This is a genomic window from Micromonospora sp. NPDC048169 (assembly GCF_040652815.1).
Taxonomy (GTDB): domain Bacteria; phylum Actinomycetota; class Actinomycetes; order Mycobacteriales; family Micromonosporaceae; genus Micromonospora.
In genome coordinates, this window is record NZ_JBEZMS010000010.1 from 57,672 (window position 1) to 114,836 (window position 57,165).

Below are 57,165 nucleotides of genomic sequence, written 5' to 3' on the forward strand. Positions count from 1 at the left end.
CCAGGCCAGCGAGCGGCGTTCGGCGAAGCGGAAGACGACGTTCACCAGCAGGCCGAGGAGCCCGGTGACCACGACGAGTCCGTACAGGCCGACGGCGTCCCCGGTGGAGCGGGACAGCTCGATCATGCGCCCGAGACCGGGGTTGCCGATCACCATCTCCGCGGTGACGGCCAGGATGAGCGCGACGGCGGCGCCGAGACGCAGACCGGTCATCAGGTACGGCAGCGCGGTCGGAAGGACGAGATACCGCAGGCGCTCGAGGCGGGTCAGGCCGAAACTGCGAGCGGTGTCCCGGGCGACGGTGTCGACGTCCGCGACCCCGTAGATGACCTGCACGAACACCTGCCAGAACGCCGCGTAGACGATGATGACGAGCGCGGCGCGCATCTGCAGGCCGAACATCAGCACGGCGAGGGGGATCAGCGCGACCGACGGCACCGGCCGCAGGAACTCGACTGTCGTGTGCGTCGCGCGACGCAGGAACGGCACCAGCCCGACCACAGTCCCCAACGTCACCGCGGCGAGCGTCGCCACTGTCAGTCCGATCGCCCACGACGTCATGGTGAGCCGGATCCGCCGCCAGAACGCCAGGTCGCGGACCTCCTCGGCCAGCCGCCCGAACACGTCGGTGGCGTATGGCAGGTAGTGCGGGTCGACGAGTCCCAGCGTCGGGAGCAGTTGCCAGACGGCGAGGAACCCCAGCAGGCCGGCGGCACCCAGCAGGACCTTGCGCATCGGCCGGCTACTGCTGCTGGACGAGGCGGTCGAAGTCGGGCCGCCGGTCGAGGACGCGGTACTTCTGGGCGAGCGTCGCCAGTTGCTCCAGGCCGGGCCGGTCGAGCTCCCACCCGAACGCCGGGAGCCGCACGGAGTCCGCCACCGCGTCCGGTAGTTCGAGATTGTCCTTGATGGCCTGCCGCAGGGCCGTCTCGTTCGCCGGATCCTTGGCCCAGGTGAGCGTCTTCTTCATCGCCGCCGAGAAGTCGGCTACCAGCCCGGCGTCGGAGTCCGTCAGCTTGCTCGACGTGATCGTGGTCAGGGTGGTGAGACCTGGCACCGTGGCCTGATAGGGGGCGACCACGAGGACGTCACCGCGCTTGCGCATCTGGGTGATGAACGGTTCGGTCACCCAGGCGGCGTCGATGTTGCCGGCGGCGAGCTGGGCCGGGGCGTCCGGGAAGGCCACCTCGACGAACTTGACCTTGGTGGGGTCGCCGCCGTCCTTCTCGACCGCCGCCATGATCGTGACGTCGCCGGCGGCGCCCAGGCTGTTCACCGAGACCTTGCGCCCCGCGAGCTGGGCCGGCCGGGTGATGCCGGACTTCGCCGACGCCAGTACGGCGTTGATGTCGTCGCCGTCGGCGTATGACGACGCGTAGTTGCCGATGATCACCACACCGAGGTTCTGCAGATCGGCGCGGAACGGGCCGAACGGCTGACCGATGGCGAAGTCGATGTCGCCGTTGATCAGGGCCGGGATGGCCTGCGCGCCGCCCTGTGCGGGCACGACCTCCACATCGAGCCCTTGCTCCCGGAAGATGCCCGCCTTGATGCCGCCCCACAGCGCGGCGGTCTCGCTGATCGGCAGCGCCGCCACGCGGACCTTCCGCAGGTCGCCGCTGGCCCCGGGGGACGGATCGGTGGCATCGGAGTCCGTGCACCCGGTCAGGGCGATCACGACGCCGGCGAGAACAGCGAGGGCGGTGGCCTTCTTCATGGACGAGCCCTTCCGTGCGCAGCCTTTGTGCAACCTCGGGAGCGGGGCCGGCCCAGCGGGGGTGAAGCATCCGACCGCGTCGATCAGCGTCATGCAGAAACGATTGATTGTCAAGAATTCAGATAAGGCGGATCGCGGTGCGATCAGAGTGGTCCGGCATCGATGTGAATGCGTCTTGACGAGCGACGATTTTGTGACCAAACTGTGCGGTTGGTGGTGCGGTGGCGGAGGGGGCGACGACTTGGCGATCGTGATCGTGGGCGCTGGTATCGGTGGCCTCACCACCGCGCTCAGCCTGCACCGGGCCGGCTTCCGTGAGATCACCGTCTACGAGCGCGCCGCCGCGCTGCATCCGCTCGGCGTGGGCATCAATCTGCTCCCGCACGCCGTTCGTGAATTGACCGAATTGGGCCTCGGTGAACGCGTGGAAAGGCTGGGCGCCGCACCCGGCACACTGGCCTACTACAACCGGCACGGTCAGCAGATCTGGAGCGAGCCGCGCGGGCTGGACGCCGGATATCGCTGGCCGCAGCTTTCCGTGCACCGTGGCCGGTTCCAGATGGAACTGCTCGCCGTGGTGCGGGAACGGCTGGGGGCCGACGCGGTCCGTACCGGACACCGGCTCGTCGGCGTCCGCGACGGCGTCGCGCGCTTCGAGACGGCGGCGGGGGAGGTCAGCGTCGCGGGTGACCTGATCGTCGGAGCGGACGGCATCCATTCCGCGCTGCGCCGCCAGCATCAGCCCGCCGAGGGAGCGCCGCTCTGGAACGGGCTGACGCTGTGGCGGGGGACGGCACGGGCGCCCGGATTCCTGGACGGGCGGACCATGATCATGGCAGGGGACGCCGAACAGAAGTTCGTCGCGTACCCGATCGGCGCCGGCCTGATCAACGTCGTCGCCGAGCGGCGCGGGCCCGGTTTCGCCGGGCCGAACGCGGACTGGAACCGGGCGGTCGACCCCGCGCCGGTCGTCTCGCTCTTCGCGGACTGGCGCTTCCCCTGGCTCGACGTGCCGGAGCTGCTGGCCGCCGCCGACGAGATCCTCGAATACCCCATGGTGGACCGTGACCCGATCGACGCGTGGACCCACGGGAACGCGACGCTGCTCGGCGACGCGGCGCACCCGATGTATCCGAACGGTTCCAACGGGGCGTCGCAGGCGATCCTTGACGCGCGTACCCTCGCCTTTCACCTCGCCACCGCGCGGACGGTGCGGGCGGCGCTCGACGCCTACGAGGCGGACCGGCGGCCGGCGACCACCGCGCTCGTGCTGAGCAACCGGCGGCAGGGCCCGGAACAGGTGATGGTGCTCGCCCGCGAGCGCGCGCCGGACGGGTTCGCGCACATCCACGACGTCATCCCGCCGCAGGAGCTGATCGAGATCGCCACCGGATACAAGAAGGCGGCCGGCTTCCTGCCCGCCGACCTCAACGAACGGGCCTCCCTGACGCCGACGGTCTTCTCGGGCGTCCTGCCGTGACCGGCCCGGAGCCGACCGGGCTGGACGCGGCGCGACTGGCGTCGGTGATCTCACCGCTACGCCGCACGCTGCTCGCCGCCGCCCGGGCCGCCGAGCACCTGCCGGAGATCCCGGACGCGCAGATCGAGATCGTGCGGGCGCTGCCACGGGGCACCGTGGCCGGCCCCGGTGAACTGGCCGAACGGCTCCGCCTGAGCCGGTCCACTGTGAGCAACCTGCTCACCACGATGGAGGGCAACGGTCTCGTCGAGCGCCGTCCCCGTCCCGGCAACCACCGCCACGTCGACGTCCTGGCCACCCCGAAGGCCCTCGACCTGTTCGCACGCTTCGACCTCGCGAGCGGAGACCTGGTCGCCCGCGCCGCGGCCACCCTGCCGGCGGCGGACCGCGTGGCCCTCGCCGCCGCGGTGCCCGCGTTGGAACGCCTGCGCGACGCCCTCGCGCAGACCAAGGACACCCCATGAGTACGCGCCGAGCCGCCGGCCCGGGCCCGGCGAGCGAACCGCCGGTTCCCGGCCTGGAGGCCGCGTTCGAGGTGGAGGCGCGGCTCGGCGCCCTGGAGGATCACGGGGTGACCCGCGCGGGCCACCGGCGCGTGGTGCCCGTCGTCGGCGGCCGGGTCACCGGCCTCTTCGAGGCCGACATCCTGCCCGGCGGCGCGGACTGGCAGGTGGTCCGCCCCGACGGCGCGATCGAGATCGACACGCGCTATTCGGCGCGCACCGCCGACGGCGGCCACGTCTACCTCCGCACCTTCGGCGTCCGCAGCGGCCGCCCGGAGGTCCTCGAGGCGTTGTTGCGCGGCGACGCGGTGGACCCCGCCGAGTACTACTTCCGCCTGGGCGTACGACTGGAGACGTCGGTGCCCGCGCTGGCCGTGCTGGAGCAGTGCGTCTTCGTCGCGTCGGCGATCCGGGAGGCCGACCGGGTGCGCTACACCGCCTACCGCGTCACGTAGGCGTTCCCTGGCAGCGCGTTTGGACGCGTTCGCCCGCCCCGTGCCCGTCCGCTGTGATATCCCATCTACTATGCGCCTGTAGTAGATGCTGGTGCCGGGCCGGACGTGCGGAGGGAATGGGATGGGACGCGCTCACCCGCTGCTGCGGCTGGCGCTGTTCGTCGCCGTGACGTTCGGGGTGTTCGGCATGCACACCTTCGGCCACCCGGCCGGGCTCGACGCCGCCCACGCGAGCGCCGTACACGGGAGCACCGGCCACGCCGCCACCGCTCCCGATGCCGCGCACGGAGACGACGGCTCGCCCGGGCACCGCGAGGGGACGCACGTGTTCACCGTGTGCCTGGCGGTGCTGGGCGGCGCCCTCGTCCTCGGCGCCATGTCCCTGCTGTGGCGGCCCCGCCGCGGGGCCGGCGCGCCGACCGGCCCCCGATCACACCTGCCCGGCCGGGACCGGGGTCCACCCCGCCGGCCCATCGGGTTGCGACTGCGAGCCGTGACGGTCCTGCGTACGTGAGGAGAGCACGGTCCGGCGCCTCGCCCGGATCCGACGACTCCGTTCCGGCACACCTCACGACAAGGACCACGTACCTGATGAGACCGACCATCCTGCGCCGCGCCGCCCTCGCGGGCGTCGCCCTGTCCGCCCTGCTCGCGACCGCCGCCTGCGGCGGCGGGGACGACACCGGCGGCATGACGCACGGCACCGGCAGCGGTTCCACGGCGGGCGCCTCCGCCTCGGCCGACGCCACATTCAACGACGCGGACGTGATGTTCGCCCAGATGATGATCCCGCACCACCAGCAGGCGGTGACGATGGCCGACCTGGCCCCGACGCGCGCGAGCGACCCCGAACTGAAGGACCTGGCCGCAAGGATCAAGGCGGCGCAGGATCCGGAGATCGCCACCATGAAGGGGTGGCTCACGGCCTGGGGGAAGCCCACGGACCTGCCCGGCGACCACAGCATGCCCGGCATGAGCGCCACGCCCGGGCACGGCATGCCGGGGATGCCCGGCATGATGTCCGAGCAGCAGATGGCGGGCCTCACTGCCGCGAACGGCACCGCGTTCGACAAGATGTTCGCCGAGATGATGATCGCCCACCACAAGGGTGCCATCGACATGGCCAGGACCGAACAGGCCGACGGCCGCAACCCCGAGGCCAAGGCGCTCGCCGCCAGGATCGCCTCGGATCAGGCCGCCGAGGTGCAGACCCTGCAGAAGATCCTCGACCGCCTGTAGCGTGCCGGGTGCGGCCGGCCCCGGCCACGGCGCCGGGACCGGCCGCACCGCCACGACACCTGACGTACCCTGTCCGGCACGAAGGGAGAGCGCGTGGCGGAACTGGGCAGACTCGAGTCGGCGGTGATGGACGTCCTGTGGCGTGCCCCCGAGCCCGTGCTCGTGCGCGACGTCCTCGACGCGGTGACCACCGGCCGGGCACTGGCGTACACGACTGTCCTCACCGTGCTGGACAACCTGCACCGCAAGGGCTGGGCCGTACGGCAGAAGGACGGCAAGGCCTACCGCTACCGTGCCGCCGGCACCCGTGAGGAGATCATCGCGCGCACGCTGCGCCGGGTCGTCGAGACGAGCAGCCATCCCGACCTGGTGCTGCTGCACTTCGCCCGGTCCGCCTCCGACCACGAACTGCACATCCTGCGGCAGGTCCTCGACGAGCGGGAGTCCGAGGCGTGAGCCTCGCGCTCGCCCTCGTCACCGGCGCGACGGTCGTCGCCTGGTGTGGCCCCGCCGCGCTGCGGCTGTGCTTCCGGCACGTCGCGGACCCCGTCGCGATGCTGCTCGGCTGGCTCGGCCTGATCGTCGCGGTGATCGCCACCTTCGTCCTCGCCACCGTGATGCTCCTCGCCCCGGCCAGCACCCGGCAGTGGGCGCTGCACGACCTCGCCCGCATCTGCTGGCACTGGGCGCAACCCAGCCGGCCACCCGCCGTCGACGAGATCGCAGGGGCGACGGGAGCACTGCTCGTGCTGGCCGTGCTCGCCCGGTTCACGGTGACGTGCACCCGCCGGGCGGTGCGCGCCCACCGCGCTCGCCGCGCCCACGCCGACCTGCTCACCCTCGCCGGTGGCCGGTCGGAGGAGGGCGGGGCGGCGGTGCTCTGGATCCCCCACCCGACGCCGATGGCCTACAGCCTCCCCGGATCCGGCGGGCTGACGGTCCTGGCCAGCGCCGCCGGTGACCTGCCGCCGGACCAGCTCGCCGCGGTGCTCAGCCATGAGCGGGCACACCTGCGGGAGCGTCACCATCTCCTGGTGGCGGCGGTGGAAGGGCTCGCGGCGGCCGTACCGTGGCTGCCCCTGACCCGGCAGGCCCCCGCGGCCGTGCGCCTGCTCGTCGAGCTGCGCGCCGACGCCGCGGCGGTCCGCGAATGCGGCCCGGCCGCCGTACGCGACGCGTTGCTGGCTTTCGCCGGTGCGCCGCACCCGTCGTCCGCGCTCTCGATGGCCGGTGCCGACGTGGCCGTCCGGCTCCAGCGCCTCCAGGGCCGCCCGCACCGCCGCGAGGTTCTCGCCCGCGCCGTGCTCGCCTCGACCGCCCTGGCCGCGCCCCTGGGCGTCGGCGTGGTGACCGGCCTCCTGTTCTGCCTGTAGGCCCCGACCCCCGGTGAGCGCCGCCTACGTGCCGGCGCTGACCAGGAGCGCGGTGGTCATCAGGACGGCCACCATCAGCGTCGCCTCCGCCAGCACCGTGTGGCGCAGGCGACGCATCCCGTCCGGCGTGGGATCGTCCAGCCGGGGCACCACCCGCCTGCTGTTGTAGAGCCCGACGACGGCGACGACCGCCACCAGCGCGACCTTGACCAGGAGCATCCGGCCCCAGCCGGTGCTCACCAGGTGACCCGGCCGGTCCAGGATCGCCACTGTCAACGCGACACCGGCGACACCCGTGAGCGCCACCGCCGCCGTGGCCGGAACGGAGAACCGCACCGCCATCTCCGCGGCGCCGGTCGGCACACCGAGACGCGCACGACCCAGCAGCAGGGCCGCCAGGAGCAGAACCCCGCCGACCCACACCGCCGCGGCGACGGTGTGCGCCACATCCGCCGCCACGACGATCGCCCGCGGTCGCGCGGTGACGGTGTGCCCGTCGAACAGGAACGACCCCACGAGCAGCGCCACCGTGACACCGAGGAGCACCGGCCGCGCCGCTCGCGCGCGAACCCGTTGCGCCTCGTCGCCGTTCGCGCCACCGGCGGGCGGCACCACCAGCGGGCGAGGGGCGGTCGGGATCGCGGCGACAGTCGCCACGGCGTGCCGCCCGACCGCGTGCCGGCCCCGGATCAGCGCCGCCTCCAGCGAACCGGCCGCGAGCAGCCCGGCCGCACCGACGAACCGCAGGCCCAGCCCGGCCGCCACCGGCGTACGGCTGAGCGCGGTCACCGCGTCCACACCGAACGCCGAGACGAGAGTGCCCTCGACGCTGAACGCCGCCGCCAGCGCGACGAGTTCGAGCAGCGTGCCGGCCACCACCGTCAGGCCGGCGGCCCGGACCCAGACCTGGACCAGCCGGATGTCGCCGCGCGTTCCCACCAACGTGGTCAACGCGAAGACCAGTCCGCCCACCCCGAGCAGGATCGCCCCGTAGGACAGCCACCGTCCCGTCGCGCCGACGAAGCGCACCGAACCCCGGTCGGCGTCGGCGGTGTGCCCCACCGTGTGCCCGCCGGAGTGGACCGGCGGCGACGCCGAGGGAGGCGCCGGCGCACCGTGACCGGCATGCCCGGGTGGACCGTTGCTGTGCCGGGGGGTGGCTGTCGCGCTTGCCGGGGCCACGGTGAAGGTGACGTCGCCGGTCAGGGGGTGGGCGTCCGGGGCGGCCACGCTCCAGCGCAACGTGAACTGCCCGCCGGTCAGCGCGGTGGCCGGGTGCACCAGCCACGTACGGCCGTCGTCGGGGGTGTGACTGGTCACCGGAACGGCAGCCCCCTCGCGGGAGAGCCGGAAGCCGGCCCCGGTGGGGGTGCCCGGGGCGCTGAACGTCAACCGGATCTCCGTGACCGCGCCGTCCACGCGCGCGCCGTCCGCCGGTACGACCTTGAGCAGCTTGAAGTGCGCGGCGGCGGGCGAGGCGAACCCGAGCACCAGGAACACCGCGGGACAGCACGCCAGCCACACGAGCAGCAGCCACCGCGCCGCGCCGCGCGCCGGCAGCCGGTGACGCCCTGGGAAAGGCACCGCTGATCCCTTCGTCAGGGAGACATGGACCCGGCGCCCATCGCTCCGACCAGATGCGGTCGCCATCCTAGGGGAACTACTAGCAGTCGGTAGTAGAGCGTCGGCCTGATCAAGCTCGTGGCCGAGCGGCGGTTCCGGTTTCGCCGAGCCGGATGCGGACCGAACCCGTCACGCCCTTGTTCCCGGAGACGGACGGAACCCGGTCTTCAGAACCGCACGCCCGCGTAGATCCGGGGCACGATCAGCGCGTACGCGAGGACGAGCGCCGCGACGGTGACCAGCGGGGTGCCGACAAGCACCACCGCCGACGCCACGCGGACCCGGGTGCGCAGCCCTGTGTGCATGTCGGGGGTCCGCGTCAGCACCACCAGCGCTGTGAGCCACGTGGCGAGGCCGACAGTGGCGACGATGCCGAGCCACGACAGCAGCACCATGACGTTGGTCCCGAACCGGTCACCCGCGTCGCTGCCGTACTCCAGCAGGTACGGCCGGTTCCGCAGCCCGACCCAGAGGTTGACGCCCACGAACGCGCGGTGAGGGCGACGGACCACAGGGCGGCGAATCCGACGGCGGTGCCCCGCAGGCGGGTGCGGGTACGCTGCGCTGCCTCGTCGAGTACGGCCACGCACGGATGCTAGGCCATGGCTGGTTCACCTGATCGCCGCACGTTCCAGGGCGCGCTTGTCCGGCTTGCCACTCGGCCCCACCGGCACCCGGTCGATCCACTGGATCGTCCGGGGGACCGACGCTTGCCCCAGCGCCTCCGCCACCAGCGCACGCAGCCGTCCGGCATCGGGCACGTGATCGGCGGCGGGCACCACGTACGCGTGCACCGCCTCCCCGGTGACGTCGTCGGGACGGCCGACCACGTACGCCTCGGCGACAGCGGGGTCGGCGGCGAGCACCCGTTCGACCGGACCGGCGTACACCAGGTTGGCCTGCACGATGATGACGTCCCGGATCCGGCCGAGCAGGTGCAGGTAGCCGTCGGCGTCCAGCCGGGCCAGGTCGCGGGTGCGGACCCAGCCGTCGACGAAGACCTCGGCGGTCTCGGCCGGATCGTTCCAGTAGGCGGCGGCCTGCGCCGGGGTCCGGACGAACAGTTCCCCCTCGGTGGCGGGGCGGCCGTCGGCGTCCCGGATGGACAGCCCGGTCACCGGGGGAGGCCGGCCCACCGAGGCGAGGGCGGCCGGGTGTGCCAGCATCTCGGCCGGCGTCACCATGGTGATCATGCCGGTCTCGGTCTGGCCGTAGCCGTGGAAGACGACGGGCCCGAGCACGTCGAGGGCCTCGGCGAGCCGGCCCGGCGCGAGCGGGGAGCCGGAGACCAGCAGGGCCCGCAGGCTGCTCAGGTCGGCCGGGTCGGCGCGCTGGTCGCGCACGAGCTGGTTCAGCTTGCCCACGGTGATCACGCTCGCCGTCGCCCGGTGCCGGGCGATCATGCCGGGGAAACCAGGAGGGCGGGCCGCGACCACTGTGCCGCCCGCCGCCAGGGTGAGGATGCCGTACTCCAGCATCACCTGGCTGCTCAGCGAACCGAAGACGAGGTACCGCTGGAGCCGGGTGGCGAGGTCGGCGATCGCCGGGGGCCAGCGATCGGGGTACGGGGCCCAGGCCGCGCTCATCGCCGCGTACGTCTGCGCGCAGCCCTTCGGGCTGCCGGTGCTGCCGCTGGTCCAGATGATCCGGGCGACGTCGTCCGGGCGCCCGGCGGCGATCAGCCGCTTCCCGTCGTCGGGGCTGCGCGCCAGTTCGGCGACCCGGGCGTCGTCGAGCAGCAGCGTGTTCTCACCGAGCTGCCAGGCGCGGTGGGCCGGGCTCAGGTCGGGGCGGATCCCGGAGACCCGGGCGCCGACCGCGAACGCCGCGATGATCGTCGCGAACGCCTCCGCTGTGACGCCGAGCCGCAGGGCCACCCCGACGCCGGGGCCGGCCCCGGCGGCGCGGAGCCCGGCGGCGACGCGGCGGACCAGCCGGTACATCTGGGCGGTGGTGACGGTCCTCGCGCCCTCCTCGAAGACCGGACGGTCGTCGCCGGTGGCGAGCAGATCCAGTACGGGCTGTGGCCAGACCTCAGCCGGCATCGGAGAGCACGCCCTTGAGGAAGAGCACGAGTGGCTGGTGGTGCACGTCCGGCAGATTCCAGTGGTTCTCCAGGTTCTCCGCGAGGTGGTGCGCCGCGACGACCCGGCCGCCGCTGTGGACCCGGACGACGGGGTGCAGGTAGCTGGCGTCGTGGGCGTGCGCGGCGTCGTTCTCGGCGATCCGGGGCACCGTGATGTCGAACGGGTCGACCTGGTCGTGGTCCGGCCCGTACTCGAGCGTGACCACGAACGCGAACGGTTCCGGTCCCAGGCCGCCGTCGTTCAGGTACGCGACAGGCACCTCCTCGTGGTAGCGCGCGGTGTCGCCGGAGACCACGACGACGTCGCCGAGGACGGCGAACTGCTGCCACAGCGCCGAGGTGCGGTTGATCCGGGCGATGATCGCGTCGGCGATCGCCTCCGGGGTGACCTCCAGCGGCGTGCCGGGCCACGGCGTGCCGTGGTGGCGGGCGCCGAGGATCCGGTGCAGGGCCCGTACGCCGTACCGGAAGCCGTGGATGAACCCGTTCGTCGAGCGTTTGAAGTCGCGCTGCTGGGTGAGCGTGCCGGCGAAGTACAGGCCTGGTACGTTCACCGACTCGTACGCGGAGGTCTGCTCGGGAAAGCGGTCGTTGATGACGAGCCGTGGCCGGGCGGACGGGTCGAAGATGCTCGCGTCGAACCGGAATCCGGTGCAGAGGATGATCCGGTCGTAGTCGATCGGCCGGATCGCCTCGACGGTGCGGGCGTACCGGAAGTCGATCCGGTAGCCGCCGTCCTCGCGCCGGACGATCCGCTCGACGGTGCCGTCGAGTACCGCGTTCTGCGACTTGAGCTGGTACGTGTCGAGGAAGTTGTTGTTCACCGCGCGCAGGTGCCCGACGTAGTGCGACTGCCATGCCAGCTTGATCGAGTGCGGGCCGGCGACATGGATGACCGCCGCCGTCTCGACGAGCGCGTCGGCGGTCTCGAAGGCCGAGTTGCCCTTGCCGATGATGAGCACGCGCTGGTCGGTGAAGTCGTCCGGGTCGACGCTGACCGTGTCGTACCGTTCGGCCAGCTCGGCGCCCTCTATCGGCGGGACGTACAGCTGGGACACGCCGGTGGCGACCACCACCCGGCGGGCGGTGACCGTCTCGTCGCCGGCGCGCACGGTGAACAGGTCGCCGTCGCGCGCGACGCCGGTGACCCGGGTGTCGTATCTGACCCGCAGCCCGCGGGCGACGTCGGCCAGGTAGCGCACCAGGTCCTCGGCGTCGGGGAAGTAGCGCCGGCTGTAGTTCTTGAACAGCAGCGCCGGATCGTCGGTGAGCAGTGAGTTCCAGTCCGCGCGCAGGTTGAACTCCGGATCGTCGGAGCCGGTCCAGACCTTGTTGATCGAGATGAGTTGCCGGTGCCGGGGATAGGTGGTGAAGAACGTGCCCGGCGCCGGGCCGGCCTCCACGACCAGATAGTCGCGGCCGTCGCGCTCGAGCAGGTGAGCGAGCTGCAACCCGGCCGGTCCGGCTCCGATGATCAGATAGTCGAGCGTCATGCGACGCAACGTATCGACCCGATCTCAGAGCGCTCTGAGAATCCGTCTCTAGGGTCCGGTCGCATGACGACAGAGGTCGACCTCGGGGTTCCACTGCGGATCGCCGACCTGCGCGCCGCCCGCGACCCGATCAAGATCGTGGTCGGTCCGCGGGTCCGCGATCGGGTCACCGCCGCCCGTACCTTCCTGGCGACGGTGCTCGGCGACGACCGCGCGGTGTACGGCGCCACCACCGGCTTCGGCGCGCTCGTCGGGTACGCGGGCCGCGCCGACCTGCGCGACCAGGCCGACAACACGCTCGCCCACCTCGGCGCGGGCCAGGGCCCGGACCTCGATCCGGAGGTGGTCCGCGCGACGGTGCTGCTGCGGGCCGCGTCGCTGGCCCGGGGCGCGTCGGGGGTCTCCCCGCACGTGATCGACGCCCTCGCGGCGATGCTCGCGACCACGTTCGTCCCCGCGATGCCCCGGCTGGGTTCGGTCGGTGCCAGCGGCGACCTGATCCCGCTGGGCGCGGCCGCACAGGCGCTGCGCGGCCGTGGCCACGCCTACCTGGACGGGGTACGGCTACCGGCCGCCGAGGCGCTGGAGCGGGCCGGCCTGGAACCGCTGCCGCTGGACGGCCGGGACGCTCTCGCCCTGGTGAACGGCACCTCGCTGACCACCGCGGCGACGGCGCTGGCGCTGGACGCGGTCCGCGCCGCGCACCTGGCGGTCCAGGTGCTCACCTGCCTGCTCGCCGACCTGCTCGGCAGCGGCACGCAGTTCATCGACGCCCGGCTGCTACGCGCGTACGGCCATCCGGGCGCCATCGACGTGGGCGCGCGGATGCGCCGGGTCAGCGCCGGGCTCGTCGCGTCCGGCACACGCCCGCTCCAGGAGCCGTACAGCATCCGGTGCACGCCGCAACTGCTCGGCGCCGCCGAGGACGCCCTGCGTTACGTCGACGCCGTCGTCGCCGCCGACCTCGCGAGCGTCACCGACAACCCGTTGTTCTTTCCCGGCGACGACCTCGTCGTGCACGGCGGGAACTTCTTCGGGCAGCCGGCCGCGTTCGCCGCCGACGTGCTGTCGATGGTCGTGGCGCAGGTCGGCAACCTCGCCGAACGGCAACTCGACCTGCTCGTCGACCCGAACCGCAACGGCGGCCTGCCGCCGATGCTGGCCGCCGGGCCGGGACAGCAGCACGGGCTCCAGGGGGTGCAACTGGCGGCGACCGCGCTGATCACCGAGATCCGCCGGGACACCATGCCGGCGAGCATCCAGAGCGTGCCGACGAACCTGCACAACCAGGACGTCATCCCGCTCGGCACCCAGGCCGCGCTGCGGGTGCTGGACCAGGCCCGGCTGCTGCGCCTCGTCGTCGGGTCGCTCGCGCTGGGGCTGCGCCAGGCCGCCTACGTCGGTGCGCGTACGCCGACCGCGCCCGGCTGTGCCGAGGCGCTGGCCGCGCTGGCCGCGGCCGTACCCCCGGTCGACCCGGACCGGCCGCTCGACGGTGACGTGCGGCGCGCGGCCGACGTGATCGCTGATCTCTCCGTTTCTCTTTCCTGAGGGTGGACGCACATGACGCTCGACTACCTGATCGTCGGAGCCGGTCCGGCCGGCCTGCAACTCGCCGCGCTGCTGGAGGCCGACGGCAAGCGTGACTATCTGGTCCTGGAACAGGCGGACATCCCGGGTGCGTTCTTCGCCACCCATCCCCGCCACCGGCAACTGATCTCCATAAACAAGCCGCACACCGGCTCGGACGACCCGGAGCTGAACCTGCGGCTGGACTGGAACTCGCTGCTCAGCGACGACCCGGCGCTGCGGTTCACCGGCTACACCGAACGGTACTTCCCGGACGCCGACGTGATGGTCCGCTACCTGGCGGACTTCGCCGCGAAGACCGGGGCGCGCGTGCGGTACGGCACCCGGGTGACGTCGGTCGGCAGGGTCGACGGGCTGTTCGAGGTCCGGGCGGGGGAGGAGGTCTTCCGGGCGCGACGGCTGATCGTCGCCACCGGCGTCTCCCGGCCGTACCTGCCGGCGATCCCGGGACTGGAACTGGCCGAGCAGTACGCGGACATGTCCGTCGACCCGCGCGACTACCTCGACCAGAAGGTGCTGATCATCGGCAAGGGGAACTCCGCGTTCGAGACGGCGGACAACCTGATGGAGACCACCACGCTGATCCACGTCGCCGGGCCGAGTTCGGTGCGGATGGCCTGGCGCACCCACTACGTCGGGCACCTGCGCGCGGTGAACAACAACTTCCTGGACACGTACCAGCTGAAGTCGGCGAACGCGATCCTCGACGGCGAGGTCAAGCGCATCGAACGCGACGGCACCGGCTTCACCGTGACGTTCTCGTTCTCCCGGGCGAACGAGGTGGTCAAGGAGCTGTGGTACGACCGCGTTCTCGTCTGCACCGGGTTCGCCTTCGACGCGTCCATCTTCGACGACACGTGCCGGCCGGCGCTCGCGATCAGGGACCGCTTCCCGGCGCAGACCCCGGAGTGGGAGTCGGTGAACGTCCCCGGCCTGTTCTTCGCCGGCACCATCACCCAGGAACGGGACTTCAAGCGCTCGACGAGCGGCTTCATCCACGGCTTCCGGTACGGCGTGCGGGCGCTGCACCGGATCCTGGAGCGACGGTACGGGGGGGACACGCCGTGGCCGGCGGAGAAGCTCGACGCCACCCCGGAGTCGATCGCCGACGCCGTCATCGCGCGGGTCAACCGCACCTCCGCCCTGTGGCAGCAGTTCGGCTTCCTCGGTGACGTGGTCACGGTGGCCGGGTCCGAGGCGCGCTACCACGACGAGGTGCCGGTCGAGTACTTCACCGGCACCGGCCTGCGCACCGCCGACCACGACTACGCGCACGCCTTCGTCGTCACCCTCGAGTACGGCCCCGAGCACGACCGGGTGGACCCGTTCGACGTCACGGTCAACCGGATCGCCCAGGACGTGCCCGGCCAGGCTCACGACGCCGCGTACCTGCACCCGGTGGTCCGTCACCACCACGCGGGCCGGGTCGTCGCCACCCATCACCTGGCGGAGAACCTGGAGAACCGGTGGGACCGGCCGCAGACGCACGTCGCGCCGCTCGTCGCGTTCCTCGGCCGCTGCCTGAGCAGTGCCGAGCGTTGAGATGCGTCCGTTCGAGGGCGCGGCGCCGCCCGGTTCCGCGCTGGACGGTCCGGCGCTGAACCTGGCCGACCTGGCCGCCGACGCCCGGGCCCGCCTGGACCCGGTGCACTGGGACTTCTTCTCCGGTGGGGCCGGCGAGGAGCGTACGGTCCGCGCCAACGAGGCGGCGTTCGCCCGGCGCTACGTGGTGCCCCGCGTCCTGCGCGGCGCGAGCCGGCGCGACCTGCGGATCTCGCTGCTCGGCAGCCGGATCTCGATGCCGGTGCTGATCGCGCCGACCGCGTTCCACCGGCTGGCCCACCCCGAGGGCGAGGTGGCCACGGCACGCGCCGCCGCCGAGGCGGGCACGGTCATGGTGGTCAGCATGGCGGCCACCCGGCCGGTCGAGGAGATCGCCGCGGCCGGGGGGCCGCTCTGGTTCCAGCTCTATCCGCAGACGGACCTCGACTTCACCGCGTCAGTGGTACGGCGGGCGGAGAAGGCCGGCTGCACCGCTCTGGTCGTCACGGTCGACTCGCCCGTGTTCGGCCGGCGGGAACGCGACCTGCGGCACGGCTTCGTCGACCTGCCGGCCGGGCTGGTCTGCGAGAACATGCGCGACGCGACCGGCCGGGTGCGCGACATCGGCATGGACGCCGGGCTGGACTGGGCGCGGATCGCCTGGCTGCGCGAGGTCACCACGATGCCGATCCTGCTCAAGGGGGTGCTGCATCCGGCGGACGCGGCGCTGGCCGTCTCGTACGGCGTCGACGGTCTGCTCGTCTCCAACCACGGCGGCCGGCAGCTCGACGGCGCACTCGCCACCCTCGACGCGTTGCCCGCCGTCGTCGAGGCCGTCGCGGGGCGGCTGCCGGTGCTGCTCGACGGCGGGGTCCGCCGGGGGTCCGACGTGCTGGTGGCGCTGGCGCTGGGCGCGAGCGCGGTGCTCGTCGGCCGTCCGGTGGTCTGGGGGCTCGCGGCCGGCGGCGCCGCCGGGGTACGTCACGTGCTCGACCTGCTGCACGCCGACCTCGACCGGGCGCTGGCGCTGGCCGGCGCGACCGGGCCGGCGGACCTGCGCGTTGACCTGGTCGCCACGGTGGCAGCCGGATGAGCGCCCTGATCGTCCTGATGGTCCTGGCGGGGATCGCGTGGACCGTGCCGTACTGGCTGCCCCGGACGGTGGTCCGTCTGCGCGAGTGGGTGTTCGTCACCGTCAACGGCGCCGAGGGCGTCCCGGTGCCGGGTCCGACAGTCGGCATGGAGCACTTCGAGCGCGTGTACGCCGATCCGGCGGCGGACGGCCGCAGCCGGGGTGCCGGACTGTCCGACCTGTTCTGGTACTGGCTGGCGCCCGGGCCGCACATGCACCAGGAGCATCTGGAGCCGGGCGACCGCTACCGGACGGTGGCCGCCACCACCCGGCGCGTGCTCGCCGTACGCCGTCAGCGCTGCGACGACCTCGCGACCGCCGCCACCCGGCGTGCGCTCGACCGGCTGCCGGCCGGCCGGACCAGCCACGTCCGGCTGCGCGACCTGATGATGCCGGTCTGGGCCGAGGTCTACTACGAACTCGTCTTCGGCGAGGCGTGCCCGCCGGACGCGCGGGCGTTGATCGTCACCAACGCCGAGGACGTGGTCAACGGGCTCAAGTGCACCGGCCTGCGGCACATGCGGCGGCGCGACCGGCTGACCCGGTATCTGCGCGACCGGATCGAGGCGGGGACCTGCCCGGTGACGCTGCCGCCGCCGTTCACCACGCAGGAGACGGCCTGGTACCTCCAGGGCGCCTTCTTCAACACCGCAGTGGTGCAGATGTCCGAGGCGACGGCGCACGTGCTGCTGGCTCTCGCCACGCATCCCGGCGTCCAGCGGGGACTCGACGACGACGAGGCGCTGGACCGGGTGATCGACGAGACGCTGCGGGTGCACCCGCTCTTCGGCGTCGCGCACCGGATCACGTCCGCGCCGATCACGCTGCCCGACGGGGTGTCCCTGCCCGCCGGAACGGTGCTGCTCTTCAACTACCTGGCGTTCCACCGGGGCGGGTCGGCCGGCGACGACCGGTTCGACCCGGACCGGTGGCTCACGCTCAAACGTGCCGACGCGCACTTCATCCCGTACGGGGTCACCGCGAACCGGGCCTGCCCGGCGCGCGGGGTCGCGCCGGTGATGATGCGCGCCGCGATCCGCGAGGTGCTGCGCCGGTACGTGCTCACCTCCTCGGCCTCGCACACCCGGTCGATGCCCAGCCGGGGTCCGGCCTACCTGACGCCGGCCGGGCGCACCGGCCCGGGGCGGCTGCGGCTGGCCGCGATGCGGTCGCGGGACCGGTGGGCCGACGTGGGCCGCAGTGTCCGGCAACTGGTGTTCGGCACCTGGATGGTGGTCGACGCCCGCCGGCAGCGGTTGTGCACCGACTATTTCGAGAGGGCTGTCCGATGACACCAACTGAGCTCGCGCCACGGTTCTTCATCGCGGTCACGGTGATCCTGATCTTCTGCAAAGGAGTCGCCTGGCTGCTCGGCAAGGCGGGTCAGCCGGCAGTGGTCAGCGAGATGCTCGCCGGCGTACTCCTCGGGCCGTCGCTGCTGGGGCTCCTCCTGCCGGACGTGCAGGACGCCCTGTTCCCGGCCCCCCTGCTCCCGGTCCTCTACGTCGTGGGTCAGGTCGGCCTGGTGCTGTTCATGTTCCAGGCCGGGTACGCGTTCAGCGCCCACCGGGTCACCGGGCTCGCCGGCACCGCCGGCGTGATCTCCCTGGCCGGGGTCACCGCGCCGCTCCTTCTGGGGGTGCTGCTGGTCCCGGTGGCCGCCGGTGCCGTGCCGATCCAAGCCGAGGGGACGTCCCTCGGCGTCTCGGCCGCGTTCGTCGGCGTCGCCCTGGCCATCACCGCGTTCCCGATGCTGGCCCGGATCATCACCGAGCACGGGCACGCCGGCACCCGGCACGGCACCCTCTCCCTGGCCAGTGGCGCGATCGACGACGTGGTCGCCTGGATCATGCTGGCCGCCGTACTGGCCTTCGCCTCCGGCCGGGCCGGTCCCGCGATCGTCACCGCGGGCGGGGCGATCCTGTTCGCGCTGGTGCTCTGGTTCGGCGGGCGGCCGGTCGCCTCCACGCTGATGGGCCACCGTGCCCTCAACGACCGGGCCCGCCTGCTCGGCACCGTCGCCCTGCTCTTCCTGGTCGCCTGGTACACCGACGAGATCGGCCTGTACGCGGTCTTCGGCGCGTTCGCGGTCGGCGTGGTGATGCCCCGCACCGCCAACACCGACCGGGTGGTGGACACGCTCACCCCGGTCGCGGCGACGCTCTTCCTGCCGTTGTTCTTCACGTACTCGGGCCTGCGGACGGAGTTCGGCCTGCTCGCCTCCCCGCCGGTGCTGTTGTTCGCGCTGGCCTGCGTGACGGCGGCGATCGTCGGCAAGTTCGGCGCCTGCTGGGCGGCGGCCCGGCTCCGCGGCGAACCGCAGGGTGTCGCGCTGCGGGTCGGCGCGCTGATGAACGCCCGCGGTCTGATGCAGCTCATCGCGCTGAACGTGGGACTGGAGGCGGGCATCGTGAACCCGTCGCTGTTCACCGTGCTGGTGCTTGTCGCGTTGGTCACCACGCTGATGACCACGCCGGCGCTGAGCTGGATCGAGCGCCGCGAGGCCCGCCGGCCCGATCCGGTGCGCGCACCAGCGCTCGCGGTTTCAGATAGTTGAAGAGGCAAATACCAGTGCGTGCATCGGTCGCTATCTATGAGATCGTTAACATATGCGGGGCGGAAGATCGAACCGGCTGCTGCTGGTCGAGGACGACACGGACCTGACCGAGATGCTCACCGAGACGCTCGGCCACGAGGGCTATCTCGTCGACCGGGCCTTCGACGGCCAGCGCGGGCTGCACCTCGGACTCACCCGGTCGTACGACGTGATGGTCATCGACCGGATGCTGCCGGCGCTCGACGGCCTCGACTTGGTCACCCGGCTGCGCGCCCGGGCGGTTCCGGCCCGGACCCTGATGCTCACCGCGCTCGGCACCGTCGACGACCGGATCGCCGGGCTGGACGCGGGCGCCGACGACTACCTGGTCAAGCCCTTCGACCTCGACGAGCTGAGCGCCCGGGTCCGGGCGCTGTGCCGGCGCACGTCCGAACCGACGGACGTGCTGCCGATCGGCGCCGGGCAGCTCGACCTGGGGCAGCGGGACGCGGTGCTGCCCGACGGCACCCGGGTGGCGCTGTCCACCCGCGAGTTCGAACTGCTGCGGGTGCTGGCGGCCCGGCCGAGCACCGTGCATCCCCGGGCCGCGCTGCGACGTAGGGTCTTCGAGGAGGCGGCGGGGGCCTCGGTGGTGGACACCTACGTCTACTACCTCCGCCGCAAACTCGGCCGGCCGGTGGTACGCACCGTGCACGGGTTCGGCTACCGCCTCGGGACGCTCTGATGGAGGCGGCCGAGCAGGCGGTCGTCCGCCGGACGCGGCTGCGCATCGGCCTGCTCGTCGGCCTGACCATCGGCGCCCTGCTGCTGCTGGGCGGCGGCATCTCGTACGCGGTCCTGGTCCGCAGCCAGGAGGCGCAGATCCAGCGCGAGCTGGAGTGGGGCACGGAACACGGCGCGATCGCCGGCCCGCCCGCGTGCAGCTGGATCTTCCGGTACGACGGCGTCACGGTGCGCACCGGCACGAACCCGCCGCCCCCGGGCTTCCCGTTACGCGGGGCGCTGGACACCGTGGCGGCCACCCGGCACACCGAGACCACCACCGTTTCGCGTAACGGCACCACCTATCACGTGCGTACCGAGGCTCGCGGCGACGACGTGGTCCAGGCCGTGTTCGACGCCCGGTTCCAGCTGTCCGACCGGCGGCATCTGCTGCTCGCGTTCAGCCTCGCGGCGGCAGCCGGGCTGCTCGCCGCCATGCTCACCGGTGTGCTCGTCGGTCGCCGGGCCGTCGCACCGCTCGCGGAGGCGCTGACCCGGCAGCGCCGCTTCGTCGCGGACGCCAGCCACGAACTGCGAACCCCGATCGCGCATGTGCACACCCGGGCCCAGCTGATGGCGCGGCGGGCGCGCGACGACGGCACCGCCACGAACCTGGACGACCTGGAACGGCTGGTCGGCACCACCCGCCGGCTCGGCGAGATCGTCGACGACCTGCTGCTCTCGGCCCGGCTCGCCGCCGCGCCCGCGGACCGGGAACCGGATCCGCAGGTCGATCTCACCTCGCTGGTCGGGACGACCGTCGCCGCCGAGAGCGACCGCGCCGCCGAACGCCGGGTCACCCTCACCCTGGACACTCCCGGCGACCCACTGCCGGTGCCGGGTGTCGAGTCGGCCCTGCGCCGGGTCGTCGGGGAACTGCTCGCGAACGCGCTGGCCCACACTCCCGCGGGAGGCCGGATCGACGTGACGCTCCGGGCCGTCGGCGACGCCGCCGAGTTCGTGATCGCCGACACCGGGAAGGGCTTCGACCAGGCGGACGCCCGGCGGATCTTCGACCGGTTCCACAGGGGCGCGGGTGCCGGGGACCGCCGCTTCGGCCTGGGGCTGGCCCTGCTCCAGGAGGTCGTCACGAGCCACCACGGCACCATCGAGGCCGAGGGACGCCCAGGGCGGGGAGCCCGATTCACCGTACGCCTTCCCGTGACGGGCCCGCCGAGCCCCACCGGGAGGGTGTCGCGGATCAGGAACCGTCGGATGTGGCAGGTGGGAGCCGGTACGTGAGCGCCGGATCGTGCGGCGGGTTCTCCGGCCTGCCCGACCGGCCGGGCACGACGTGCAGGATCGCGGTCGGAGCGTCGGCCAAGCCGCCGGCCGGCTGCCAGGTCGCCGGGGGAGCGGCCTCCGCCACCGCGCTCGGTGCGTTCCTCCGCCGCACCAGCACCAGTGCGAGCGCGCCCAGGCCCGCGGCGACCAGCAGGCCGCCCAGGAGGAACATCGACGTACTGCCGCCCTCGTCGCTGACGGCCTTGAGCGTGGGCGGCGCGGCCGCGGGGGTGCCGTCGTCGTCCCCTGCCGCGAGAGGGCTCGCCTCCGCGGTGGGCGACGGCGGCGTCGTGGCCGGCGTTGCCACGGCGGAAAGGGTCAGCCGTACGGTGGCGACGTCACCGGCGCTGCCGCGTACGGTCGTGCGGGCGGAGCGGTAGCCGTCCATGCTTGCTCGGACCGTGATGGGTCCCTCGGCGATCGTCTTGCCGGCGCCGGACGTGATCGAGAACTGGCCGCTGCGGTTGCTGGTCGTCCGGTACTCGTGGCCCGCGCTGTCCCGGATGGTCAGGTCCGCGCCGTCGATCGCCTTTCCGTCGGCGTCGCGGACCCGGCCGGAGACGCCGCTGACTCCGGCCGTCGCCTCGGCCGCACCGGACGGCGACGCACCCGGGCCGTGCACGTAGACCAGCTTGTAGGCGTAGCTGTTCTGCCCGGCCAGCCGCACCCCGACCGAGATGTTGAGCCCGGTGGTCTCGCCCGCGCGGGCATCCGGGGCGACGAGCGTCGCGTCGAAGGTCCGGCTCTCGCCGGGCCCGAGGTTCGGCTCCGCCCGGCATCCGGCGGTGCACCGCAGGCCGCCGCCGACCACCACCACGGCCTTCTCGGCCCGGCGTCCGTTGTTCGTCACGCGGAACCGCACGCGTACCGCCTCGCGGGGTTTCACGTTCTCCGCCGACACGCTCAGGATGCTCACCGTCTCCGGTGCGGCCGGCGCGGCCGTCGAGGGTGCCGCCGGCAGCGCGAGCGTCCCGGCGGTCAGCGTGACAACTGCCGCCGCCCGGGTCCATCGGACACGTGAGCGCGTCGTCACTTCCCACCACCTTCGCCGATATTGGCAACACCGGTCGATGGAGCCGCGGCCACTATGCCCTGTGCGAGACGTGTTGCGCGACCCGGTCCCGAGTGCGGTGGGTCTTCTCCCGCTGCGGGCAGCGCCTGACGTCGACCGGCGGCCGTGCCGACCGGTGGGTGAGGCGGTCCGCCGCGGTCCCCGCCGCTCGTCACGAGGACGGTCCGGTGGGTCGGCCGTCGGCCCGGTCGGTAGGTTCGTGGCATGAGTGAGGACACCTTCCGGTCGGTGGAGATCGAGCGCACCAGCGTGGGCAGATACGTCGCGCGCAACGCCCGTGGCGGCGAGCTGTCCATGGGTACGGGGGAGGACGCGACCTTCACGCCCGTGGAGCTGCTGCTCGCGGCGCTCGGTGGCTGCACCGCCGTCGACGTCGACCACGTGACCAGCCGTCGTGCCGAACCGACCCGGTTCGCGGTCACGGTGACCGGCGACAAGATCCGTGACCCGGAGGCCGGGAACCGGATGGAGAACCTCACCGTCACCTTCGCGGTGACGTTCCCGGCCGGCGCGGACGGTGACCGGGCCCGCGAGGCGCTGCCCCGCTCGCTGCGGCAGTCCCACGACCGTCTCTGCACCGTGTCGCGGACCGTGGAGCTGGGCACGCCCGTATCGATCGTGGACGGCAACGACCCGGGCGCGACCGGGTCCCGATAACCACGGAAGCCGCGCCGGAGGCAGCGCGACCGAGCCGTCCCGGCCGGCGCTTACCTTGACAGCCGTCGATGTTATCGCAAACATGGCTGGTAACCCGGACGTAACACCGCCGCCATGATCCTTGTGCCTGATCGTGACCTCGGGAGCCGGAGGCGACCACGCGCAGGAGGTTTCCGTGACAGGGACCGCTCGGAGGACGCGTACGGCGGCGGCCCTGGCCTCGGCGGCGCTGCTCCTCGCCGCGGGGGTGGTGGCCGGGATGCCACCGGCGTCGGCGGCGACAGTGGACACGTCCGCGTCGTACGTGGTCGTGAACCGGCACAGCGGCAAGGCGATGGACCTGTACGACTGGTCGACGGCGGAGAACGCGCCGGTGAACCAGTGGACGCGCAACGACCTCGCGGTGCAGCAGTGGCAGTTCGTGGACGTCGGCGGCGGGTTCTACAAGGTGCGGTCCCGGCACAGCGGGAAGGTGCTGGAGTTGCCGGACGGTGGCGACGGCACCCAGCTCGTGCAGAGCACCGACCGGTCGTCGGCCACGCAGCAGTTCCGGTTGCGGGACTCCGCGGGCGGGTTCGTGCGGTTCGTGAACCGGCAGTGGGGCAAGGTCGTCGACGTCTGGGAGTGGTCGACCGCGGACGGTGGGCGGCTGGCCGGTTACGCCGATCTGGACGGCGCAAACCAGCAGTGGCAACTGATCCGGCTGGGCGGTGGCACGCCGACCACGCCCGCGCCGACCACCCCGGCACCGGCCTACCCGCAGCCCGGCCGGGTGACCGGGGACATCGGCGTCCACGACCCCACTGTGGTCAAGCGGCCCGACGGCACCTACGTCGTCGCGCACACCGGTGACGGCATCACGCTGAAGACGTCCACCGACCGGATCGCCTTCCGCAACGCCGGCGCCGCCTTCCCCGGTGGCGCGCCGTGGACCACCACGTACACCGGGGGAGCGCGCAACCTGTGGGCGCCGGACCTGTCGTACCGCAACGGGCGCTACTACCTGTACTACTCGGCGTCGACGTTCGGCTCCAACCGCTCGGCGATCTTCCTCGCCACCAGCACCACCGGGAACGCCGGGAGCTGGACCCACGAAGGGCTGGTCGTCGAGTCGCGGACCACTGACGACGTCAACGCCATCGACCCGAACCTCACCGTCGACGACCAGGGCCGCTGGTGGCTCACCTTCGGCTCGTTCTGGTCCGGCATCAAGATGATCCCGATCGACCCGGCCAGCGGACGCCGGCTCGGCACCGCCGTCTACGCGCTCGCGAACTACGGCCCCGGCATCGAAGCGCCCGTCCTGGTCAAGCGCGGTGCCTGGTACTACCTGTACGTCTCGTTCGACCGCTGCTGCCAGGGCGCCGCCAGCACGTACCGGATCATGGTCGGTCGTTCGGCGAGCCCCACCGGGCCGTTCGTGGACCGCGCGGGCCGGGACATGCTGGCCGGGGGCGGCACGCAGATCCTGGCGTCGCACGGCAGCGTGCACGGCCCCGGCCACCAGGCGGTCCTCGCCGACACCGACGGCGACGTCCTCTTCTACCACTACTACGCCGACAACGGCGCGTCACTGCTCGGCGTCAACCGCATCGGCTACGACGCCGCTGCCTGGCCCTACGTGTACTGATCTCCGGCTACCTGGGAGGGCGCGCATGTCGCCTCGGCACCTACTCCGCCCGATCCTGGCCGCGGCGCTCGCGCTGCTCACCACCTCAGCCGGCCTCGCCGTGCCCGGCCCCGCGTCGGCCGCGCCCGCGGTGAGCTACACCAACCCGCTGGTGAACCAGCGGGCCGACCCGCACATCGTCCGGCACACCGACGGCTACTACTACATGACCGCGACGGTGCCGCAGTACGACCGGATCGTGCTCCGGCGGGCCACCACCCTCCAAGGGCTCGCCACCGCCACCGAGACGACGATCTGGCGCCGGCACACCAGCGGCGAGATGGGCGCCCACATCTGGGCCCCGGAGATCCACTTCATCAACGGCAGATGGTACGTCTACTTCGCCGCCGGGCGGACCGACGACGTGTGGCGGATCCGGATGTACGTGCTGGAGAACGCGAGCGCGAACCCGCTGACCGGCTCGTGGACCGAACGCGGCCGGATCACCACGCCGTGGGACACGTTCAGCCTCGACGCCTCGACCTTCGTGGTGAACGGGGTGCGCTACCTGACCTGGGCCCAGCAGGAACCGGGCATCGCCACCAACTCCAACGTCTACCTGGCCCGGATGGGCCCGGAACCGTGGCAGATCACCGGTCCGGTCGCGCGGCTGGTCGTGCCGGCGTACGACTGGGAGACCCGCGGCTACCGCGTCGCCGAGGGACCGACGGTGATCCAGCGCAACGGCCGGGTCTTCCTCACGTACTCGGCCAGCGCCACCGACGCGAACTACTGCCTCGGCATGCTCACCGCGTCGGCCGGCGCGAACCTGCTCGACCCCGCCGCCTGGAGCAAGAGCCCGGTCCCCGTGTTCGCCAGCAACGCCGCCACCGGCCAGTACGGCCCCGGCCACAACTCCTTCACCGTCTCCGAGGACGGGCAGAGCGACATCCTGGTCTACCACGACCGCGACTACCGGGACATCAGCGGTGACCCGCTCAACGACCCGAACCGGCGGACCCGGATCCAGAAGCTGTACTGGAACGCCGACGGCACCCCGAACTTCGGCATCCCCGTACCGGACGGAGCCACCCCGGTCCGGCTGCGCTCGCACGACCTGACCACGAGCTACGTCCGGCACTACGACTACCGGGCCCGGGTCGAGCCGAACGTCAGCAACCTCGCCGACTCGCAGTTCCGTGTCGTCCCCGGCCTCGCCGGCGCCGGATCGGTGTCGCTGGAGTCGACGAACTTCCCCGGCTACTACCTGCGGCACCGGGCCTTCGCCCTCTACGTCGAACGCGACGACGGCTCGGCCCTGTTCGACGGCGACGCGAGCTTCCAGCGCCGCACCGGCCTTGCCTCGGCCGACGGGCTGTCGCTGGAATCGCAGAACTATCCCGGCCGGTACGTCCGCCACCGGGACGGACTGCTCCAGCTCGAGACGGTGGGTACGAGCGCCGACCGGGCGGCGGCCACCTTCCACCTGGAGTAGGCACCCCGGAACCGCTGACGCCGCCCTCGGCGTACCCCTTTCTCGGAGGTCGAACGATGCTCAACCCCGCAGTGACGGCACCGCACCGCGGCCGGCCCGCCGGCCTGGTGCTGGCCCTGGTGGCCGCACTGGCCGCAGTGATCGGCGTCGCCGTGGTGGCCGCGCCGCCGGCGCAGGCGGCCACCGTCGACACCAGCGCCTGGTACGTGCTGGTGAACCGCAACAGCGGCAAGGTGCTCGACGTCCGGGACACCTCGACCAGCGACGGCGCGGCCATCCAGCAGTGGTCCCGCAACGACGGTGAGTGGCAGCAGTTCCAGTTCGTCTCCTCCGGCAGCGGCTACTACCGCCTGCGGGCCCGCCACAGCGGCAAGGTGGTGGACCTGTGGGAGTGGAACGTCGCCGACGGCGCGGAGTACCGGCAGTGGCCCGACCTCAACGGCACGAACCAGCAGTTCCAGGTCCTCGACTCGGACGGCGGCTACGTCCGTCTGATCAACAGGCACTCCGGCAAGGCCCTGGAGGTCTGGGAGAGGTCGACAGCCGACGGTGCCCGGGTCAGTCAGTACACCGATCTCAACGGCACCAACCAGCAGTGGCAGATGGTCCGGGTGGGCACCGGCGGCACGCCGACCACGCCGCCGCCGTCCACCGGGTGTGGCAGCGGTGCCTACCAGGCCGAGGCCGTGCTGAGCGGCGGCACCTGGACGGCCCGCAACGGATCGTCGACCGTGTACTCGGGCTCGGACATGCTGGCGGCGGCGCAGGCCGCGGTGAACTCCCTCTCCGCCGGGCGGACCGCGAAGCAGCGGGTGGTGGTGCGCGGATCCGGATCGATGAGCGCGGGGTCGCGGCTGTCGCTGCCGTCGTACACGACGCTCGCGGTCTGCGGCACGATAAACGTGACCGGCTCGGGGTCGGGCGACTACGCGCCCGTCTACTCGCGCGGGACCACCGACGTCGAGGTGCAGAACCTGACCCTCACCGGGGCGCCGCTGTACGGGATCTTCATGCGCAACGTGAACAACCTGACGCTCGGACAGATCGACATGCGGCTGTCCGGCGGCCTGGGGATCCGGATCGACAACCACGGCGGCGACCGGGCGGTCAAGGTGCGCAACGTGCGCATCGACACCGTGTACGTGTCCGGAACGGGCGCGCACGGCGTGGAGACGTACGGTGTGGACGGCCTGACCATCGGCACCGTCACCGCGCGCAACACCGGCTACTCCGGTCTGCTGCTCAACGACACGATCAACGCCACTGTGGGCACCGTCGACGCGCAGGGCGCGGGCACCGGCACCGGCTACGCGGCGTTCCGGATGGCCAACCGCAACGGCCGGATCGGCAGCTCGTACCCGACGAACATCCGGGTCGGCACGGTGATCGCGTCCGGCGGTGGCCGGGGGATCTTCTGCGTGTCGGAGTCCGGCGGCGCGGTCATCGACCGGGTGACCATCTCCAACACCGGCAACAACTCGATCCTCGTGGAGAACTGCTACAACGTCACGATCGCCGGGGTGTCCGGCACGGTGACCGGCGGCGGCGAGGTGCGGATCGCGTCGCGAACCGAGTTCCCGATCTCCTCCGGTATCCGCTTCCAGAACCTGACGGTCACCAACACGAACATCACCCAGAACCCGTGCGGCGGCGCGAACAACACGATCAGCAACGTCACGCGAGTCAACTCGACGCTGACCTGGTGCTGACGGGCTCCCGCTCACCTGGCTCACCCCGCTGATCACCCAGACCCCGGCGATGGGCGCGCTGCCGACCCTGCGCGCCGCCACCGACCCCGCCGTGCTCGGCGGCCAGTACTACGGCCCCGGCGGACGCTACGAGGTGAAGGGCCACCCGCGGCTCTGGGTCATGTCCGAGGACCTCACCGGGGTGCGGTTCCCGGTCCGGCCCGTGCAGCCTCCCGTCCCGGCCGGTACGAGGTGGCCAGCCCCGGCCCTCGGTCCGGCTCGTCGACGACATCCGGCCCGGCGCCGCCGGCTGTTCGCCACCGGTGAACCCGTGGGGGGCGACAATCAGCTGGTGGTGGACAAGGTTCTGCAGACGCTCGTCGGGCTGCCGCCGGTCCTCGTCCTGACGCTGGTGTTCGTCCTGCCGGCGCTGGAGTCCTCGACGCTGCTCGGGCTCGTCGTGCCGGGTGAGACAGCGATCCTGATCGGCGGGCTGGTGGCCCACGGTGGCGCGCTGCCGCTGTGGGCGGTGGTGGCCGCCGGGACGGCCGGGGCCTGCCTCGGTGACCAGGCCGGGTACGCCCTCGGCCGCCGGTACGGCCCGGGTGTGCTCGCCCGCGCTCCACGGGTGCTGCGACGGCGCCTCGACATCGCGCGGGCCCGCCGCCTGGTCGCCCGGCGCGGGGCGTGGGCGGTGCTCGTCGGACGCTGGGTGGCGGTGCTGCGCGCCGTGGTCCCCCTGGTGGCCGGCACCGGTGGGATGCGGTGGCCGGTGTTCCTCCGGGCGAACCTGGCCGGCGGGCTGGTGTGGGCGACGGCCGTGGCGTTGCTGGGCTACCTGGGCGCCGCCTCCTACCGCTATCTGGAGCGGGAACTGGGCATCGGGGAGTGGGCCCTGCTGGCCGTGATCGGCGTCGTCGTGGCGCTGCGGGTCTGGCGGATCCGGCGCCGGGCGGCCCACCGCTGAACGGTGGCGTCAGCCGCGACCACGTACCAGGGGCAGGAACACCTCGTCCACGATCTCGACCAGCACCTCGTCTGGGACGGACGGGACGCCGCGCATCGCGTACTCGGCGCGCAGCAGCATCATCGGTACCGTCGCCACCCGGTGACGGACTGCCGCCGCCGGCGCCTCGCCCCGGGCGGCGGCCCGTTCCAGCATCCCGATCCACGCGCGGTCCATGGTGTCGGCGCCGGATCGTTCTCGCATGAGCGTGAGCAGCTCCGGATCCTCGGCCGCGGCGGCGAGCAGGCCGCGCAGGACGGCCCCGTGCGGCGACGACCACGTCTCGTTTGCGAGCCGGAGCATCTCCAGCGCGTCGCCTCGCAGCGTGCCCGTGTCCGGGTTCGGCATGGCGTCGTCGGACAGGTGGCGGTACGCCGCGATGCCCAGCGCCGCCCGGTGCGGCCATCGGCGGTAGATGGCGTTCTTGTTGGTCCCGGCTCGCGCGGCGACCCCGTCCATCGTCATCCCCGCGTAGCCGGACTCGCGTAGTTCCTCCGCCGCGGCCCGCAGGATCGCCTGTTCCAGCTCCTCGCCCCGTCGCCTCCTGCTCATGCTTGCAGGGTACGCGTCGTACCTTATAGGGTACGACGCGTACCCTATGCAGGCGGGGAGTGAGCGATGCGCGTCTTCGGCATGAACTACGACACCGGCTTCGTGAGCGCCGGGTCCACCACCCACGAGCCGTTCGACCCCGGCATCGTGCGGAGCGACCTGCGTGTCATCCGCGACGAGCTGCGGTGCGACGCGATCCGCGTCACCGGCGGCGTGCAGGACCGGCTGGAGCTGACCGCGCGGCTGGCGGCCGAGGCAGGGCTCGAGGTGTGGTACTGCCCGTTCACCAACGGCCTGGACCGCGACGGCCTCATGGCGTTCCTGCTCGACGGCGCCGAGCGGGCCGAGCGGCTGCGAAGTGACGGCGCACCGGTCGTCTATCTCACCGGTTCCGAGATCTCCATGTTCACCGACGGTTTCCTGCCCGGCCGTGACCTGACCGAGCGCATGGCGCTTTTCACCGACCCGATGCGCATGCGGGAGGCGGTCCCGGCCGCCCGGGCCGCGGTGCGCGACTTCCTCGCCGAAGCGGTACCCGCGGTGCGGGAGCGCTTCGGCGGCCCCGTCGGATACGCCTCGATTCCGCTGGAGGACGTCGACTGGGCGGCGTTCGACATCATCGCCAGCGACGCCGGCTACCGCGACGCGACCAACTCCGCGGCGTTCCCGCAGTCCCTGGCGGCTGCCGTGGGACAGGGCAAGCCGTACGCGGCGACCGAGTTCGGCTGCTGCACGTTCCGCGGCGCGGCCGAGGTCGCGGGCGCGACCGAGCCGGTGGTCTACGACGAGCGCGGCCGTGCGGCGAAGCTCACCGCGAAGCTGGAGCGCGACGAGGAGGGCCAGGCGCGCTACATCGTCGATCTGCTGCGCGACTACGAGGCCGGCGGGGTGGAAGCGGCGTTCGTGTACACGTTCGCGAACCGGCACCTGCCGACCACCCGCGACCCCGAGCACGACTACGACCTGGCGTCACGGGGGATCGTGCGCGTGCTGCCGGACGGCTCGTGGACGCCCAAGGCCGCCTTCCACGCCCTGGCCGAGTACGGCCGCGTCCGTGCGCTGAGCCGGACCGAATTCGGTGGTGACGATCGCGACGGGCGGGCAAGGTAGGACTGCACACCGGCGGCGAGCGCCGCCACCACGACAAGGACCAGGAGAGACAATGCGAGCAGCTTCCACGCTTCGGACCCCTGACCGTCCTACCGTGGAGCTCCGCCTTGGCCCTGTTGAACCTCGGGATCGTCGCCCATGTTGACGCCGGAAAGACCAGCCTGACCGAACGCCTGCTCCACGAGGCGGGCGCCGTGGCCGAGCCGGGCAGCGTCGACGCCGGCACGACGCGGACCGACTCGATGGAGCTGGAACGCCGCCGTGGCATCACCATCCGGGCGGCTGTCACGTCGATCGCCGTCGGTGATCTGCGCGTCAACCTGCTGGACACGCCCGGCCACCCCGACTTCATCGCGGAGGTCGAGCGGTCGCTGACCGTACTCGACGCCGCCGTGCTCGTGGTGTCGAGCGTGGAGGGCGTCCAGCCGCAGACGGTCGCGATCTGGCGGGCGTTGCGCCGTATCGGCGTACCGACCGTGTTCTTCTTCAACAAGGTCGACCGCGGCGGCGCCGACGTGGACCGGGCGACGGCCCAGGTGCGGCAGCGGCTCGGCGCGCGGCCGGTCCCGCTCACCACCGTCACCGGCCAGGGCACACGCGAGGCCCGGGTACGGGCGGTCGGCCTCGACGCCGAACCGGTGGTGGCGGAGGTGGCGGAGGTCGACGACGCGGTGGCGGCGCGCTGGCTGACCGACCGGCCGGTCCGCGTCCGCGACGTCAGGCGGGCGATCCGGCGCGCGGTGCGCCGCGCCGACCTGGTCCCGGCGGTGTGCGGCTCGGCGATCACCGGCGCCGGGGTACGCGCGTTGTGCGACGTCCTGGCCGGCCTGCTGCCGTACGGCGAGGCACGGGACGGTCCGCCTGCGGGCACCGTCTTCGCCGTCGACCGGGACGGGCACGGCCGGCGCGTCTGGTTGCGACTGTGGTCCGGGCATCTGCGTGTGCGGGACCGGGTGCGGCTCGACGGCGGTCGTCCGCAGCCGGTGACCGAGATCGCCGTCATCGAACCCGCGGGCGTGCTGGTGCGCCGGACGGTCTCCGCCGGGCAGATCGCGGCGGTACGCGGGGTGTCGGCCCGGATCGGCCAGCACATCGGCGACCCGCCCCGGCGGCACGGCTACCGGTTCCCGCCGCCGACCCGCCAGGCGGTCGTCGAACCGGTCGACCCGGGGCAGCGCCTCGCGATGTTCGCCGGCCTGGCCGAGTTGGCCGACGAGGACCCGCTGGTGGACCTGCGCCTCGACGAGCAGCAGGCGGAGGCGGTGATCCGTCTGCACGGCGAGGTCCAGAAGGAGGTTCTCGCGGCCCTGATGGAGGAGCGGTACGGCGTCCGGGTGCGGTTCTCCGGCACGCTCACCGCCTGCGTCGAACGGGTCGCCGGCACCGGCACCGCCGAGGAGCGGGTACGGGAACGCGGCAACCCGTACCTGGCCGGGCTGGGGTTGCGCATCGAGGCCGCACCGGCCGGGCACGGCATCGGGTTCCGGCCCGGGATCGAACCGGGCCGGCTGCCCCCGGCGTTCGTCGCCGCCACCGAGGAGGGCGTACGGGCGGCGCTACGGCAGGGCCGGCACGGCTGGCCGGTCACCGACTGCACCGTCACCATGACGGCGTCGCGGTACTGGCCCCGGCAGAGCCGCCCGCACCAGAAGTTCGACAAGTCCATCTCGACGGTGGCGGCGGACTTCCGCAACCTCGCCCCGGTCGTGGTCGCCGCCGCGCTGCGGCAGGCCGGGACGCGGGTGTGCCAGCCGATCGAACGGTTCGACGTCAACCTGCCCCGGCACGCGGTGGAGACGGTGCTGGCGCTGCTCGGCCGGCTCGGCGCGGTCGTCCACGACACCGCCGTCGCGGGCGGCTACCTGGAGGTGAGCGGCACCCTGCCGTCCGCCCGGGTGCCGCGGGTGGTCGCCGCCCTGCCCGATCTCACCGGCGGCGAGGCGGTCCTGACCACCACCTTCGACCACTACGCGCCGGTCACCGGTGAAGAGCCGCCGACGCTGCACCGGCGCGGGCCCGACCCGGACGACCGGGAGGCGTGGTTCCGGGCCGTGCCGAGGTAGGCCGGCCGGGCGGCGACTGGCACGTCACGGCGATAGGATCACCGGCGCCCGCCGCCGCCCGTACCCGTTGGAGCCCCGCTGTCAGCGCAGCCGGCCACCCGTCCGACCCGGCGTGTCCGCCGGGTGCTGGCCGTGGTGTGCCTGCTCGTCGTGGCCGGGCTGCCCGCCGGGTCGTCGAGCGCCGGCACCACCGGTCCGGGAACGCTGCGGGTGCTCCAGATGAACCTGTGCAACAGCGGGCGGGCCGGCTGCTACACCGGCCGGGCCGTCCGTCAGGCCGCCGACGTGATCGCCGCCGAGGCGCCCGACGTGGTCACGCTCAACGAGATCTGCCGCGACGACGTGGTGACGCTGGGGCGTACGCTGCGGGCCGCCCGTACCGGCGGCACCGTGGTGTCCGCGTTCCAGGCCGCCGGTGACCGCCCCTCCCGGGGGCCCACCCGGTGCGACAACGGCGAGCCGTACGGGATCGGTCTGCTGACCCGCCTCGACGGCCGGGACGCGCGGTCGTCGGTGCACCGGGGAACCTATCCGGCGCAGGACCTCGCCGACCCGGAGGAGCGGGTCTGGCTCTGTGTCCGGGCCGACGGGCTGCACGCCTGCACCACGCACCTGGCGAACACCAGCGGCCAGGTGGCGCTGGCCCAGTGCGGTCAGTTGCTCGGCGCGGTGGTGCCGCAGACCCGGGGCGACGGGAACGCGCCGACCGTCCTCGGCGGCGACCTCAACCTGCGCGCCGGTGGCGTGCCGGACGTGCGCTCGTGCGTGCCGGTCGGATACCGACGCATCGACGACGGTGCCCGGCAGCAGATCCTGGCGTCCACCGGCGTGACGATCTGCTGCCGGCGCGCGGTGGACATGCGCGGGACGACAGACCATCCGGCGCTGCTGGCGACCATGATCCGCTCGTGGTCAGCGCCGCCGCCGGGACGGTACTGACCGGGACCGGCGCGGGCGCGGCGCAATCGGGTGGGCCGCGCGTGCAACGTCTCGGGTGGGTCTGTGCGTTCTACCTCCGTCATGAGGAGGCAGTCAGTTGAGAGCCGAAGACGAGCAGGCGTTCCGCGAGTTCGTGACGTCGCAGATGGCGTCGCTGCGCAAGCTGGCGTACATGACCTGCGGCGACTGGCACGCCGCGGAGGACGCCGTGGCCAACGCGCTGGTCAAGCTCTATCCGCGCTGGCCGAAGCTGGAGCGGCCCGATCTCTACGTCAAGACCATGGTCTACCGGGCCGCGGTCGACGAGACGCGCCGGCCCTGGCGGCGCGAGCGGTCGGCCGGCGACGCCGTGCCGGACGTCACGGTGCGGGACACGGCGGCGACGACCGACGAGCGGATGCGCCTGCAGGTCGCGCTCGAAGCCGTGCCGGCGCGGCAGCGGGCCGCCGTGGTGCTGCGGCACTACCTGGATCTGAGCCTGGAGGACACCGCCGCCGTGCTCGACTGCACTGTCGGCACGGCCAAGAGCCAGGTCTCCCGAGGGCTGGCGAAGCTGCGCGAGTCACTGGGCGGCGAACACCTCGATCTCACCGGCAAGCCGATAGGGGAGTGGACGAATGCAGTTGCGTGAGCTGGTGGACACCGTGACCGCCGACGAGCCGCCGATGGGCCGTACCGTCGACGACATCGTCGCGGCCGGACGGCACGCCGAACGGCGCCGCCGGACCCGGTTCGCGACAGCCGGCGCGGCGGCCCTCGTCGCGGTGGCGGTCGCCGGCGCGATCACCGTGCCGATCCTGGGGGCGAGGCGCGACGCCGGGGAGACCTCGGCGGTGTCCGGGGCGCCGCGTCCGGGCGCCAGCCCCTGGCCTGACGCCTCGCCGTTCACCTTCACCTTCACCGGGTACGACGCGGGCACGCTGCACGTGCAGGATCCGATAGTCGTGTCGACCGCGTACCAGATCGCCCCCGTCTACTCCGACCGGCACACCTCGAACGACAAGCCCGTCAGCGCGGAAGAGGCGGAGTCGTGGGAGCAGCACGAGAGGGCGGCCGCCGGGGCGAAGCCGTCGCTCTGGGCCTACCTGACCGTCTATCGGCCCGGCGCCTTCGATCCGGCGGCGATCAAGCACGGGCGGAACATCACGGTGGCCGGGCGCAAGGCGGTGCGGGCGACGCTGCCGTACGCCCTCGACCCGAGTCAGCCGCTGGAGCCGGGCAACAAGCTGTTCGCCTGGCAGTACGCCCACAACGCCTGGGCGGCCGTGACGTCGATCTCCGACGACCCGGCGACGCCGAGCTTCGGGGACCTGACCGGCCTGGTCGCGGGCCTGAAGCCGGCCGGGCCGACGCCGGCTCCGCTGCCGTTCACAGTGGGCTACGTGCCGAAGGGCTACGTGCCGTTGCAGGTCGGCACGCACGCCATGCCCGGCCTGAGTGGCATCGCCACCGCCCGTGGCGGTGACTACGGCGGCGCGACGTACACCAGGCCGGCCCTGCCCACCACCGGCCTGACCGCACCGTTCGACTCGGGCGAAGGCACGATCAGGGACGGGTTCCACATCTTCGTCACGCCGAGCCGCAACTCCAACCAGTCACCGGAGCCCGGTGCGGCGAGGTGCTATCCGGGGCCGGCCCGCAGAGGCGGGTTCTGCAACATCTGGAGCGCTGACGGCACAGTCGTCGTCCAGGTCAGCTCCCAGACCCTCGGCAGCCGGCTGCCCCAGGCCGAGCTGCTGAAGATCGCCCAGGGGATCACCGTCGCCGACGACGTGCGGGACGAGGCGACCTGGACGCCCGCCGTGGACGCCCTGATCCCCTGACCCCCTGAGCCCCGAACGACCCGGTGACGGTGGAAGCGGCCAGCCCGCTCCCACCGTCACCACGGGATCTACAGGAACCGCCAGCGCTGGTGCGCGGCCCCGGTGTCGTCGGCGAGGACCGCCTGCGCGCCCTGGGCGCCGGAGCCGCCGCTCAGGCCGAGCACCCGGCCCCCGTTCGCGCACTGGATCCGGAACCAGCCTCCTCCGACGTACCGCGGCCGCCACCTGTGGTCGGCGGTGCCGTTGTCGGCCCACTGGACGATCCGGGCGCCGGCCGCGCTCGAACCGCCCTCGACGCCCAGCACCTTGCCGCTGTTGCCGTTGCGCAGTCGCAGGTAGCCGCCGGTGTCCACCAGGGCGGTCCAGAGGTGGTCGGCGGTGCCGGTGTCGCCCCACTGGATGACCGGCCCGCCGTCGGCGGTCGACATGTCCTGCACGCCGAGCACCAGCCCGCTGCCGAGGTTCTGGATGCGCCGCGCCCCGTTGGGCAGGAACCGCCACTGGTTGTCCGGGCTGCCGTTGTCCGGGTCCTGCACGGCGAAGGCGCCCTGCGCGGTCGAGCCGCCGGAGATGCCGAGCAGCTTGCCGGTGTGTACGTTGCGCAGCTTGTGGCTGCCGTCGCCGACGTCGACCACCGTCCACAGATGGTCGGCGGTGCCGTTGTCCGCCCACTGGAGGATCCGGGCGCCGTCGGCCGTGGACATGTTCTCCACGCCCAGCACCTTGCCGCTGTTGACGTTGCGCAGCCGCAGCGCCGACCCGTCGACCACGAGCTGCCAGTCGTGGTCGGCGGTGCCGGTGTCACCCCACTGCAGGGCGAGCCCGCCGTCGGCGGTGGACATGTTCTGGATGCCGAGCACCAGCCCGCTCGCCGCGTTCGCCAGCCGGAAGCTCGCCTCACCGCCGCCACCGCCCGCGCCGACCCGCCAGTAGACCGTGTAGTTGTGCCCGTGGGCGTCGTAGAACGGGCCGAGGTTGACGGTGGCGCCGTCGGCCCGGGCGGTGAACGCGAGACTGCCCGTGCCGGTGCGGGTGACCGAGGCGGGGTCCAGCGTCGGCAGGGCACTCAACGCGGTGTTGCCGTAGTTGCCGGAGAGCACCACCGGCCCGTACGTGACGGCCTGGACCGCCGCGTCGTCGTTGGCGGCGACGGTGGCCACCCGCATGGGCAGCCGGACCGTGACCGTGTCGCCGGAGGTCCAGGCGCGGGTCAGGACGGCGTAGGTGCCGGGCGTGGTGGCGATGCCCGCCGCGACGCCGTTGACGCTGACGCTCGCGCCGCTGGTCCACGCCGGGATCCGGATCCGCATCGTCCACGAACCGGCCACCGAGCCGGTGACGGTGAGCGTCGTGGTGTCGCCGACCGGGTACGAGGTGGCCTGCGTGACGGTGATGCCGCGCTGGCTCCAGGTGAGCACCGACGGGACGAACAGGTTGACGGTCAGCGTGGTGCCGTTGTGGAAGTAGATCGCGTCCGCCAGCGTCGTGTTGGTCTCCAGCCCGGTGCCCTGGCAGCACCAGAAGGAGTTGTAGTCGGTGCTCCACGTTCCACCGCCCCACGCCGGGCCGACGCCGCGCCGCCCGCCCGGGTTGAGCGGGGTGAAGTAGGTGACGTGGCCGTGCGCGTCGGCCGGGTTCTGCTGGCCGATCATGTGGTTGAGCAGCGCGCGCTCGTAGAAGTCGGCGTACGCGACCCGCTCCGGGTCGAGCTGCCACAGCTCCCGGGTCAGCTTGAGCATGTTGTACGTGTTGCACGCCTCGCAGGTGTCGTTGCGCAGGTAGCCGGCGATCGCGTTCGGTGCGCGGAAGTGCTCGGCCTGGCTGTTGCCGCCGATGGCGTACGTGTGGGCGCCGACCGTGATGGCCCACGCGTTCGCGGCGATGTCCCGGTAGCGGGTGACGCCGGTGGCCTTGTACTCCCGGGCCGCGCCGATCCACTTGGGCACCTGCGTGTTCGCGTGCAAGCCGTTGAGCTGGTCGGAGTTGGCGGCGAGTGGATTGAACACGGCGGCGTGGTCGAACCGCTGCGCGACGGTGAGCCACCGCCCGTCGCCGGTCTGCTGGTAGAGGTCGGTGAGCACCGCGTTCATGCCGCCGAACTCGGTGCCGAGCATGGCCTGCGTCTGCGCCGAGGTGAGCCGGCCGGTGCGCTGGTCGACCCACCCGGCCAGCGCCAGCAGCACGTCCCGGGCCTGGGTGCTGCCGATCAGCCGCCACACGTCGAGCAGCCCGGCCAGCGTCTTGTGGATGCAGTAGTAGGGGACGTTGCCGTTGCTGAGCGTCCGGGCCTCCAGCGCGGTGAAGTCGGACTCCGGGAAGCCGGACAGGTAGCCGGCGCCGAAGCCGGCCGCGCCGTTGTTTGCCTGGCAGCGGGCCAGCTCGGCGACCATGGTGAGCGCCTTGTCCCGGCAGGTGGTGTCGCCGAGCACCGCCCACGCCTGCGCCCAGGCGGTCAGGAAGTGCCCCTGCATGTGGGTGCGGAACGGGAAGTTCGGCGCGTCCCACCCGCCGTTGGCGGCGGCGCCGCCGGTGGAGAGACGGTGGTTGGCCCGGAAGTTGTAGAGCAGCCGGTTCACGTCGACGAAGCGCAGGTAGGCGACAGTACGGTTCTGGTTGTCCTGCCAGCGGCCGGCGGTCAGCCTTACCTGGCCGGGGTCGAACGCGTACGCGGACACGCCGATGTCGGGGCGGGCCGGCGGCAGCGCGGCGCGCGCCGTACCCCCGGAGAGGACGGACCCGGCGGCGGCGCCGGCGGTGGCCGCGACGGCGGTGGCGCCGGTGGCGCGGAGCAGGAAGCGGCGGTTCACCAGGGGAGCGGGCATGGACTGCCTCCGTGGCGGGGACGGTGGTGGTGGGACGGTTACGCGGTGACCCGGAAGGTGGCGTCCTGCCGGTCGATCGCGGGGGAGCCGGCGCCGAGCGGGTCGATGCGCAGCCGGTAGTCGTAGTGCCGCAGGTAGCGGGTGGGGAAGTTGTGCGAGCGGAACGACGACCAGGCGGCGTCGGCCAGCCCGGCGGTGCGGTGGAAGGTGGCGTCGGCGCGGAACGTGGCGGTGCCGTCGTTCGGGTCCAGCCGGACCGCGTAGTCGTAGTGCCGCAGGTAGTTGCCGGGATAGTTGACCGACTCGAACGAGACGCCGGCGGAGTCGGCCAGGCCGGGGACCATGCGCCACATCTGGTCCTGGTACGGGTCGAACGGGTACGCGTCGACGCGGGCGACCCGGTCGGCGTGCCGGACGTAGCGGTCGGGCAGGTTCGACGACTTGAGCCGCACCCAGTTGGGCATGCCCCAGCGGTTGACCAGCCCGGCGTACTCGGCATCGGTGATGCCGATCATCGAGCCGTGCTTGGAGTTCAGCGGCGGGGTGTAGTCGCGCTGGTTCAGCGGCGTCCACGAGTTGCCGGAGATGGTCGTCGTGGACCAGGCGTAGTAGTCGTTGTTGACCGGGCTGAACGAGTCGCCCCACAGCCGCCAGCCACCCTCGTTCGTACGCAGCAGCAGCGGCGCCTCGATCGCGTTGCCCTGCCGCAGCCCGCTGGTGTACGTGGTGAAGCTGTTCGGCGCGGCGGTGGTGGAGCGGGCGCCGTAGAGGTATCCGTCGTTGAGGTTCTTGTAGTAGAGGTACGTGGTGGCGCCGTCGACCACCACGTCGCCGTCGAGCACCCCGAAATTCGGGCTGAAGTAGACCTGCGGGGCGCTGACGGTGCGGAAGTCGTTTGTGTAGTTGACCAGGAACACGTCCCGGCCGTTGTTCGCGGAGTAGACGATGGCGTACTGGCCCCGGGCGGCGTCCCAGAACGCGGTCGGCGCCCACGTGTGGGTGTCGAGCGTGTGCATCCGGATGCGCCGGTAGCCGGTGAACGCGGTCAGGTCGGCCGAGTCCCACACGTGCAGGTACTGGCTGGTCAGCCCCCAGTTGGTGCCCTTGAGGTCGGTGGCCAGCACCACGAACGTGCCGTCGGTGCGGCGCAGCACGAACGGGTCGCGCAGACCGAGCTGACCGGCGGTCGGGGTGACCACCGGGTTGTTCTGGTTCAGCGGCGTCCAGTTCAGCCCGTCCCGGCTGACGGCCAGGTGCAGGCCGTAGTCGGCGCCGAGGCCGTTCGGCGTCTCGGTGAAGTAGGCCATCGCGTAGGCGGTGTTCGCGGCCGCGAGCGCGCCGCGCGGCAGGCTGAGCGCGCCGGTGGCGGTGGCAGCGGCGGACAGGGCGCCGACCGTGAACGCACGTCGGGTCAGGGGCACGACGGTGGCCTTTCTCTGTGGTGGAGATGACGGCCGCGTTAACGCTAACAACGTCCCTTAGCCTGGCGTTCACATAGCTTGATGTCAATGAATTCGTTAGCGCTCGCCGTTCGGCGCCGGTAACGCCGCAGGGCGGGCCGCGACGCGGCCCGCCCTGCGCTGTCACCCTCCTCCCGGCGTCGCGGCCGGGTGAGGATCAGCGGTTGCGGTAGTGGTTCATGGCCAGGGCCACGCCGGACGCCAGCGCCAGCGCGCCGAAGGCCGAGCCGGCCCACGGGTTGTCCAGCAGGCTCGACAGCGTCACGTTCGCCGCCACGCTGACGATGAGCACCAGCCACAGCAGCGGGCGCATCCGGGTGACGGGCGTCGTCGCGGCGGTGTTCTCGGCGGTACGGTCCAGCTCGTTCACGGCTGCCTCCTCGGGCGATCTCGTCTGCCACCAACGCTAGGCGCGCGGCCCGCCCGGAACGATCCCGCCAGCACGACGACCGAGGTACAGCAGGCTGTACTTTCCGTGCCCGGCCCTGCCGCGCGGGGACCGCGGTGACCTATCGTGTCGGCCGGGGGTGGGCCGGGATGGAATACGTGCGCGGGCGGTTCCGCGCCTCGGTGGACGCGCTGGAACACCTGGTCGGCGGGCTGGGCACGTCCGTGCTGGCACTGGGCGCGCTGTTCGGGGTGATCGTCGTGGCGGCCGCCTGCGCCGGCGGGGTCGGGCTGCTGCTCGTACCCGGGATGCTGCGGGCGGTGCGGTCGGTGGCCGACCGGGAGCGCGCCCGGCTGTCCCGGTGGGGGTCGCCGATCCCGGCGCCCGGCCCGGTGCCGGACGGGCTGCGGCCGGCGCTGCGCGACCCGGTCGTCCGGCGGGAGCTGCGCTGGGTCGGCGCCCACGCCACGCTCGGCTTCGTCGCCGGGCTGATCGCGCTCGCGCTGCCGATCTACGCCGTGCAGGACATGACCTTCCCGCTGTGGTACCGGCTGGTGCCGCCGGAGGCCGGCGCGCCCGGGATCGGCTGGTGGCGCGTCGACGGGCTCGGCGACGCGCTGGTGGTCGGCGTGCTCGGCATCGGCTGGCTGGTGCTCGCGGTCGCGACCGGGCCGGCGCTGGCCCGGATCCAGGCCCGGCCGGGCCGCCGGCTGCTGCCCCCGCCGCCCGGGTTCGACCTGTCGCTGCGGGTCGCCGAGCTCACCGCCACCCGGGCCGCCGCGCTCGACGCCCACGCGGTGGAGCTGCGGCGGATCGAACGCTCGCTGCACGACGGCACCCAGAACCGGCTCGTCGCGGTGAACGTGCTGCTCGGTGCCGCCCGGCGGGCGGTACGCCGTGACCCGGACCGCGCCGACGAGATCCTGGAACGCGCGCAGAACGCGGCCGAGCAGGCGCTCGGCGAGCTGCGTACGGTGGTGCGGGGCATCCTGCCGCCGGTGCTCGGCGACCGGGGGCTGGCCGGGGCGCTCGCCGGGCTCGCCGCGGAGTGCGCGGTGCCGTGCCGCCTGTCGGTGGACGTCGACGCGCGCTGCGCGGCGTCGGTCGAGGCCACCGCGTACTTCGTGGTGGCCGAGGCGCTGACGAACGTGGTCCGGCACAGTGGCGCGGGCGCCGTGGAGGTCGCCGTGCGCCGGGAGGGGGACCGGCTGCTCGTGACGGTCACCGACGACGGGCGCGGCGACGCCGACGAGGCGCGCGGCTCCGGGCTGACCGGCATCCGCCGCCGGGTCGAGGCGTACGACGGGCGGATGACGCTGACGAGTCCTGCGGGAGGACCGACGAGGATGCACGTGGAGCTGCCATGCGGATCGTGATCGCCGAGGACGACGCGCTGCTGCGCGAGGGGCTGGCGCTGCTGCTGCGCGCCGAGGACCTGGACGTGGTCGCCACCGCCGGCACACCGGAGGAGTTCCTGACCGCCGTGGACGAGCACCGCCCGGACGTGGCGATCGTCGACGTGCGGATGCCGCCCACCCACACCGACGAGGGGATCGTCGCCGCGGTCGAGGCCCGCCGCCGCCTGCCGGGCCTCGCGGTGCTGGTCCTGTCCGCGTACGTCGAGCAGGCCTTCGCCACCGAGCTGTTCTCGGTCGGCGCCTCCGGGCTCGGCTACCTGCTCAAGGAGCGGGTGGGCCGGGTCGAGGAGTTCCTCGCCGCGCTGCACCGCGTCGCGAGCGGCGGCAGCGTGATCGACCCCGAGGTGGTCGGGCAGCTGCTCGCCCGCAACCGGCGGCCGGACACCGCGCTGGCCGAGCTGTCGCCGCGGGAGCACGAGGTGCTGGCGCTGATGGCCGAGGGGCTGGGCAACGGCGCGATCGCGGAACGGCTGTTCGTCACCGACGGCGCGGTGCACAAGCACATCCGCAACATCTTCGCGAAGCTCAGCCTGCCGCCGGACGACCGCGCGGACCGCCGGGTCACCGCCGTGCTGCGCTATCTCGACGGCCGGCGATAGGCGTACGCACGCGCGCCGCCTCGCGGAGAGACGGCGCGCGTGCGGTGTGACCTGGATCAGTCGGTGCCGCACAGGGCCGCGTCGACGGTGCTGGTGACCGCCTCCAGCATCTCCAGGCCGGTCGGCAGCGCGGTCACCGCGACCACCGCGCTGCGCCCGTCCGTGGTGGACAGGTTGCGCGTCTCGAAGCCCTGGATGTCGCCGCCGTGCCCCCAGGCGTGGCCGCCGCAGGGCAGCTCGTGCCGGGCGATGCCCAGGCCGTACGCCCATTCGCCGCTGGGCTCGAAGTCGGCCGCCGGCACGGTACGCGTCAGGGCCGCCTGCTGGGCCGGCTTGAGCAGCTTGCCCGCCAGCAGCGCCTCGAAGAACGCGCGCAGATCCGACGGCGTCGAGACGAGCTGGCCGGCGGCCCAGCCCAGCGACGGGTCCATCCGGGTCACGTCGACCCACGGCGCGCCGGGCCCCACCGCCACGTATCCGCGCGGCAGCCGGCCGGGCAGGTCCTGCTCGCCGGTCTGCGGCCAGTACGTGTCGCGCAGCCGCAGCGGCTCGATGATCCGCCGGGTGATCTCCTCACCGACCGGGCGCTTGGTGACCCGCTCGACGATCAGTCCGGCCAGGACGTAGTTGGTGTTGCTGTACTCCCACTTCGTCCCCGGCGGGAAGCGGCGGGACTGGGTGAGCGCCTCGTCCACGAGCCGGCGCGGGTCGAAGTACTCGCTGCGCCTGTCGATCAGATCCTGCTCCTCGGTGAAGACCACGTCGTCGTAGTCGGGCAGGCCGCTGGTCTGCTGCAACAACTGGCGTACGGTGATCCGCCGCCCGTCGTTGCCGTTGGCGCGCACCATGCCGGGTAGGTAGCGCTCGACGGTGGCATCCAGGTCGATCTTGCCCTCGCCGACGAGCTGGAGGACGACCACTGCGGTGAACGTCTTGGTGTTGCTGCCGACGCGCACCCGGGCGTCACGGGGGATCCCGGCGCCGGTGCGCAGGTCCCCGACCCCGGCGGTGTAGTCGCGCACCCGGCCCTCGCGGCGGACGGAGGCCAGCGCCCCGGGGAAGCCGTGCTCGGCGACCAGGCCGTCCAGTCGCGTCTGGACGGCGTCGGCGGCGGGACGCCGGGTGTCGGTGGTCGCGGCGGACGCGGCGGGCACACCGAGCGCGGTGACGGTCAGCAGGGCCGTGGCGCCGACGGCCAGCGGGAAGGTACGGCGGGTCATGGGAACTCCTCGACGGAGATGAACGGGTACGTCCTCAAGCCTCGCCAGAACCGGGCCCTCGCTCCATACCGCCAGCTGCCGAGCCGGGGTAGCGCTGGCACCACTTGATGGCACCGGTGCCGCCGGTTAGGCTCCGCGCAGCGTCGCGTGCCGGTGGCAGACCGTGTCAGGCATGGAGGCGCCGGACCGAAGGGAGCACGACGATGACACTCGTCGTCCCTTCGCCCTCGCCTCGTGGCTGAGGGCGAACAGGCCAGGCTGGTGGCCTGGAGCCGGGAGATGCGCGCCGTCCACGGGCGGCTGCGCGAGGCGCTGGAGGTGACCCGGCGGGCGCTCGCCGACGGTGAGCCGGCCCGCCCGGCGGCGCGTGACCTGCTGTTGTTCTGTCACGGGTTCTGCGCGGCGCTGACCGCGCACCACGAGGGCGAGGACCGCAGTCTCTTCCCGGCGATCGCGGCGCGGCATCCGGAGCTGCGCGGCACGCTGGACCGGCTGCGGCAGGACCACTCGATGATCGGGTACCTGCTGGCCGGGCTGAGCGCGGCGGTGGCCCGCGACGCCCCGCCGGGGGAACTGGCCCGGCACCTGGAGGGCGTGGCGGCGATCATGGAGTCGCACTTCCGGTACGAGGAACGGCAGCTGCTCACCGTGCTGGAGACGCTGGCACTTGACGCCGACCCGGCCGACGTCTTCGGACCGCTGTGACCCCGGGGCGCGGCCCGGCGGGATGCGCACCGCCGGGCCGCGGCCGGGCGCTCAGTTCAGGCCGCAGGTGGCCAGCGCGTCCAGGTTCGGGCGCTGCGCGCCGACCCGGTTGAACGCGATCTCGATGCGGTCGAGCGCCGCGACACGCTTGCTGCGCAGCGGCCCGAGGATCGCGTTGTCGATGAAGGCCGGCCCGCCCTCGGGGCGTACCGCGAGCTGGGCGAGGCGGGCGTTCGCCTCGGCGATCTGCTTGTCCAGCGTGGCCAGCTCGGCCTGTACCTGACCGGCGGCCGCCGCCGGAACGGCGGGCAGCGCGACCCGGGGGCAGTTCACGGTCCGCGCCGCGCCTCCGGCATTACCGTTCTGGCCGCCCGCGTTGCCGTTCTGCCCGCCGGCGTTGCCGTTCTGACCGTTGCCGTTCTGACCGCCCGCGTTCTGGCCGCCGCCGCCCTGTGCGGCGCCGCCGTTGACGGCGCTCGGCACGCCCGGGGCGTTGAGGGTGCAGGCCGCCAGCGCGTCCAGGTTCGGCCGCTGCGCGCCGATCCGGTTGAACGCGATCTCGATGCGGTCGAGCACGGCGACGCGCTTGCTGCGCAGCGGCCCGAGGATGGCGTTGTCGATGAACGCCGGGCCGCCCTCGGGGCGTACCGCCTGCCGGGCCAGCCGCTCGTTCTGCCGGGCGATCTCCTGGTCCAGGTTGGCCAGTTCCCGTTCCACCTGGGCCGATGCCGCCGCCGGGACGGCGGGCAGCTTGTCGCGTACGGTCGGGCAGTTCACGGTCTGCGCTGCGGCGGTGGCGGCCGGGCGGTTGTTCTCGCCCGCCGACGCCAGTTGCAGCCCACCGGCGAACAACAGCGCCGCGAGGGCGCCCACCCCGCCGAGCTTCAGGACCGCGGTCTTGCGCGTACCCCTGGCCATGCACCTCTCCTCTGGTTGACCGGGAGGCCCGGCGCGGCGGCTGCCGCCCCGTCTCCACGGTGCGAAGTGACGACTGGAGGAATCGTGCTCGTGCCCGCTCCGGCATCGCGGTTCCGGCCGATGTTCCGGTCGGCAGTGGATACGGACGGCGCGGCGCGATCGTTCAGTGCGCGCGAAGGTTTGACCGTATCGACGTCCGTCGTTAGGCTGCGCTGAAAGCGCTTACTGCGCGGGAGGCGTGAGCGTTCGTGGCACTGACGTCCGGGTATCAAGGCCCGTCCCCGACACCGACCGGGCATCGGTGCCGGCGGGGGCACGGCACCACCACCCGCAGGAGACCACCATGAACAACCGACACCGCCGTACGGTGTTGTGGACGTCCGCCGCGGCGACCGCCGCGCTCGCCGCGTCCGGACTGGCCGTCGGCGCGACCGCCGCGCAGGCGGCCGCCGGCTGCCGCGTCGACTACGCCGTCACCGCGCAGTGGGGCGGCGGCTTCACCGCGAACGTCAACCTGACGAACCTCGGCGACCCGCTCAACGGCTGGGCCGTCACCTGGACCTTCGGCGCCGGGCAGACCGTCGCCCAGTCCTGGGGCGCCGACATCACCGCGAGCGGCGCGTCGGTGCGCGCCGTCAACGTCAGCTACAACGGCAGCCTGGGCACCAACGCGAGCACGTCGTTCGGCTTCAACGGCACCTGGAACAACAGCAGCAACCCGGTGCCGTCCACCTTCGCGGTCAACGGCGTCACCTGCACCGGCGGGGTCACCCCGACCACCGGCACGCCGACCAGTGCTCCGCCGCCCAGCACGCCGCCGCCGAGCAGCCCGCCCCCGAGCACGCCGCCGCCGAGCACGCCGCCGGCCGGTGGGGCGATCTACGCCGCGCCGAACGGCACCGCCGGGGCGGCCGGCACCCAGGCCAGCCCCACCACGATCGCCACGGCGATCACCCGCGTCGGGGCGGGCGGCACGATCTATCTGCGCGGCGGCACGTACAACCTGTCCCAGACGGTCACCGTCGCCGCCGGCAACAACGGCACGTCGAGCGCCCGTAAGAACCTGTACGCCTACCCGGGCGAGACGCCGATCCTGAACTTCTCGGCGATGAGCGAGGACCCGGCCAACCGGGGACTGGCGCTCAACGCCTCGTACTGGCACGTGCGCGGGCTCGTGGTGGAGCGGGCCGGTGACAACGGCATCTTCGTCGGCGGCAGCAACAACATCATCGAGCGGACGGTGACCCGCTTCAACCGCGACACCGGGCTGCAACTGTCCCGCATCGCCTCCAGCACGCCGCGCGACCAGTGGCCCGCGAACAACCTCATGGTCAGCGTGGAGTCGCACGACAACGCCGACTCCGACGGCGAGGACGCCGACGGGTTCGCGGCCAAGCTCACAGTCGGCAGTGGAAACGTCTTCCGGTACGCGGTGTCGCACCACAACATCGACGACGGCTGGGACCTCTACACCAAGTCCGACACCGGCGCGATCGGCCCGGTGACCATCGAGGACTCCCTCGCGTACAGCAACGGCACACTGAGCAACGGCACGCAGAACGGCAACGGTGACCGCAACGGCTTCAAGCTCGGCGGCGAGGACATCGCGGTGAACCACACCGTCCGGCGCACCATCGCGTACCGAAACGGCAAGCACGGGTTCACGTACAACCGCAACCCGGGCACCATGACGATCTCGAACAACCTGAGCATCGACAACGCCGAGCGCAACTTCTCGTTCGACGCCGGCACCTCGGTCTTCCGGAGCAACACGTCCTGCCGCTTCGCCGGCAGCGGCTCCAATGACAAGACGGTCGGAAACGTGGACGGCTCGAACCAGTTCTGGTCCGGCTCCAACGGCTCCCGCTGCGCCACGTACTCCGGGGCTCTGGCCTGGTCCTTCGCCGCCGACGGCCGCCTCACGGTGACCCTGGGCGGCCGCGCCGTCTCCCTCTGACGGCCCACCCACCTGAGTCGATCATGAGGTTGGCGGCCGGATCGAAGATCGACAACGCCGCCAACCTCATGATCGACCGGGTGGAGGTTTGGCCGGGGAGCGGCTTGACAGGGTGATCGTGGATTAGGTTAGCCTAACCTGCGTGACGAGCGGAACGGTGCGGGCCGACGGCCTGCGGGGCAGTGAGCTGCGGTTGGGTTACCACGGCAAGACGGTGGTGCACGACGCCGCCATCACGCTGCGGCCCGCGGCCGTGACCGCGCTGGTCGGCCCGAACGGCAGCGGCAAGTCGACGCTGCTGCGCGGGCTGGCCCGCCTGCACCCGCTGGAGCACGGCGAGATCGTGCTCGCCGACGGCACCCCGGCGCGGGCGCTGTCCGCCCGGGACTTCGCCCGCCGGGTGACGCTGCTGGCGCAGAGCCGCCCCACCCCCAGCGGGGTGACGGTGCGGGACGTGGTCGGCTACGGCCGGCACCCGTACCGGCAGCGGTGGCGCGCCGGCGACCCCGACGGCCCGGCCGCGATCGAGCGGGCCATGACCGTCACAGGTGTCGACGGCATGGCCGGCCGGCCGGTCGACGAACTGTCCGGCGGCGAGCTGCAACGGGTGTGGCTGGCCACCTGCCTGGCCCAGGACACCGCGATCCTGCTGCTGGACGAGCCGACCACGTTCCTGGACCTGCGCTACCAGGTGGAGATCCTCGACCTGATGCGCGACCTCGCCGACACCGCCGGCGTCGCCGTCGGTGTGGTGCTGCACGACCTCAACCAGGCGGCCGCCATCGCCGACCACGTCGTGCTCCTGCACGAAGGCCGGGTACGCGGTGCCGGCACGCCGCACGAGGTGTTCACCGAGGCGGCGCTCACCGAGGCGTACGGCATCCGCGTCGAGGTGACCGTCGACCCGGTCACCAACCTGCTCTCCACCCGCCCCGTCGGCCGGCACACGACCCGCGTCTGCGCCTGACCGATCCCTGCCCACAGAAGAGAAACGATGTTGCGTACCCGTCTGACCCTGCTCGCCGCCGCCGCGGCGAGCGCGCTGCTGATCGCCGGCTGCGGCACCACCGAGGAGCCCGCCGCCGCACCGTCCCCCTCCGACGCCGCGTCCACCGGCCCGGTCACCGTCACCGACAGCCGGGGCAAGACCATCACCCTCAAGAGCCCCGCCACCAAGGTCGTCGGCCTGGAGTGGGGCGAGGTGGAGATGCTCGTCGGCCTCGGCGTCATGCCGGTCGGTGTGGCCGACCCGAAGGGGTACGCCACCTGGGTGACCGCCGCCCCGCTCGACCCGGGCGTCAAGGACGTCGGCACCCGTGGTGAGCCGAGCGTCGACTCCATCGTCGCCCTCCAGCCGGACCTCGTGGTGATGGAGGCCGAGCGCGGCTCCGCCGTCGTCACCCAGCTGGAGAAGTACGTCCCGGTGCTGGTCACCAAGGGCAGCGACGCCTCCGACAACATCGGCCGGATGCGCTCGGACCTGAAGATGATCGCCACCGCGACCGGCCGTACCGCCCAGGCGGACAAGCTGCTCGCCGACTTCGACGCCGCGATCGCCGACGGCAAGAAGAAGATCGCCGACGCCGGTGCGGCCGGCAAGCAGTTCGCCTTCGCCGACGGCTGGAAGGAGGGCAGCACCGTCTCGATCCGGATGTTCGGCCAGGGCGCGCTCGTCTCCCAGCTCGGCATCCAGCTCGGCCTCAAGAACGCCTGGACCGGCAAGACCGACGAGATGTGGGGCCTGGGCCAGACCGACGTCGAGGGCATGAACGTCCTCAAGGGTCAGGACCTGCACTTCTTCTACAACGCCTCGGACGGCACCGACGTGTTCGCCGACGGCCTCGCCGGCAACGCGATCTGGCGCGCCCTGCCGTTCGTCCAGCAGAACAAGCTGCACAAGATGCCCAACGGCATCTGGACGTTCGGCGGCACGCTTTCCGCCAAGCAGTACATCGACGAGCTCGTCAAGGTCTACACGGCTTGAGCGCGATGACCGCCCCCGCCCCGCCGGGGCCGGCCACCCGGCCGGCCCCGGTCGGGCCGCCGCCCGCCCGGCGCAGCCGGGTGGCCGGCGCGTTCGCCCTCGCCGCCGGGCTGCTCGTCGCGATCACCGCGGTGCACCTCACCCAGGGCACGTCGTCCGTCGGCGCGCTGGACCTGCTCCGGCTGCTCACCGGCGGCGACGACGAGACCGCCCGGGTGCTCGTCGCCTCCCGCCTGCCCCGGCTGCTCACCGGCCTCGCCGTCGGCATCGCCCTCGGTTTCGCCGGCGCGGCGTTGCAGTCGACCACCCGCAACCCGCTCGCCTCACCGGACACGCTCGCCGTCCACGCGGGCGCGCACCTGGCGATCGTCGCCACCGCCGCGTTCGGCATCGCGCTGCCCGCGCTGCCCGCTGGCGGGCTGGCGTTCTGCGGCGGCCTCGCCGCAGCCTCCCTGGTCATGCTGCTCTCGGCCGGCGGCCAGGCGGCCACCACCCGGCTCATCCTCGCCGGTTCGGCCACCGCGATGGCGCTCTCCTCGCTGACCATGCTGCTCATGCTGCTCTTCGAGCAGGCCACCATCGGCCTGTTCGCGTGGGGCAACGGCTCGCTCGTGCAGGGCGACCTGGTCGCGTTCACCCAGCTCGCCCCCGTGATCGGGGTCGCCGCGCTGGTGCTGGTGGCCCTCGGGCACCGGCTGGACCTGCTCGCCCTCGGCGACGACACCGCCACCGTGCTCGGGCTCAACGTGCGCCGTACCCGGCTGACAGTCGTGCTGCTCGCCGTGCTGCTCTCCGCCGCTGCGGTCACCCTGGCCGGGCCGATCGGCTTCGTCGGCCTCGGCGCCCCGGTGATCGTCCGGCTGCTCGGCCGCTGGGTGCCCGAGGTGCACCGGCACCGCATCCTGATGCCGCTGTCCGGCATCGTCGGCGTCGTCATCGTGCTCGGCTCCGACGTGCTGCTGCGCGCCGTGCTCGGCGGGCAGGCCGGGGTCGACGTGCCGACCGGCGTGGTGACCACGCTCTTCGGCGCGGTGCTGCTGGTCTGGCTGGCCCGCCGCCACCGCGACGCCGGGCCGACCCGGCAGGCGCCGGGCGGCCACGCCGCCGTCCGCTCCCGCGGCTTCGTCGCCTCCGTGATCGCGGTCTGCGCGGTCGTCGTCACCGCCGCGCTGCTGCTCGGCATGCTCGCCGGGGACACCTGGGTGCTGCTCGGCGACATCGTCAACTGGGTGCAGGGCCGCACCGGACCGGCGTACACCTTCGTGCTGGACGCCCGCTGGCCGCGCGTCGCCGCGGCGCTGCTGGCCGGCGCGGCGCTGGCCCTGGCCGGCACCACTGTGCAGGCCGTCTGCCGCAACCCGCTCGCCGAACCGGGCATCCTCGGCATCACCGGCGGCGCCGGCATCGGCGCCGTGTCGCTGCTGACGTTCGCGCCGATGGCCGGCGTGCTCGCCCTGTCCGGCGCCGCCGGCCTCGGCGCGGTCGTCGCATTCGCGCTGGTCTACGGCCTGGCCCGGCGGCGAGGGCTCAACTCCGACCGGCTGGTGCTGATCGGGTTCGCGGTCTGGCAGGGCGGTACGGCGATCATCACGTTCATCGTGGTCTCGTCCGACCCGTGGAACACCGGCAAGGCCCTGACCTGGCTGTCCGGCTCCACCTACGGGCGTACCGCCCCGCAGGTGCTGCCGGTGGCGATCGCGCTGCTGGTCGCCCTGCCGGTGGTCGCCGCCGTACGCCGCGAGCTGGATCTGCTCGCGCTCGACGACGACACGCCCCGGGTGCTCGGCGTCCGGCTGGAACGCGCCCGCCTGGTCGCGCTCGGCCTGGCGGCGCTGCTCACCGCCACCGCCGTGTCGGCGGTCGGCGTGATCGGCTTCGTCGGCCTGGTCGCGCCGCACGCCGCCCGCGCGCTCGTCGGCGGGCGGCACACCCGCGTGCTGCCGGTCGCGGTGCTGCTCGGCGCCGCCCTGGTCAGCCTCGCCGACACACTCGGCCGCAGCGTCATCGCACCGGCCCAGGTCCCCGCCGGTCTGGTCACCGCCATGATCGGCACCCCGTACTTCGTCTGGCTGCTGTGGCGTTCCCGCGCCGCCGCAGCCGCCCGTTGACCCGTTCACCCACGCACCACCCACCGGCCGTGAGAGGAATGACGCATGACCAGCACCCTGGCCGTCGCGCCCTGGCGAGTCTTCACCGTCGAGGTCCGCGCGCTACGGCGGCTCGGCCCGTCGTTCCTGCGGGTGACGCTCACCGGCCCGGACCTGGACCGGTTCGCCGACAACGGGTACGACCAGCGGATCAAGCTGGCCCTGCCGGCTGCCGACGGCGTGGCGGGGGAGCTGCCCGAAGGGCCGGACTGGTTCGCGCGGTGGCGTGCGCTGCCGGACGGGCTGCGCAGCCCGATCCGCACCTACACGGTCCGGGCGGTCCGGCCGGAGGCGTACGAGGTGGACGTGGACATGGCGCTGCACGGCGACGGCGGCCCGGCCACCCGGTGGGCGCGGCGCGCCCGCCTCGGTGACCGGATCGCGCTCGTCGGCCCCGACGCCGGGTGGGACGGCCCGCACGGCGGGGTCGAGTTCCAGCCGCCGGCCGGGGCGACGCTGCTGCTCGCAGGCGACGAGACCGCCGCGCCGGCCATCTGCGCGATCCTGGAACGGCTGCCCGCGCAGGCGCGCGGGCACGCGCTGGTGGAGGTGCCGGAGACCGGCGACGAGCTGTCGTGCCGGGCCCCGGCCGGCGTCACCGTGACCTGGCTGCCCCGCGACGGCGCCCCGCACGGCAGCCGGCTCACCCCGGCCGTGACGAGCCTGGCCGGCCGGCTGGTGCCGGTACCGGCCGCTCCGGTCGCCGCGCCGCTGGCCGAGGTGGACGTGGACCGGGACATCCTCTGGGAGGTGCCGGAGCGGCCCGACGGCGCGGCGCTCTACGCCTGGCTGGCCGGGGAGGCGGCGGTGATCCGCGGCCTGCGCCGGCACCTGGTCACCGAGCGCGGCATGGACCGGCGCGCGGTGGCGTTCATGGGTTACTGGCGGGCCGGTCGCGCGGAGAACTGATCGTCCCCACCGCCGTCGAAGCGGGCCGGCGCATGACGCGCCGGCCCGCTTTCGTCATCCGCGCGGCGCGTACGGGGCGAGCGGGTTGACCAGGGTGCCGGCGAACTGCAACGCGGCCGACGGGTCGGACAGGTCCACCATCTGCTGGTTGTTGCGCAGCTGAAGCCGGTTGAGGCAGGACAGCGTGAACTCCGGCGCGAACAGGTCGTGCCGGCGCATCCGGTCGGTCAGGTGCGGCACGGTGGCGGCGTAGCCGGCGGCGCACTCGGCGACGGTGCGCCAGAACTCGTCCTGGTCGAGCACGCCCCGGGTGTGCAGGGTGGCGCTCAGGTGCCGCAGGAAGCAGTCGAACACGTCGGTGAAGATGGACAGGATCTTCTCGTCCTCTCCGATGGCGGCCCGGATCCGCCGGACCCGCTCGGGCAGGTCCGCGTCCGGGTCCATCACCACGATCTCCTCGGCGATGTCCTTGAAGACGACCCGTTCGACCACGCTGTCGTGCAGCACCAGGATGACGTTCTCGCCGTGCGGCATGAACGCCAGGTCGTGGGCGTACAGGCTGTGCAGCAGCGGCACCAGGTAGGCGTCCAGGTAGCGGCGCAGCCAGTCGGCCGGCGCCAGCCCCGACTCGTCGATCAGCGCCGCGGCGAGCGAGCGGCCGTCCCGGTCCAGGTGCAGCAGCGACGCCATGGTGGCCAGCCGCCGCCCGGGTTCCAGCCCGGGGACCGGGCTCTCCCGCCACAGCGCCGCCAGCATCTTCCGGTACGGCGAGTAGCGATCGGTGGCCGCCTCGTACTGCCGGTGCCGGTAGCCGATCGCGGCCCGCTCCCGGATGATCGACAGGCCGGTGCGCTTGAGCACCGGGTCGCCCTCGATCAGCCCGGCCAGCCAGTCGTTGATGGCCGGCGTCGCCTCCATGTACGCGGCGGACAGCCCGCGCATGAAGCCCATGTTCAGCACCGACAGCGCGGTCTTCACGTAGTGCTTGGCCGGGTCGGTGACGTTGAAGAAGGTACGGATGGACTGCTGCGCGAGATATTCGTCAGGCCCTTCGCCGAGGCAGACCAGCCGGCGCGCGGCCACCTCACCGGCGAACGTCACGGCGAGCTTGTTCCACCACTGCCACGGGTGCACCGGGACGAGCAGGTAGTCGGCCGGGTCCAGGCCCAGCCCGGTGAGCGTGGCGGTGAACCCGGCCAGCGTCCGCTCGCCCAGCTCGGCCCGGACCAGCGTGTCGTAGTCCAGGTCGTCGGCGCAGGTGAACGTGGTGTGGTCGCGGTGCGCGGCGAGCCAGAGCAGCCGTACCGGCGCGGCGGCCTCCGGGGCGTACGCGTGGTACTCGTGCACGCCGAAGCCGATGCGGCCGTTGTTCGCCACGAAGCAGGGATGCCCCTCGGTCATGCCGGTCTCGATCGCCTGGAAACCGGCGGCGGCCAGCTCGGCGGCGCTCAGCGCGGGCTTGGCGAGCTTGTACGCGGTCCCGGCCAGCGTGGACGTGATCTCCTCCAGGTAGACCGGCAGGATCGCGTCGGTGAGGCCGAGCGCGCCGCGCAGCTCCACGCAGAGGTCGACGGCGTCGGGCGGCAGTTCCGCGCCGTCGCGGCGGCGCACGATGCTGTCCGCGTCGACCTCCCAGTGGTCGAGCGCCAGCAGCTGCGCGGTGAACCGGTACTCCACGGCGCCGTCGTCGCCGCGTACCAGCCACCGGCCCGGGCCGGCGGGCTCGGGCGTGATCAGGCGCTCGTGGGCGAACTCGGCCAGCGCCTTGCGCACCAGCAGCCGGTTGGCCGTCGCCCACGCCTCGGGGGTCAGGTGGTCCACTGATGCGCTGGCGTTCACGCCGGTGCCCCTTTCTCGCCTGTGGGCGCGCCGGTGGCGGCCCGGAACTGGTCCCGCGTGCAGACGCTCAGCAGCGCCTCCTTCTCGGGCTTGCGGATCGGCCCGACGACTGTGAAGCCGACGGCCGCGTTCAGCGCGTGCACGGCGGTGTTGCGCACGTCCGGCTCCACCACCACCCGGCGGGTCGCCGGGTCGGCGAACAGCCACGCCATCACCGTGGTGATGACGGCCCGGGTGAAGCCGTGCACAGGCGTGTCGGCGGGTGCGCAGAGGAAGTGCATGCCCACGTCGCCGGGCGCCGGCTCGTACAGGCCGACCAGTTCGACCCGGGCCGGGTCGTACCGCTCGGCCAGGAACGCCGGGGCGCCGCGCCACGATCCCAGGTACGCGTCGTGGTGCGGATGGTCGGCGATGCGCCGGTACTCGGCGGCGACGGCCGGCACGTCGGCGTCCCGCATCAGCCAGAACGCGGACTTGGGATGGGTGACCCAGCGGTGCAGCAGCGCGGCGTCGGCCTCCGGGTCCAGCGGTCGCAGGGTGAACTCGCCCAGCGCGTCGTCGACGCGGGTGAAGCTGGTCATGCGGGGCCGTCTGGGCATGCGCTCGCGGCCCTCGCTTCGCTCGGTGCGCTCGCTCATGCGGGGCCGTCTGGGCATGCGCTCGCGGCCCTCGCTTCGCTCGGTGCGCTCGCTCATGCGGGCGCTCCGGCGGGCGCGCCGAACTCCTGGAACGCGATTGTCTTCTCCACCGGGTAGTGCTCCCGGCCGGTCATCTCGCGGATCAGCCACGAGTTGCGGTACGGGCCCATGCCCAGGTCGGGTGAGGTGATGCTGTGCGTGTGGGTGCCGCCGTTCTGCAGGAACACGCCACGGCCGGTGTGGTCGACGCTGTAGTTGCGGGCCACGTCGAAGCGGCCGTGCGCGTCGAAGCGCAGCCGGTCGCGTACCGGCGCGAGGAACTCCGGCACCCGGTAGTGGTAGCCGGTGGCCAGCACCAGCCCTTCCGTGTCCAGCGTGAACGCGCGGTCCTGCTCGGTGTGACGGAACCCGAGCCGGTAGCGGCCGTCGGCGTACGCCGCCTCGACCAGTTCGGTGTTCGTCAGCAGGCGGGTCGGCGCCGGTGTGTGCAGGCTCTTGGCGTACAGCAGGTCGTAGATGTCGTTGATCAGGTCGGCGTTGATGCCCTTGAACAGCGGCTTCTGCGCGGCCTCCAGCGCGTAGCGGGTCGGCTCGGGCAACGCGTGGAAGTAGTCCACGTAGTCCGGCGAGGTCATCTCCAGCGTCAGCTTGGTGTACTCCAGCGGGAAGAACCGGGGCGAGCGGGTCACCCAGGTGAGCTGGTAGCCGTACGTGTCGATGTCGCCGAGCAGGTCGTGGTAGATCTCGGCGGCGCTCTGGCCGCTGCCGACGATCGTGATGCTGTCCTTGGCCCGCAGCGCCTCCCGGTGCTCCAGGTAGCGCGAATTGTGGATCAGGTCGCCGCCCAGCCCGGCGCAGGACGGCGGCAGGTACGGCGGCGTGCCGGTGCCGAGCACGAGGTGCCGGGCCGGGTGCGTGACCGGCCCGTCCGGCGTGTCGGCGTGCACCACGTACCGGTCGCCGGCCTCGTCGTACTCGACGGCGGTGACCGTGTGCCGGAACCGCACGTTCGGCAGCTTGGCGGCGGCCCAGCGGCAGTAGTCGTTGTATTCGGCGCGCAGCGGGAAGAAGCTCTCCCGGATGTAGAACGGGTAGAGCCGGCCGGTGTCCTTCAGGTAGCACAGGAACGAGAACGGCGAGGTGGGGTCCGCGAGCGTCACCAGGTCGGCGATGAACGGCGTCTGGAGCCGGGTGGATTCGAGCAGCATGCCGGGATGCCAGTCGAAGCTGTCCCGGGCCTCCAGGAACAGCCCGTCGAGGTCGTCGACCGGCGCGGTGAGGCAGGCCAGACCGAGGTTGTACGGGCCCAGCCCGACGGCGATGAAGTCGTGGGTAGACATGGTCTCGTTCTCCTCGACGGGGGTCAGCCGACCGGGCAGGACAGCTCGGCGGCGGTGGCGGTCCGGGCGTACCAGGCGGCGTGGCCGGCGATCAGGTCCAGCACGTGGACGACGTCGTCGACAGTGGTCTCCGGGTTGAGCAGGGTGAGCTTCAGGTGGTGCGCGCCGTCGACCCGGGTGCCGGCGACCAGGGCGGCCCCGGAGGCGGCGAGCGCGTCGCGGGCGTGCAGGTTGACCTCGTCGACCAGGTCGGGGGCGAGGCCGGGCGGCCGGTAACGGAACACCACAGTGCTCAGCCGCGACGGCGCGGCCACCTCGAAGCGCGGGTCGTCGTCGAGCCGCCGCCACGCCTGCGCCGCGAGGTCGACGACCTGGTCGAACAGCGCGCCGATCGCGTCCGGGCCCATGATCCGCAGGGTCAGCCAGAGCTTGCACGCGTCGAACCGGCGGGTGGTCTGGATGCTCTTGTCGACCTGGTTCGGTACGCCCTGCTCGACCGCGCGTACCGGGTTGAGGTAGTCGGCGTGCCAGGTGGCGTGGCGCAGCACCCGCGCGTCGCGGACCAGCAGCGCGCTGGAGCTGACCGGCTGGAAGAACGACTTGTGGTAGTCGACAGTCACCGAGGTGGCCCGTTCGATGCCGTCGAGCAGGTGCCGGCGGGTGGGGGAGACGAGCAGCCCGCAGCCGTACGCGGCGTCGACGTGCAGCCAGATCCCGGCGGCGGCGCAGATGTCGGCGATCTCCGGCAGCGGGTCGATGCTGCCGAAGTCGGTGGTGCCGGCGGTGGCGACGACGGCCATCACCACCTGGCCGTCGCGGTGGCAGCTGTCGATCGCGCGGTTCAGCTCGTCGGTGCGCATCCGCCGGTTGTCGTCGGTGGGCACTGTGAGCACCGCGTCGGCGGCCAGGCCGAGCAGCTTGGCGGCCTTCTGCACACTGAAGTGACCGGCCGCCGAGGTGATGACGCGCAGCCGGGACAGCACCTGAGGGCGGTCCGGCCGGCCGGCGGCCCCGCCCACCACCCGTCGGTACGCCTCCTCGCGCGCCAGCAGCATCGCCTGGAGGTTCGACTGGGTGCCGCCGCTGGTGAAGACCCCGTCGGCGCCGGGGCCGAGCCCGATGCGCCCGGCCGTCCAGTCGATGAGCCGCCGCTCCATCAGCGTCGCGCCCGCGCTCTGGTCCCAGGTGTCCAGCGAGGAGTTGACGGCGCTGAGCACCGCCTCGCCGAGCAGCGCCGGGATGACCACCGGGCAGTTCAGGTGCGCCAGGTAGCGCGGGTGGTGGAACCACACGGCGTCGCGCAGCCACACGTCGTGCAGCTCGTCCAGGGCGGCGTCGGTGTCGGCGAGCGGCCGGTCCAGGTCGATGCCGCCGATGAGCGGCGCCAGCTCGTCGGGTGTGACGCCGGTGAACGGCCGGTCCGCCTCCCCCACCCGGCGGGCGACCCGGTCGACGCCGCGCGCCAGCACGTCCCGGTACCGCCCGAGCGAGCCGGCGTTGAACAGGTGAGCGCGTGCCGTGTCGGCGGCGCGCCCGGCGTCGGTCGGGCTCCCGATCGAACTCATGCGACATCCCAGCGGTCGTACGGACAGGACGCGGCGCGAGCCGCGGCGATCAGGTTAGGTTAGGCTCGCCTAACTATCAAGCGCGACTCGGGATGCTTTGTCCCGGATGTGCCGCCGGTTGGCGCCACAACCGCGTCGCGGTAAGGTCGCCGTCGGTTAGGGGAGGGTATCCTAAGTTGACCATCAGACGGAATCACCGCCCGGCGCGCCGGACAAGGCCGGCGCCATGACGCGCGTCGATCGCGATCGGTGGGGCGTGCCGCAGATGTGGGCCGCCGACGCCGACGCGCTCGCGCGGCTTCAGGGGCGTGTCGCCGCGACGGACCGGGCCTGGCAGATCAGCGTCGAACGATGGCGCGCCGAGGGGCGCCTCGCCGCCCACGTCGGCCCGGCCGAGCTGGCGTGG

50 protein-coding genes (2 of these 50 running past the window's edge) are annotated in these 57,165 nt (G+C 72.8%); 33 read left to right on the forward strand and 17 right to left on the reverse strand.

The annotated features are described in order from the left end of the window. A protein-coding gene (locus AB0D28_RS11585; RefSeq protein WP_357384744.1) for an ABC transporter permease crosses the window boundary here: on the reverse strand, positions 1-735 show its 5' portion. 36 nt of this gene lie to the left of the window's left edge; only the first 735 of its 771 coding nucleotides appear in the window; its start codon is at positions 733-735; the stop codon falls past the left edge of the window. Between the two features lie 7 nt (positions 736-742). Beyond that, positions 743-1,717, reverse strand: a complete 975-nt coding sequence (locus AB0D28_RS11590; protein ID WP_357384746.1) for an ABC transporter substrate-binding protein — start codon at positions 1,715-1,717, stop codon at positions 743-745. Here AB0D28_RS11590 and AB0D28_RS11595 point away from each other — a divergent pair. From AB0D28_RS11595 to AB0D28_RS11625, 7 genes are all read left to right on the forward strand, one after another. Beyond that, a complete protein-coding gene (locus AB0D28_RS11595) occupies positions 1,704-3,197 on the forward strand; it encodes a flavin-dependent oxidoreductase (protein ID WP_357384748.1) in 1,494 nt (497 codons plus the stop codon). The two genes, AB0D28_RS11590 and AB0D28_RS11595, sit on opposite strands and share 14 nt — an antisense overlap. After that, positions 3,194-3,661, forward strand: coding sequence for a MarR family transcriptional regulator (locus tag AB0D28_RS11600; RefSeq protein WP_357384750.1), 468 nt, complete (start codon positions 3,194-3,196; stop codon positions 3,659-3,661). The genes AB0D28_RS11595 and AB0D28_RS11600 overlap by 4 nt, the downstream gene beginning before the upstream one ends. After that, on the forward strand, positions 3,658-4,155 hold the full coding sequence (locus AB0D28_RS11605) for a DUF3237 domain-containing protein (RefSeq protein ID WP_357384752.1): 498 nt from the start codon (positions 3,658-3,660) through the stop codon (positions 4,153-4,155). Before AB0D28_RS11600 ends, AB0D28_RS11605 begins: the two co-directional genes overlap by 4 nt. A gap of 121 nt (positions 4,156-4,276) precedes the next feature. Beyond that, entirely contained in the window at positions 4,277-4,669 is a 393-nt protein-coding gene (locus tag AB0D28_RS11610; RefSeq protein WP_357384754.1) for a DUF6153 family protein, read from the forward strand. Positions 4,670-4,746: 77 nt separating this feature from the next. Next, a complete protein-coding gene (locus tag AB0D28_RS11615) occupies positions 4,747-5,394 on the forward strand; it encodes a DUF305 domain-containing protein (RefSeq protein WP_357384756.1) in 648 nt (215 codons plus the stop codon). A gap of 93 nt (positions 5,395-5,487) precedes the next feature. Next, complete coding sequence (locus AB0D28_RS11620) at positions 5,488-5,850, forward strand: BlaI/MecI/CopY family transcriptional regulator (protein ID WP_357384758.1); 363 nt, start codon at positions 5,488-5,490, stop codon at positions 5,848-5,850. Continuing rightward, positions 5,847-6,767, forward strand: a complete 921-nt coding sequence (locus tag AB0D28_RS11625; RefSeq protein WP_357384760.1) for a M56 family metallopeptidase — start codon at positions 5,847-5,849, stop codon at positions 6,765-6,767. Before AB0D28_RS11620 ends, AB0D28_RS11625 begins: the two co-directional genes overlap by 4 nt. 24 nt (positions 6,768-6,791) lie before the next feature. Here the strand turns inward: AB0D28_RS11625 and AB0D28_RS11630 are convergent, their stop codons facing one another. The 4 genes from AB0D28_RS11630 to AB0D28_RS11645 form a co-directional block, all read right to left on the reverse strand. Continuing rightward, positions 6,792-8,351, reverse strand: a complete 1,560-nt coding sequence (locus AB0D28_RS11630) for a CopD family protein (RefSeq protein ID WP_357384762.1) — start codon at positions 8,349-8,351, stop codon at positions 6,792-6,794. Between the two features lie 206 nt (positions 8,352-8,557). After that, positions 8,558-8,875, reverse strand: a complete 318-nt coding sequence (locus AB0D28_RS11635) for a hypothetical protein (protein ID WP_357384764.1) — start codon at positions 8,873-8,875, stop codon at positions 8,558-8,560. Positions 8,876-9,001: 126 nt separating this feature from the next. Continuing rightward, a complete protein-coding gene (locus tag AB0D28_RS11640; protein WP_357384766.1) occupies positions 9,002-10,435 on the reverse strand; it encodes a fatty acid--CoA ligase family protein in 1,434 nt (477 codons plus the stop codon). After that, entirely contained in the window at positions 10,425-11,969 is a 1,545-nt protein-coding gene (locus tag AB0D28_RS11645; protein WP_357384768.1) for an NAD(P)-binding domain-containing protein, read from the reverse strand. The genes AB0D28_RS11640 and AB0D28_RS11645 overlap by 11 nt, the downstream gene beginning before the upstream one ends. 63 nt (positions 11,970-12,032) lie before the next feature. On the opposite strand from AB0D28_RS11645, the gene AB0D28_RS11650 reads away from it, so the two are divergent. Genes AB0D28_RS11650 through AB0D28_RS11680 form a run of 7 tightly spaced genes read left to right on the forward strand, consistent with a single transcriptional unit; the run spans position 12,033 to position 20,794 of the window. Next, positions 12,033-13,520, forward strand: coding sequence for an aromatic amino acid ammonia-lyase (locus AB0D28_RS11650; RefSeq protein WP_357384770.1), 1,488 nt, complete (start codon positions 12,033-12,035; stop codon positions 13,518-13,520). 12 nt (positions 13,521-13,532) lie between these two features. Beyond that, entirely contained in the window at positions 13,533-15,101 is a 1,569-nt protein-coding gene (locus AB0D28_RS11655) for an NAD(P)-binding domain-containing protein (protein ID WP_357384772.1), read from the forward strand. A 1-nt stretch (position 15,102) separates the two neighbouring features. Continuing rightward, positions 15,103-16,194 (forward strand): alpha-hydroxy acid oxidase, encoded by a 1,092-nt coding sequence (locus AB0D28_RS11660; RefSeq protein ID WP_357384774.1) that lies wholly within the window; start codon positions 15,103-15,105, stop codon positions 16,192-16,194. Further along, a complete protein-coding gene (locus AB0D28_RS11665; protein WP_357384776.1) occupies positions 16,191-17,525 on the forward strand; it encodes a cytochrome P450 in 1,335 nt (444 codons plus the stop codon). Before AB0D28_RS11660 ends, AB0D28_RS11665 begins: the two co-directional genes overlap by 4 nt. After that, on the forward strand, positions 17,522-18,790 hold the full coding sequence (locus tag AB0D28_RS11670) for a cation:proton antiporter (protein ID WP_357384778.1): 1,269 nt from the start codon (positions 17,522-17,524) through the stop codon (positions 18,788-18,790). The genes AB0D28_RS11665 and AB0D28_RS11670 overlap by 4 nt, the downstream gene beginning before the upstream one ends. A 52-nt stretch (positions 18,791-18,842) precedes the next feature. Beyond that, positions 18,843-19,514 (forward strand): response regulator transcription factor, encoded by a 672-nt coding sequence (locus AB0D28_RS11675; protein ID WP_357384780.1) that lies wholly within the window; start codon positions 18,843-18,845, stop codon positions 19,512-19,514. Then, entirely contained in the window at positions 19,514-20,794 is a 1,281-nt protein-coding gene (locus AB0D28_RS11680; protein WP_357384782.1) for a HAMP domain-containing sensor histidine kinase, read from the forward strand. The genes AB0D28_RS11675 and AB0D28_RS11680 overlap by 1 nt, the downstream gene beginning before the upstream one ends. On the opposite strand, the gene AB0D28_RS11685 is transcribed toward AB0D28_RS11680, so the two are convergent. Further along, positions 20,754-21,869, reverse strand: a complete 1,116-nt coding sequence (locus tag AB0D28_RS11685; RefSeq protein WP_357384784.1) for a carboxypeptidase-like regulatory domain-containing protein — start codon at positions 21,867-21,869, stop codon at positions 20,754-20,756. The genes AB0D28_RS11680 and AB0D28_RS11685 overlap by 41 nt on opposite strands. A 243-nt stretch (positions 21,870-22,112) precedes the next feature. Here AB0D28_RS11685 and AB0D28_RS11690 point away from each other — a divergent pair, with 243 nt between their 5' ends. The 5 genes from AB0D28_RS11690 (at position 22,113) to AB0D28_RS11710 (ending at position 28,324) form a co-directional block, all read left to right on the forward strand. Further along, the gene (locus AB0D28_RS11690) at positions 22,113-22,565 is read left to right on the forward strand and encodes an OsmC family protein (RefSeq protein WP_357384786.1); all 453 of its coding nucleotides are present in this window, start codon (positions 22,113-22,115) and stop codon (positions 22,563-22,565) included. Positions 22,566-22,740: 175 nt separating this feature from the next. Then, positions 22,741-24,195, forward strand: a complete 1,455-nt coding sequence (locus tag AB0D28_RS11695; protein ID WP_357384787.1) for a family 43 glycosylhydrolase — start codon at positions 22,741-22,743, stop codon at positions 24,193-24,195. A gap of 25 nt (positions 24,196-24,220) precedes the next feature. Further along, positions 24,221-25,669 carry a family 43 glycosylhydrolase gene (locus AB0D28_RS11700; RefSeq protein ID WP_357384789.1) on the forward strand — a complete coding sequence of 483 codons (1,449 nt, stop codon included), beginning with the start codon at positions 24,221-24,223 and terminating at the stop codon, positions 25,667-25,669. A gap of 56 nt (positions 25,670-25,725) precedes the next feature. Beyond that, entirely contained in the window at positions 25,726-27,378 is a 1,653-nt protein-coding gene (locus AB0D28_RS11705) for an RICIN domain-containing protein (RefSeq protein WP_357384792.1), read from the forward strand. A 49-nt stretch (positions 27,379-27,427) separates the two neighbouring features. After that, on the forward strand, positions 27,428-28,324 hold the full coding sequence (locus AB0D28_RS11710; RefSeq protein ID WP_357384794.1) for a VTT domain-containing protein: 897 nt from the start codon (positions 27,428-27,430) through the stop codon (positions 28,322-28,324). A gap of 9 nt (positions 28,325-28,333) precedes the next feature. On the opposite strand, the gene AB0D28_RS11715 is transcribed toward AB0D28_RS11710, so the two are convergent. Beyond that, positions 28,334-28,915, reverse strand: coding sequence for a TetR/AcrR family transcriptional regulator (locus tag AB0D28_RS11715; protein WP_357384796.1), 582 nt, complete (start codon positions 28,913-28,915; stop codon positions 28,334-28,336). A 66-nt stretch (positions 28,916-28,981) separates the two neighbouring features. Here AB0D28_RS11715 and AB0D28_RS11720 point away from each other — a divergent pair, with 66 nt between their 5' ends. From AB0D28_RS11720 to AB0D28_RS11740, 5 genes are all read left to right on the forward strand, one after another. After that, positions 28,982-30,025 carry a hypothetical protein gene (locus AB0D28_RS11720; RefSeq protein WP_357384798.1) on the forward strand — a complete coding sequence of 348 codons (1,044 nt, stop codon included), beginning with the start codon at positions 28,982-28,984 and terminating at the stop codon, positions 30,023-30,025. A gap of 107 nt (positions 30,026-30,132) precedes the next feature. Beyond that, positions 30,133-32,088, forward strand: a complete 1,956-nt coding sequence (locus tag AB0D28_RS11725) for a translation factor GTPase family protein (protein WP_357384800.1) — start codon at positions 30,133-30,135, stop codon at positions 32,086-32,088. A gap of 123 nt (positions 32,089-32,211) precedes the next feature. Next, positions 32,212-33,027: an endonuclease/exonuclease/phosphatase family protein gene (locus AB0D28_RS11730; RefSeq protein ID WP_357384803.1), complete on the forward strand. Its 816-nt coding sequence runs from the start codon at positions 32,212-32,214 to the stop codon at positions 33,025-33,027. A gap of 97 nt (positions 33,028-33,124) precedes the next feature. Next, positions 33,125-33,658 (forward strand): SigE family RNA polymerase sigma factor, encoded by a 534-nt coding sequence (locus AB0D28_RS11735; RefSeq protein WP_357384805.1) that lies wholly within the window; start codon positions 33,125-33,127, stop codon positions 33,656-33,658. Then, the gene (locus AB0D28_RS11740) at positions 33,645-34,850 is read left to right on the forward strand and encodes a hypothetical protein (RefSeq protein WP_357384807.1); all 1,206 of its coding nucleotides are present in this window, start codon (positions 33,645-33,647) and stop codon (positions 34,848-34,850) included. Before AB0D28_RS11735 ends, AB0D28_RS11740 begins: the two co-directional genes overlap by 14 nt. 68 nt (positions 34,851-34,918) lie before the next feature. Here AB0D28_RS11740 and AB0D28_RS11745 read toward each other — a convergent pair whose 3' ends face one another. From AB0D28_RS11745 to AB0D28_RS11755, 3 genes are all read right to left on the reverse strand, one after another. Continuing rightward, a complete protein-coding gene (locus AB0D28_RS11745) occupies positions 34,919-37,672 on the reverse strand; it encodes a beta-L-arabinofuranosidase domain-containing protein (RefSeq protein WP_357384809.1) in 2,754 nt (917 codons plus the stop codon). Positions 37,673-37,710: 38 nt separating this feature from the next. Next, positions 37,711-39,093, reverse strand: coding sequence for a glycoside hydrolase family 43 protein (locus AB0D28_RS11750; protein ID WP_357384811.1), 1,383 nt, complete (start codon positions 39,091-39,093; stop codon positions 37,711-37,713). Between the two features lie 196 nt (positions 39,094-39,289). Beyond that, positions 39,290-39,502 carry a hypothetical protein gene (locus AB0D28_RS11755; RefSeq protein WP_357384813.1) on the reverse strand — a complete coding sequence of 71 codons (213 nt, stop codon included), beginning with the start codon at positions 39,500-39,502 and terminating at the stop codon, positions 39,290-39,292. A gap of 167 nt (positions 39,503-39,669) precedes the next feature. Here AB0D28_RS11755 and AB0D28_RS11760 point away from each other — a divergent pair, with 167 nt between their 5' ends. Together AB0D28_RS11760 and AB0D28_RS11765 are read left to right on the forward strand one after the other, a co-directional pair. Beyond that, the gene (locus tag AB0D28_RS11760) at positions 39,670-40,896 is read left to right on the forward strand and encodes a sensor domain-containing protein (protein ID WP_357384815.1); all 1,227 of its coding nucleotides are present in this window, start codon (positions 39,670-39,672) and stop codon (positions 40,894-40,896) included. Next, on the forward strand, positions 40,884-41,537 hold the full coding sequence (locus AB0D28_RS11765; RefSeq protein ID WP_357384817.1) for a response regulator transcription factor: 654 nt from the start codon (positions 40,884-40,886) through the stop codon (positions 41,535-41,537). Before AB0D28_RS11760 ends, AB0D28_RS11765 begins: the two co-directional genes overlap by 13 nt. A gap of 56 nt (positions 41,538-41,593) precedes the next feature. On the opposite strand, the gene AB0D28_RS11770 is transcribed toward AB0D28_RS11765, so the two are convergent. Next, on the reverse strand, positions 41,594-42,757 hold the full coding sequence (locus AB0D28_RS11770) for a serine hydrolase domain-containing protein (protein ID WP_357384819.1): 1,164 nt from the start codon (positions 42,755-42,757) through the stop codon (positions 41,594-41,596). Between the two features lie 234 nt (positions 42,758-42,991). On the opposite strand from AB0D28_RS11770, the gene AB0D28_RS11775 reads away from it, so the two are divergent. After that, the gene (locus AB0D28_RS11775; RefSeq protein WP_357384821.1) at positions 42,992-43,462 is read left to right on the forward strand and encodes a hemerythrin domain-containing protein; all 471 of its coding nucleotides are present in this window, start codon (positions 42,992-42,994) and stop codon (positions 43,460-43,462) included. Positions 43,463-43,513: 51 nt separating this feature from the next. Here AB0D28_RS11775 and AB0D28_RS11780 read toward each other — a convergent pair whose 3' ends face one another. Continuing rightward, on the reverse strand, positions 43,514-44,380 hold the full coding sequence (locus tag AB0D28_RS11780; RefSeq protein ID WP_357384823.1) for a hypothetical protein: 867 nt from the start codon (positions 44,378-44,380) through the stop codon (positions 43,514-43,516). Between the two features lie 343 nt (positions 44,381-44,723). Here AB0D28_RS11780 and AB0D28_RS11785 point away from each other — a divergent pair, with 343 nt between their 5' ends. The 5 genes from AB0D28_RS11785 (at position 44,724) to AB0D28_RS11805 (ending at position 51,377) form a co-directional block, all read left to right on the forward strand. Continuing rightward, positions 44,724-46,337, forward strand: coding sequence for a cellulose-binding domain-containing protein (locus tag AB0D28_RS11785; protein WP_357384825.1), 1,614 nt, complete (start codon positions 44,724-44,726; stop codon positions 46,335-46,337). A 157-nt stretch (positions 46,338-46,494) separates the two neighbouring features. Then, entirely contained in the window at positions 46,495-47,304 is an 810-nt protein-coding gene (locus tag AB0D28_RS11790) for an ABC transporter ATP-binding protein (protein ID WP_357384965.1), read from the forward strand. A gap of 27 nt (positions 47,305-47,331) precedes the next feature. After that, on the forward strand, positions 47,332-48,321 hold the full coding sequence (locus tag AB0D28_RS11795; protein ID WP_357384827.1) for an iron-siderophore ABC transporter substrate-binding protein: 990 nt from the start codon (positions 47,332-47,334) through the stop codon (positions 48,319-48,321). Between the two features lie 5 nt (positions 48,322-48,326). Next, a complete protein-coding gene (locus tag AB0D28_RS11800; protein WP_357384967.1) occupies positions 48,327-50,429 on the forward strand; it encodes an iron ABC transporter permease in 2,103 nt (700 codons plus the stop codon). 45 nt (positions 50,430-50,474) lie between these two features. Continuing rightward, positions 50,475-51,377, forward strand: coding sequence for a siderophore-interacting protein (locus tag AB0D28_RS11805; RefSeq protein WP_357384829.1), 903 nt, complete (start codon positions 50,475-50,477; stop codon positions 51,375-51,377). A gap of 54 nt (positions 51,378-51,431) precedes the next feature. Here the strand turns inward: AB0D28_RS11805 and AB0D28_RS11810 are convergent, their stop codons facing one another. The 4 genes from AB0D28_RS11810 to AB0D28_RS11825 all read right to left on the reverse strand — a co-directional run bounded on the left by AB0D28_RS11810 (position 51,432) and on the right by AB0D28_RS11825 (position 56,759). Continuing rightward, positions 51,432-53,216 (reverse strand): IucA/IucC family siderophore biosynthesis protein, encoded by a 1,785-nt coding sequence (locus AB0D28_RS11810; RefSeq protein ID WP_357384831.1) that lies wholly within the window; start codon positions 53,214-53,216, stop codon positions 51,432-51,434. Continuing rightward, a complete protein-coding gene (locus tag AB0D28_RS11815; RefSeq protein ID WP_357384833.1) occupies positions 53,213-53,797 on the reverse strand; it encodes a GNAT family N-acetyltransferase in 585 nt (194 codons plus the stop codon). The genes AB0D28_RS11810 and AB0D28_RS11815 overlap by 4 nt, the downstream gene beginning before the upstream one ends. A 110-nt stretch (positions 53,798-53,907) precedes the next feature. After that, complete coding sequence (locus AB0D28_RS11820) at positions 53,908-55,194, reverse strand: lysine N(6)-hydroxylase/L-ornithine N(5)-oxygenase family protein (RefSeq protein WP_357384835.1); 1,287 nt, start codon at positions 55,192-55,194, stop codon at positions 53,908-53,910. A gap of 23 nt (positions 55,195-55,217) precedes the next feature. Continuing rightward, the gene (locus AB0D28_RS11825; RefSeq protein ID WP_357384837.1) at positions 55,218-56,759 is read right to left on the reverse strand and encodes an aspartate aminotransferase family protein; all 1,542 of its coding nucleotides are present in this window, start codon (positions 56,757-56,759) and stop codon (positions 55,218-55,220) included. Between the two features lie 226 nt (positions 56,760-56,985). Here AB0D28_RS11825 and AB0D28_RS11830 point away from each other — a divergent pair, with 226 nt between their 5' ends. Continuing rightward, on the forward strand, positions 56,986-57,165 hold the start of the coding sequence (locus AB0D28_RS11830) for a penicillin acylase family protein (protein WP_357384839.1). It continues 1,857 nt past the right edge of the window; 180 of the gene's 2,037 nt are visible here — the first part of the coding sequence; the start codon lies at positions 56,986-56,988; its stop codon lies off the right edge, out of view.

Excerpts from the sequence above, each read along its gene's own strand:
- AB0D28_RS11590 (WP_357384746.1), bottom strand. The coding sequence starts at position 1,717 with ATGAAGAAGGCCACCGCCCTCGCTGTTCTCGCCGGCGTCGTGATCGCC.
- AB0D28_RS11605 (WP_357384752.1), top strand. The coding sequence starts at position 3,658 with ATGAGTACGCGCCGAGCCGCCGGCCCGGGCCCGGCGAGCGAACCGCCG.
- AB0D28_RS11610 (WP_357384754.1), top strand. The coding sequence starts at position 4,277 with ATGGGACGCGCTCACCCGCTGCTGCGGCTGGCGCTGTTCGTCGCCGTG.
- AB0D28_RS11615 (WP_357384756.1), top strand. The coding sequence starts at position 4,747 with ATGAGACCGACCATCCTGCGCCGCGCCGCCCTCGCGGGCGTCGCCCTG.
- AB0D28_RS11640 (WP_357384766.1), bottom strand. The coding sequence starts at position 10,435 with ATGCCGGCTGAGGTCTGGCCACAGCCCGTACTGGATCTGCTCGCCACC.
- AB0D28_RS11645 (WP_357384768.1), bottom strand. The coding sequence starts at position 11,969 with ATGACGCTCGACTATCTGATCATCGGAGCCGGACCGGCCGGGTTGCAG.
- AB0D28_RS11650 (WP_357384770.1), top strand. The coding sequence starts at position 12,033 with ATGACGACAGAGGTCGACCTCGGGGTTCCACTGCGGATCGCCGACCTG.
- AB0D28_RS11655 (WP_357384772.1), top strand. The coding sequence starts at position 13,533 with ATGACGCTCGACTACCTGATCGTCGGAGCCGGTCCGGCCGGCCTGCAA.
- AB0D28_RS11660 (WP_357384774.1), top strand. The coding sequence starts at position 15,103 with ATGCGTCCGTTCGAGGGCGCGGCGCCGCCCGGTTCCGCGCTGGACGGT.
- AB0D28_RS11665 (WP_357384776.1), top strand. The coding sequence starts at position 16,191 with ATGAGCGCCCTGATCGTCCTGATGGTCCTGGCGGGGATCGCGTGGACC.
- AB0D28_RS11670 (WP_357384778.1), top strand. The coding sequence starts at position 17,522 with ATGACACCAACTGAGCTCGCGCCACGGTTCTTCATCGCGGTCACGGTG.
- AB0D28_RS11675 (WP_357384780.1), top strand. The coding sequence starts at position 18,843 with ATGCGGGGCGGAAGATCGAACCGGCTGCTGCTGGTCGAGGACGACACG.
- AB0D28_RS11680 (WP_357384782.1), top strand. The coding sequence starts at position 19,514 with ATGGAGGCGGCCGAGCAGGCGGTCGTCCGCCGGACGCGGCTGCGCATC.
- AB0D28_RS11690 (WP_357384786.1), top strand. The coding sequence starts at position 22,113 with ATGAGTGAGGACACCTTCCGGTCGGTGGAGATCGAGCGCACCAGCGTG.
- AB0D28_RS11700 (WP_357384789.1), top strand. The coding sequence starts at position 24,221 with ATGTCGCCTCGGCACCTACTCCGCCCGATCCTGGCCGCGGCGCTCGCG.
- AB0D28_RS11705 (WP_357384792.1), top strand. The coding sequence starts at position 25,726 with ATGCTCAACCCCGCAGTGACGGCACCGCACCGCGGCCGGCCCGCCGGC.
- AB0D28_RS11710 (WP_357384794.1), top strand. The coding sequence starts at position 27,428 with ATGGGCGCGCTGCCGACCCTGCGCGCCGCCACCGACCCCGCCGTGCTC.
- AB0D28_RS11715 (WP_357384796.1), bottom strand. The coding sequence starts at position 28,915 with ATGAGCAGGAGGCGACGGGGCGAGGAGCTGGAACAGGCGATCCTGCGG.
- AB0D28_RS11720 (WP_357384798.1), top strand. The coding sequence starts at position 28,982 with ATGCGCGTCTTCGGCATGAACTACGACACCGGCTTCGTGAGCGCCGGG.
- AB0D28_RS11740 (WP_357384807.1), top strand. The coding sequence starts at position 33,645 with ATGCAGTTGCGTGAGCTGGTGGACACCGTGACCGCCGACGAGCCGCCG.
- AB0D28_RS11745 (WP_357384809.1), bottom strand. The coding sequence starts at position 37,672 with ATGCCCGCTCCCCTGGTGAACCGCCGCTTCCTGCTCCGCGCCACCGGC.
- AB0D28_RS11760 (WP_357384815.1), top strand. The coding sequence starts at position 39,670 with ATGGAATACGTGCGCGGGCGGTTCCGCGCCTCGGTGGACGCGCTGGAA.
- AB0D28_RS11765 (WP_357384817.1), top strand. The coding sequence starts at position 40,884 with ATGCGGATCGTGATCGCCGAGGACGACGCGCTGCTGCGCGAGGGGCTG.
- AB0D28_RS11770 (WP_357384819.1), bottom strand. The coding sequence starts at position 42,757 with ATGACCCGCCGTACCTTCCCGCTGGCCGTCGGCGCCACGGCCCTGCTG.
- AB0D28_RS11780 (WP_357384823.1), bottom strand. The coding sequence starts at position 44,380 with ATGGCCAGGGGTACGCGCAAGACCGCGGTCCTGAAGCTCGGCGGGGTG.
- AB0D28_RS11785 (WP_357384825.1), top strand. The coding sequence starts at position 44,724 with ATGAACAACCGACACCGCCGTACGGTGTTGTGGACGTCCGCCGCGGCG.
- AB0D28_RS11795 (WP_357384827.1), top strand. The coding sequence starts at position 47,332 with ATGTTGCGTACCCGTCTGACCCTGCTCGCCGCCGCCGCGGCGAGCGCG.
- AB0D28_RS11800 (WP_357384967.1), top strand. The coding sequence starts at position 48,327 with ATGACCGCCCCCGCCCCGCCGGGGCCGGCCACCCGGCCGGCCCCGGTC.
- AB0D28_RS11805 (WP_357384829.1), top strand. The coding sequence starts at position 50,475 with ATGACCAGCACCCTGGCCGTCGCGCCCTGGCGAGTCTTCACCGTCGAG.
- AB0D28_RS11815 (WP_357384833.1), bottom strand. The coding sequence starts at position 53,797 with ATGACCAGCTTCACCCGCGTCGACGACGCGCTGGGCGAGTTCACCCTG.
- AB0D28_RS11820 (WP_357384835.1), bottom strand. The coding sequence starts at position 55,194 with ATGTCTACCCACGACTTCATCGCCGTCGGGCTGGGCCCGTACAACCTC.
- AB0D28_RS11825 (WP_357384837.1), bottom strand. The coding sequence starts at position 56,759 with ATGAGTTCGATCGGGAGCCCGACCGACGCCGGGCGCGCCGCCGACACG.